The sequence below is a fragment of the Stutzerimonas sp. KH-1 genome (genome assembly GCF_054483855.1).
Map to the genome: position 1 here is coordinate 2,159,796 of NZ_CM137011.1, position 55,674 is coordinate 2,215,469.

Here is a 55,674-nt window from a genome sequence, read left to right on the forward strand (position 1 = left end):
GCGTCTGCTGCCCGGTCTCGAACTGCACCAGGAGGCCGCCAACGGCAAGCTGGTGGTGGTGCTCGAGGCAGAGCATGAGTCACGCATCCTCGCCACGATCGACCATATCCAGCAGCTGCCCGGCGTGCTCAACGCCGCATTGATCTATCACGAAGAACTCCTTGAAGGAGACGCCTGATGAGCCTGACTCGACGTCAATTCGCCAAAGCCAACGCTGCGGCCATCGCCGCGACGGTCGCCGGCATGCCGATCGCTTCGACCGCGAGCAACCTGGTCACCGAAGCGGACGCGACCAACCTCAAGTGGGACAAGGCCCCCTGTCGCTTCTGCGGCACCGGCTGCGGCGTCATGGTGGCTACCCGAGAGGGCCGCGTCGTCGCGACCCACGGTGACGTCAAGGCGGACGTCAACCGCGGCATCAACTGCGTCAAGGGTTACTTCCTGTCGAAGATCATGTACGGCTCGGATCGCCTGACCCAGCCGCTGCTGCGCATGACTGACGGCAAGTTCGACAAGCAGGGCGAGTTCCAGCCCGTCAGCTGGGAACAGGCTTTCGACATCATGGAAGAGAAGTACAAGGCGGCGCTCAAGCAGGGTGGCCCTGAAGCGATCGGCATGTTCGGCTCGGGGCAGTGGACGATCTGGGAAGGCTACGCCGCCAACAAGCTGATGAAGGCCGGTTTCCGCTCCAACAACATCGACCCCAACGCCCGTCACTGCATGGCCTCGGCCGCATTCGGCTTCATGCGCACCTTCGGCATGGACGAGCCGATGGGCTGCTACGAGGACATCGAGGCGGCCGACGCCTTCGTGCTCTGGGGCTCGAACATGGCGGAGATGCACCCGGTGCTGTGGACGCGGGTCACCGATCGGCGATTGAGCGCGCCCCATGTGAAGGTCGCGGTGATGTCGACCTTCGAGCATCGCAGCTTCGAGCTGGCCGACATCCCGATGATCTTCAACCCGCAGACCGATCTGGTGATCCTCAATTACATCGCCAACCACATCATCCAGAGCGGTGCGGTGAACAAGGAGTTCGTCAACAAACACACCCGCTTCGCCAAGGGTGCCACGAACATCGGCTACGGCCTGCGTCCGACCGATCCGCTGGAACTCAAGGCCGAGAACGCCGCGGTCGCGAACACCTGGACCGACATCGGTTACGAGGACTACGTCGAGTTCCTCAAACCCTACACCCTGGAACACGCCGCCAAGGAATCGGGGGTACCGGCCGAACGCCTGAAGGCCCTGGCCGAGCTGTACGCCGACCCCAAGGTCAAGGTGATGTCCTTCTGGACCATGGGTTTCAACCAGCACACCCGCGGCGTCTGGGCTAACAACATGATCTACAACATCCATCTGCTCACAGGAAAGATCAGCGAGCCGGGCAATAGCCCCTTCTCGCTCACCGGCCAGCCGTCGGCCTGCGGCACCGCACGCGAGGTTGGCACCTTCTCCCACCGCCTGCCGGCGGACATGGCGGTGACCAATCCCAAACACCGCGCCACAGCCGAAAAGATTTGGAAGCTGCCTCCGGGGACCATTCAGGAGAAACCCGGCTTCCACGCCGTCGACCAGAGCCGCAAGCTCAAGGACGGCGTGCTGAAGGTGTACTGGACACAGGTGACCAACAACATGCAGGCCGGCCCCAATGTGATGCAGGAGATCCTGCCGGGATGGCGCAACCCGGAAACCTTCGTGATCGTTTCGGACGTCTACCCCACCGTCTCTGCCCAGGCCGCCGACCTCATCCTGCCCAGCGCCATGTGGGTGGAAAAGGAAGGCGCCTACGGCAATGCCGAGCGCCGTACGCAGTTCTGGCACCAGCTGGTCAGCGCACCCGGAGAGGCGCGCTCGGACCTCTGGCAGCTGGTGGAGTTTTCCAAGCGCTTCCGCGTCGACGAGGTGTGGCCAGCAGAGCTGGTCGCCAAGGCGCCAGCGCTCAAGGACAAGACGCTGTTCGATGTGCTGTTTCGCAACGGCCAGGTGGACGGCTTCCCAGCCAGCGAGATTGCCGAGGGATACCGGAACCAGGAAGCAGAAGCCTTCGGTTTCTATCTGCAGAAGGGCTTGTTCGAGGAATACGCTGAGTTCGGCCGTGACCATGGGCACGATCTGGCGGCATTCGACGTCTATCACCGCGAACGCGGCCTGCGCTGGCCCGTGGTGGACGGCAAGGAAACCCAATGGCGCTACCGCGAGGGCTATGACCCCTATGTCGAAGCCGGCAGCGGCGTGCAGTTCTACGGCAACGCCGATAAGAAAGCGATCATCTTCGCGCTCCCCTACGAGGTGCCCGCGGAGGTACCGGATGAGGACTATCCGTTCTGGCTCAGCACCGGGCGGGTGCTTGAGCATTGGCACACCGGCAGCATGACGCAGCGGGTCGACGAGCTGCACAAGGCGGTGCCGGACGCGCTCGTCTACATGCACCCCGAGGACGCGCGCAAGCTCAACGTGCGCCGCGGCAGTGTAGTCAGGGTGGTCAGCCGGCGCGGCGAAATGCAGGGCCGGGTCGAGACGCGCGGCCGCAACAAGCCGCCGATGGGGCTGGTATTCGTGCCGTTCTTCGATGCCAACAAGCTGATCAACAAGGTCACGTTGGATGCCACCGACCCCATCTCCAAACAGACCGACTACAAGAAATGCGCCGTGAAGATCGAAGTGGTCAGCATCGCCTGAGGAGAGCCGCCATGAAATTCCGCCTACTGCCGCTGGCTCTGCTCGCGGTGTTCGGCCTTGCCATCGCTGCCGAAACCAACTACCCCCTGGATGCCCCCGCGCCCGATGGCCGCCGCCCGGGTGGCACCATCACTCGGGAGTTCACGCCTCCCCCTCTACATGACGAGGAAAACAAGGACATACGCCGCGAGCGCAACTATCCGGAGCAGCCACCGACCATTCCACACAGCATCCGCGGCTATCACGTGGACAAGAACGCCAACAAATGCCTGACCTGCCACAGCCGAGCGAACAGCGCCCGCGCCCAGGCGCCGATGATCAGCATCACCCACTACACCGACCGCGACCAGCAGACCCTCGCCGCCGTCGCACCACGACGTTACTTCTGCACGCAATGCCACGTGCCGCAGCAGGATGTGAAACCGCTGGTGGAGAACCGCTTCAAGAACATCGACGAGTTGCTCTACCGGGAAACCTCACCATCGACCAACGGAAACTGAGGGGGCCTGGATGAAGTCGATCAAGTCGTTCTTCAAACGCTACTGGGCCGTCCTACGCCGTCCCAGTGTTCACTACAGCCTCGGCGCGCTAACGCTAGGCGGCTTTATCGCCGGGATCATCTTCTGGGGTGGTTTCAATACGGCACTGGAGGCCACCAACACCGAAGCGTTCTGCATCTCCTGTCACGAGATGGAGAGCAACGTCTACGTCGAGATCAAGGACACCATCCACTACAGCAACCGTTCCGGCGTACGCGCCACCTGTCCGGACTGCCACGTACCGCACGAGTGGACCGACAAGATCGCGCGCAAGATGCAGGCGTCCAAGGAGGTCTGGGGCAAGATCTTCGGCACCATCAATACCCGCGAGAAATTCCTCGAAAAGCGTCGCGAGCTGGCCGAGCATGAGTGGGCACGCTTGAAGGCCAATGATTCTCTGGAGTGCCGAAACTGCCACGATTTCGACTTCATGGATTTCACCCGGCAGGGCAAGCGTGCTGCCGAATTCCACTCCACCGCACTGGCCAGTGGTGAAGCGACGTGCATCGATTGCCACAAGGGGATCGCACACAAGTTGCCAGACATGCAGGGCGTACCAGGCTGGTAACCCGAACTCGCGCCATAACGAAAAAGCCCTGAACGGATGTCAGGGCTTTTGTCGATCAGCTATCGCTACGGCGTCATGCCTTGGGTAGCGTCACTCCGCGCTGGCCCTGGTACTTGCCGCCACGGTCCCGATACGAGACTTCACACTCTTCGTCCGATTCGAGGAACAGCATCTGCGCCACGCCTTCATTGGCGTAGATCTTGGCAGGCAGCGTGGTGGTGTTGGAAAACTCCAGGGTCACATGCCCTTCCCACTCCGGCTCGAGCGGCGTGACGTTGACGATGATGCCGCAGCGCGCATAGGTGCTCTTGCCCAAGCAGATGGTCAGCACGTTGCGCGGAATGCGGAAGTACTCGACGGTGCGGGCCAGAGCGAAGGAGTTCGGCGGGATGATGCAGACATCGCTCTTGATGTCGACAAAGCTCTTTTCGTCGAAGTTCTTCGGGTCCACCGTCGCCGAATTGATGTTGGTGAAGACCTTGAATTCGTCGGCGCAGCGCACGTCGTAACCGTAGCTGGAGACGCCGTAGGAAATCAGCCGGTCATTGCCCTCAGTGCGCACCTGGCGCTCGACGTAGGGCTCGATCATGCCGTGCTCCTGGGCCATGCGGCGAATCCACTTGTCCGATTTGATGCTCATGGCTGGCGTCCTGAATAGGTTAATGGGCCTGCGAAGAGGCGCATCTTACCGAGCCTGGCGCGGGTGTTCAAAGCCTGGCTACTGGCGCGCCGCAACGGCTGTCACAGCCAGCAGCAGCCACTCGGCGAAGAAATCCAAAATAAAGCTCGCTTTGCTCCAGAAAAACGGTATTGTTACTGGGCTGCTGCTGCATGTGTCACCGTGAATCGCTACATGTTTAGATTTCGATCCAAATATCGATACGACTCCTATCTCCTTGCACACAGTGATGTTCGGGCCTTTTAGCCCGCACTTTATTCTTCAAAACTTGGTTCAAGGAGACATCAAATGTCCAATCGCCAAACCGGTACCGTTAAGTGGTTCAACGATGAGAAAGGCTTCGGCTTCATCACTCCGCAATCCGGTGACGACCTCTTCGTACACTTCCGTGCCATTCAGGGTGACGGCTTCAAGAGCCTGAAAGAAGGCCAGCAAGTCTCCTTCGTCGCTACCCGCGGCCAGAAAGGCATGCAAGCTGAGGAAGTTCAGGTTATCTAACCTGAGGCTTCTCTGAAAAGCCCCGCTTCGGCGGGGCTTTTTTATGCCTGCGATTTCGCCCAGGCTGCAGGCGGGCGACAGCTGGCGCCGCCTGCAAACTACCGGATCAGTCCTCCGATACCACAATCTTCGGCATCGACTGCGCGATGATCTGGCCACTCTGGGCGATACGGGCACCGACGGTGCGGGCAACCTCCTGATAGATCATCGCGATCTGGCTGTCCGGATCGGCAATCACGGTCGGTTTGCCCGCATCCGCCTGACTGCGGATCGCCATCGACAGCGGCAGCGAGGCCAGCAGATCCACGTTGTACTGCGCGGCCAGCTTCTCGCCGCCACCTTCGCCGAACAGATGCTCGGCATGGCCGCAATTGGAGCAGATGTGAATGGCCATGTTCTCCACCACGCCGAGCACCGGGATATTGACCTTGCGGAACATCTCCACGCCCTTCTTCGCATCCAGCAGCGCCAGATCCTGCGGCGTGGTCACGATCACCGCACCGGTCACCGGGACCTTCTGTGCCAGCGTCAGCTGGATATCGCCGGTGCCTGGTGGCATATCCACCACCAGATAATCGAGGTCGTTCCACTCGGTCTGGGTGATCAGCTGCAGCAGCGCGCCCGAGACCATCGGCCCGCGCCAGACCATCGGCGTCTTGTCGTCGGCGAGGAAAGCCATCGACATGATCTGCACGCCATGGGCCTGCAGCGGAATGAATGCCTTGCCATCGCGTATCTGCGGCCGGCTGCCCTCGGCAATGCCGAACATGATGCCCTGGCTCGGCCCGTAGATATCGGCGTCCAGCACCCCAACCCTCGCACCCTCACGAGCCAGCGCCAGCGCCAGATTGGCCGCCGTGGTGGACTTGCCGACGCCACCCTTGCCGGACGCCACCGCGATGATGTTTTTCACATTGGCCAGTGCCGGCACCTGATCCTGCGCCTTGTGCGCACGGATCACGCAGTCCACCTGCACATCGGCCCGGCTGACGCCGTCCAGCCCTTCGATGGCCATCGCCAGCATCTGCGCCCAGCCGCTGCGAAACAGTCCGGCGGCGTAGCCCAGCTCCAGCTGCACGCTGACCCGGTCGCCCTGGATGTCGATCGAACGCACACAGCCGGCACTCACCGGGTCCTGATTCAGATGGGGGTCGGTGTACTGGCGCAGTACGGTTTCCACAGCTTCGCGGGTGACGGACATGGGTACTCCTGGAAAGACCGAGCAAATCAGACAGGCATCTTACCCTGCCCTGTAGTTCCGAGCCCACCGACGACCGGGACTACGAGCCTACCTTGGCCACGCGGGTGAAAAAACCGTGGCAGAGCTATATAGTTGCAAACTTTCTTTCGTAATTCCGACTGCCGAGTCCCCATGTCCGAAGCCCGCCAGATCCTCGTTACCAGCGCCCTGCCCTACGCCAACGGTTCGATCCACCTCGGCCACATGCTCGAGTACATCCAGACCGACATGTGGGTGCGTTTCCAGAAGCTGCGCGGCAACCAGTGCATCTATGTCTGCGCCGACGACGCTCATGGTTCGGCGATCATGCTACGCGCCGAGAAGGAAGGCATCACCCCCGAACAGCTGATCGCCAACGTGCAGGCCGAACACAGTGGTGACTTTGCCGACTTCCTCGTCGACTTCGACAACTTCTACAGCACCCACTCGGAAGAGAACCGCGAGCTGGCCGAGCTGATCTACACCCGTCTGCGCGACGCCGGGCACATCGCCACCCGCTCCGTGACCCAGTACTTCGATCCCGAGAAGGGCATGTTCCTCGCCGACCGCTTCATCAAGGGCACCTGCCCCAAATGCGGTGCCGAGGACCAGTACGGCGACAACTGCGAGAAATGCGGCGCCACCTACGAGCCCACCGAGCTGAAAGACCCGCGCTCGGCGATCTCCGGCGCCACCCCGGTGCTCAAGGACTCCAAGCACTTCTTCTTCAAGCTGCCCGACTTCGAGGCGATGCTCAAGGAATGGACCCGCGGCGGCGCGCTGCAAGAGTCGGTGGCCAACAAGATCGCCGAGTGGCTCGATGGTGGCCTGCAGGAATGGGACATCTCCCGCGACGCCCCCTATTTCGGCTTCGAGATCCCCGGCGAGCCGGGCAAGTACTTCTATGTCTGGCTGGACGCGCCGATCGGCTACATGGCGAGCTTCCGGAATCTCTGCAAGCGTCGTCCGGAGCTTTCTTTTGACGCCTTCTGGAGCAAGGACTCGAGCGCCGAGCTGTACCACTTCATAGGCAAGGACATCATCAACTTCCACACCCTGTTCTGGCCAGCCATGCTGGACGGCGCGGGCTTCCGCAAGCCGACCGCGGTCAACGTGCACGGCTACCTGACGGTGAACGGGCAGAAGATGTCCAAGTCGCGCGGCACCTTCATCAAGGCGCGCACCTACCTCGATCATCTCAATCCCGAATACCTGCGCTACTACTATGCGTCCAAGCTCGGCCGTGGTGTCGACGACCTCGATCTGAACCTCGACGACTTCGTGCAGAAGGTCAACTCCGACCTGGTCGGCAAGGTGGTCAACATCGCCAGCCGCTGCGCCGGCTTCATCCACAAGGGCAATGGCGGCGTGATGGTCGACGCCAATTCCGAGCCGGAACTCTGGGCAGCCTTCCAGGCCGCCGCGCCGGGCATCGCTGAGGCCTACGAAGCGCGCGACTTCGCCCGAGCCATGCGCGAGATCATGCATCTGGCCGACCGCGCCAATGCCTGGATCGCCGACAAGGCGCCCTGGGCACTGAACAAGGTCGAGGGCAAGCAGGCCGAGGTACAGGAAATCTGCGCATTGGGCGTCAACCTGTTCCGCCAGCTAGTGATCTTCCTCAAGCCGGTGCTGCCGAACCTGGCCGCCGCTGCCGAGCAGTTCCTCAACGTAGTGCCGCTGAGCTGGGACGACCACACCACACTGCTAACCAACCACCAGCTCAACACCTTCACCCCGCTGATGACCCGCATCGAGCCGGCGAAGATCGAAGCGATGATCGAAGCCTCCAAGGAGGACCTGGCCGCCAGCGAAACTGCTGCACCCGCGGGCAATGGTGAGCTGGTCAAGGCGCCGCTGGCCGCCGAGATCAACTTCGACGCCTTCGCTGCGGTAGACCTGCGCATCGCCCTGATCGAAAAGTGCGAGTTCGTCGAAGGTGCCGACAAGCTGCTGCGCCTGACCCTGGACATCGGCGATGCCAAGCGCAACGTGTTCTCCGGCATCAAGAGCGCATACCCCGACCCGAGCAAGCTGGAAGGCCGGCTGACCCTGTACGTCGCCAACCTGGCGCCGCGCAAGATGAAGTTCGGCATGTCAGAGGGTATGGTGCTGGCGGCAGGCCCTGGCGGCAGCGAGATTTACCTGCTCAGCCCGGACAGCGGCGCCAAGCCCGGCCAGCGCGTCATGTGATCCGCGCTTCGCGTGCCGCCCTTGACCGGCACGCGAAGCTCGTCGTTTAAACGGAAACGCCATGAGCGAGCCTGTAGATCCTTCCCGCTGCCCGCTCTGCGGCCAGCCCAACCAGTGCGCCGAGTGCGACACTGGCGCGGACCATCCATGCTGGTGCATGACCGCCACCATTCCCCAGGACACGCTCGACGGCATTCCCGCCGCCGTCAGAAACCAGGCCTGCATCTGTCCCCGCTGCGCCCGCAGTGAATCCGCAGAAAGACCCTGATGCGCCTCGATCGTTACCTCGGCAGCCGCGCGCAGCTCAGCCGACAGGACGTCCGCCGTCTGGTGAGCGACGGCCTCGCACGGATAAACGGCGAGATCACCCGGGCGATGGACCGGGAGGTGCGCATATTCGACTGCGTGGAGCTTGATGGGCAGGTCCTGCAGCCAGGCAAGGCCGCCCGCTACCTAATGCTGCACAAACCGGCCGGCTGCGTCAGCGCCACTCGTGATGCCGCGCACCGTACCGTGCTCGACCTGATCGATGAGCCAAACAAGGATGACCTGCACATCGCAGGCCGACTCGACTTCAACACCACCGGCCTGATGCTGCTGACCAACGACGGGCAATGGTCACGCCGCCTGACCCAGCCGACTAGCCTGCAGGGCAAGGTCTACTTGGTCGAAACCGAAGACGAGATCGATCCTGGCTGCATCGAGGCCTTCGCCCAGGGTCTGTACTTTCGTTTTGAAGATCTCACCACCCTACCGGCCGAACTGGTGCTGCTCGGCCCACGCCGCGCCCGCCTGACCCTGCATGAAGGCCGTTACCATCAGGTCAAGCGAATGTTCGGGCGCTTCAACAACCGGGTCACCGCCCTGCACCGCGAAAGCATGGGTCCGCTGCGGCTGGACGCCAGCCTGACACCCGGCTGCTACCGAGCATTGACGGGCGATGAGATCGCACAAGTCTGACCGCCCATAGCCGCCCACCAGAAAAACCTGCTGCCGCGCTTCATTTCACCCCAGCCTTCTGGTAAAAAGGCACCCCTGAGCGGGCGTCGTATAATGGCATTACCTGAGCTTCCCAAGCTCATGACGAGGGTTCGATTCCCTTCGCCCGCTCCACTGCATCATTCTGCGGACTTCCGCAGAAGTCCAAGAGAGTCTGCAAGTCGTTGCCACACAAGGACTTTTCCTCTCTTTGACGTTCTGCCGCGGTCCACTGCGATCCATCTACAGCCGGGACTTTTAAGTCCACAAACAAGTCCATTTTTGCGGGCGCGGCTGATTCCGGATTGTTGATGGAGGGGCGAGGTCGACGTGACCAGCATCTGGTTCCTGACTCATGTTCAGGAGCAAGAGCATGGCACTCTCAGACCTGGCCGTTCGGCAGGCCAAGGCAACTGGCAAGGCATACACCCTCCCTGACTTGGATGGCCTCTCCCTGGCCGTCACGGCTGCAGGGGGCAGGACTTGGCACTTCCGCTACTACTGGGCGGGCAAGCAGAAGCGGATGTCGCTCGGCACCTACCCGGAGGTGACGCTTCGCGAGGCCCGCAGCCTGCGCGACGAAGCGCGCGCCCTGCTGGCCAAAGGCACCAATCCTCGCGTTCACCGCAAGCAGAAGCGCACCGCTGTCCGGCTCGCCGACGAAAACACCTTCGAGGCGGTGTATCGCAAGTGGCTCAAGCATCGCGGGCTCAGCCTCAAGGAAGGCCGGCAGACGACTCTCTCGATCCTTCCGCGCATCTTCGACAAGGATGTGCTGCCGACCTTGGGCAAGCAGTCGATCTATGAGATCAAGCGGCCCGACCTCCTGGAGGTGATCGCCAGGATCGAGAAGCGCAGGGCGCTCTCCGTCGCCGAGAAAGTCAGGACGTGGTTCAACCAACTGTTCCGCTACGCGCTGGTGATCGTGCCGGGCCTGGAGCAGAACCCCGCCTTCGATCTCGATGTGGTGGCGCTGCCGCTGCCACCCGTCAACCACAACCCGTTCCTGCGCATGGCCGAGCTGCCAAGGCTGTTGCAGCGGCTGCGCAGCTATCGCGGCCGGCGGCAGACCCAGCTCGGGCTGCGGCTATTGCTGCTGACCGGCGTGCGAACCGGAGAGCTGCGGCAGGCGATGCCGGATCAATTCGATCTGGACCGAGGGCTGTGGATCATCCCGCCCGACGTCGTGAAGCAACTCCAGGTGGATATGCGCAAGAAGCGGCAGCAGCCGAAGGACATCCCGCCCTACATCGTGCCGCTGTCGATTCAGGCCATGGAGATCGTCCGGCACCTGCTCGATGAGTTCAAGCCGGCCCAGCGCTACCTGTTCCGGCACGACGGCGACCTGAAGAAGCGCATCAGCGAGAACACGCTCAATGGTGCGCTCAAACGCATGGGCTATCAGGAACGCCTGACCGGACACGGTATCCGCGGCACGATGTCCACTGCGCTCAACGAGATCGGCTACCCGAAGGTCTGGGTGGATGCACAGCTCTCGCATGTCGATCCCAACAAGGTCAGCGCGACCTACAACCATGCCGAGTACGTGGAGCAGCGTCGCCGCATGATGCAGGACTGGGCCGATCGGCTCGACCTCTTCGAGCAGAACCAGGTCGAGGCGGCCAGCATGCCACTCACCGTGCATCTGGAAGGCGTGCCCGCATTCCAGAGTGAGCAAACCGCAAATGCACCCTCCACGCCGGTTAGCGCTTCGCCAATCCTGCTGGTGACGAAGCCGGGTGACGCCATGCCGTTGGTTTCTGCCGCCGCACATCGGCTGCCGGCGGTTGCGCCCCCTCGATCAGCCGCGCCGCTGGTGCCTTCGGACATTCAGCGCGAGAGGATGGAACTGTTCGATGTCTTCGAAGCGCCGCACAACCTTCCCGTCGCGGCGTTTGCCAAGATGGCGGGCAAGTCCCGCAGGTGGATCAGCTACGAGATCAAGGCGGGCAACTTGCTGGCGTTGAACGTAGGCAACCGCGGCCAGCGCGTGCCGGACTGGCACCTCGACCCACTCAAGCACGAGCTGATCCAGTCCGTCCTGAAGCTGACCAGGGGTGCGGACCCTTGGCAGATCTACCATGCACTGCTGCAGCCGCGCTCGATGCTGCGGGGGCGCTCGGCACTGGAGGGCGTGACTGCCAGCAATCTCGACAAGCTCGTCATGGCCGTGAGCACAGCGGTGAAGGAAAGCGAATGGACCCCGCTGCGGGTCGGGGTCGTGTAGTCAAACAACGGGCCGGTAAGGGATGGCCTGGACATTATTCATATTAGTGATACTAATATTCATTTATGGTTTATTGACTATTAGAATACAGTCAATGACCATGGAACCATAAAACATATAAATAAAGAAGCTAGATCTATGGAACTTCTCGTACTACCGAACAATCGCCGCTTGCCTTTTGATTCCGGTGCCAACCTTTTGGAAGTGCTCCGTGAGCACCGTGTGGGTATTTCCTACAGCTGTATGTCTGGACGATGCGGTACTTGCCGCTGCCGAGTTATAGATGGCAGCGTCATTAGTTCGGCGGCGAAAAGCGGTGACTCAAATCGCATCGAAGAGCATTATGTACTCGCCTGTCAGTCAGTGCTCACCAGCAATTGCGCAATTGAGATCATAGACTCAGACGACATAGTCACTCACCCGGCGCGAATCATCAAAGGCATGGTTGTCGCCGTCGAGTCGCCCACTCACGATATTCGCCGCATCCGCATTCGCCTCGCCAAGCCCTTCGAGTTCTCACCCGGACAGTACGCGATGCTACAGTTCAGTCCCGAACATGTGCGTCCATATTCAATGGCTGGTCTGCCAGATGACCAAGAAATGGAGTTCCATATCCGCAAAGTGCCGGGCGGGCGTGTCACGGAGTATATTTTCGAGCACGTCCGCGAAGGTACAAGCATTAAGTTGAGTGGGCCTCTTGGTACGGCCTATCTGCGTCAGGCTCACACCGGGCCGATGCTGTGTGTGGGCGGCGGGACCGGACTCGCACCGGTGCTGTCGATTGTTCGCGGCGCGCTGAAGTCGGGAATGACGAACCCCATCCACCTTTATTTCGGGGTGCGCAGTCAGCAAGACCTTTACGACGCAGACCGATTGAACCAACTCGCGGCTATCCACCCTCAACTGACTGTCCATACAGTGATCGCGACGGGCCCGATTAATGAGGGCCAGCGGGCCGGCCTAATTACCGATTTGATTGAAAAAGACATTCCCTCGCTGGCTGGGTGGAGAGCCTACCTGTGCGGCGCACCAGCGATGGTTGACGCTCTATGCACCGTCGCCAAAGATCTTGGAATATCGCCCGAGCATATTTATGCCGACGCCTTCTATCCCAGCGGGGTCTGAATTGCCCCGACCCTGCACCTCTGTACATCGAGAATTCATCAGGAAGACACTTAAATGAGCATCACTAACAACAGCCGCGTCTGAATATTTAGGACAGCTGGATGATCTCTAACTCCATCATTACCCCATTTGAAGATAGCTTTATGACAGAAAAATGGATTGACGCAGTCGCTCTTTATGAAATCCCTGAAGGTGACGTCCTCGGCGTGACAGTCGAAGGCAAGGAACTAGCGCTGTATGAAGTGGAAGGCGAAATCTACGCTACCGACAACCTGTGCACACATGGTGCTGCCCGCATGAGTGATGGCTTTCTAGAAGGCAGAGAAATTGAATGTCCTTTGCATCAAGGTAGATTTGATGTTTGCACAGGCAGGGCCTTGTGCGCCCCTGTGACACAGAACATCAAAACATACCCGGTGAAGATTGAGGGCCAGCGTGTGATGATTGATTTGAGCTGAGAATTTTAATAGGAGGCACCCCGGACCCTAGAGCGTAATCCCCCCCATTCGATCTCTTGAGGTGAAAATATGAATTACAAAAATAAAAACTTGGTGAGTGAATCTGGGCTGACCCAAAAACACCTGATTCATGGCGACGAAGAACTTTTCCAGCGCGAACTGGAAACCATTTTTGCTCGGAACTGGCTTTTCCTGACTCATGACAGCCTGATTCCGTCCCCTGGCGACTATGTTACGGCAAAAATGGGGGTTGATGAGGTTATCGTCTCCAGGCAGAACGACGGTTCGATTCGTGCTTTCCTGAACGTTTGTCGTCACCGTGGCAAGACGCTGGTACACGCAGAAGCAGGTAATGCTAAAGGTTTCGTTTGCAGCTATCACGGCTGGGGCTTCGGCGCTAACGGTGAACTGCAGAGCGTCCCGTTTGAAAAAGAACTGTATGGCGAGGCGCTCGACAAGAAATGTATGGGATTGAAAGAAGTCGCTCGTGTAGAGAGCTTCCATGGCTTCATCTATGGTTGCTTCGATGAGGAAGCCCCTTCTCTCAAAGACTACATGGGGGACGCTGGCTGGTACTGGGAGCCTATGTTTAAGCATTCCGGAGGGCTAGAACTGATCGGTCCTCCAGGAAAGGTCATAATCAAGGCTAACTGGAAAGCGCCCGCGGAAAACTTTGTGGGGGATGCGTACCACGTGGGTTGGACGCATGCGTCTTCGCTTCGCACAGGGCAGTCGGTCTTCTCGTCGTTAGCTGGCAACGCAGCTTTGCCCCCAGAAGGTGCAGGTCTGCAAATGACCTCCAAATACGGCAGCGGCATGGGTGTGTTGTGGGACGGATATTCAGGCGTGCACAGCGCAGACCTGGTTCCGGAATTGATGGCCTTCGGCGGTGCTAAGCAGGAACGGCTGAACAAAGAAATTGGCGAGGTTCGCGCACGAATCTATCGTAGCCACCTCAACGGCACCGTTTTCCCGAACAACAGTTTTCTGACCTGCTCGGGTGTCTTCAAGGTATGGCACCCGATCGACGCAAATACCACTGAGGTATGGACCTACGCCATGGTCGAAAAAGACATGCCCGAGGATCTCAAGCGCCGCTTGGTCGACGCGGTTCAGAGAACGTTTGGGCCTGCTGGCTTCTGGGAAAGCGATGACAATGACAATATGGAAACGGAATCGCAAAACGCCAAGAAATATCAGTCCAGGGATGGCGATCTGATTTCCAACCTGGGTTTCGGCGGGGACGTATACGGCGACGAGGTTTATCCTGGCGTCGTCGGCAAATCGGCGATTGGCGAGACCAGTTATCGTGGCTTCTATCGGGCTTACGGCGCGCACATCAGCAGCTCTAGCTGGGCTGAATTCGAGGATGCCTCTAAAAATTGGCATACCGAACTGACAAAGACTACTGATCGCTAACAGACGAGAGGGACCATGATGATTAATATTCAAGAAGACAAGCTTGTCTCCGCCCACGATGCCGAAGAGTTTCTTCGTTTCTTAAATTCCGGCGACGAGGCTTTGCAACAAGAAGCTACCACGTTGCTAACCCGGGAAGCGCATCTTTTAGACATTCAGGCTTACCGCGCCTGGTTAGAGCACTGCGTGGACTCAGAGGTGAAATATCAGATTATCTCACGCGAACTGCGCTCAGCTTCCGAGCGCCGTTACCAGCTCAATGAAACCATGAACATTTTCAACGAGAATTATGAACAACTGGAAGTTCGCGTAGCGCATCAACTGGATCCGCAAAACTGGGGCAATAGTCCAAAGGTGCGCTTTACTCGTTTCATCACAAATATCCAGGCTGCAATGGACGAAAATGAAGATTTGCTTCACATTCGCTCCAACCTAATTGTTCACCGAGCACGACGCGGCAATCAAGTCGATGTCTTCTATGCCACTCGGGAGGATAAATGGAAGCGCGGCGAAGATGGAGCGCGTAAGTTGGTCCAACGATTGATTGATTATCCAGAGCGCACATTCCAGACGCACAATGTGATGGTCTTTATGTGACCCAATAATCGCCTTTACAAATGGTGACTGCTACAAGCGGTCCCATTGTTAAAAAGGAAATTTGTGTGTATGAGCAATCAACAAGTCGTTTCGATAACCGGTGCTGGCTCAGGAATTGGTCTCGAACTGGTTCGATCCTTTAAGTCCGCCGGTTATTGCGTATCCGCTCTCGTACAAAACGAGGAGCAAAAGGCGAGCCTTTGCAATGAGTTCAAGGACGCACTCGAGATCGTCGTGGGCGATGTCCGGGACCACGCAACAAATGAGAAGCTGATAAAGCAAACAACCGATAGATTCGGCCATCTCGATTGTTTCATTGCAAATGCCGGTATTTGGGATTACATGCTTGGCATCGAAGAGCCTTGGGAGAAAATATCGAGCAGTTTTGATGAGATATTCAACATCAATGTCAAGAGCTATTTCAGCGGTATCAGGGCCGCCCTGCAGGAACTGAAAAAGACTAGCGGATCAGTGGTGATGACCGCTTCAGTGTCGTCCCATACGGTCGGTGCTGGTGGTTCATGCTACATCGCCAGCAAGCATGCGGTCCTGGGCATGATGAAAGCTTTGGCTTACGAATTGGCTCCCCACATTCGCGTCAACGCCGTAGCACCGGGCGGCACTGTGACGCCTCTGAGCGGTCCCGCAAGCGCCGGCTTCGACAAAACTCACATGGAAAACATGCCCGGTATCGAGGACATGATCAAGGGTCTAACGCCTCTTGGAATTTCAGCCAAGGCCGAAGACGTAGTGGCACCCTATTTGTTGTTGGCGTCGCGAGATCAAGGGAAATTCATTACCGGGACTGTCATTAATATAGATGGAGGGATGGCGCTCGGTCGCAAGTAGGTTTGTCGCCTATCTTGAAATAATAACTAAATTTCTGGTAAAACCGCATGAATACAAAATTGTTTATCAACAATGTCTGGGTCAATTCCAGTGACCAACAGACCTTCGAGCGAAAGCACCCCGTCAGTGGTGAGGTGATGACGGAGTGTGCAAACTCCACGGTGAGGGATGCGTTAAAGGCCGCGCAAGCTGCCCAAGAGGCTTTCCAGACCTGGAAGACTGTTGGCCCTTCGGAGCGTCGCCGCCTTCTGCTGAGGGTTGCTGAGGTTATGGAAAGTAAAACACCCGAGTTTATCGAAGTGATGGCCAAGGAGGTGGGAGCCTCCGCTCTTTGGGCCGGCTTCAATGTCCAGATGTCAGCCAATGTGTTCCGTGAAGCGGCATCGCTGGCTACACAAATTCAGGGGGAAACTATTCCGACAGACAAGTCTGACACGCTCTCAATGACGCTACGTCAGCCGGTCGGTCCGATCCTGAGCATCGTGCCGTGGAACGGCACCGCAGTGCTGGCGGCACGAGCCATCGCTTATCCGCTGGTCTGCGGCAACGCGGTGGTATTCAAAGGTTCTGAGTTTAGTCCCGCGACGCATGCCCTGATCACCCAGTGCGTGCAGGAAGCCGGGCTGCCTGCTGGCGTGCTCAACTATCTCAACTCTTCGCCTGACCGTTCGCCCGAGATCGCCGACGCACTGATCTCAGCCAAGGAGATCCGACGCATCAACTTCACGGGCTCCACCCGCGTGGGCAGTATTATCGCGCAGAAGGCCGCGCAACACCTCAAGCGCTGCCTGCTGGAGCTCGGTGGCAAGTCCCCACTTATTGTTCTGGATGACGCGGACATCGACGCAGCTGTCAAGGCAGCGGTGTTCGGTAGCTTCCTGTTCCAAGGTCAGATCTGCATGTCCACTGAGCGCTTGGTGGTTGATGAGAAGATCGCCGACGAATTTGTCGCCAAGTTTGCCGAAAAGGCCAAGCGTTTGAGCGCGGGCGACCCATGCGTAACTGGCGACTGCATCATCGGCCCAATGGTCTCGCCAAATTCAGGCGAGCGGATCAATGGTTTGTTCAAGGACGCGATCGACAAAGGAGCCACAGTTGCCTGCGGCGGCATGGCCCAAGGTGCGGTCATGCCGGCCACGATCCTGGATCACGTCAAATCCAACATGCGGATCTACGATGAGGAGACCTTCGGTCCCATCACTGTGGTGATCCGTTGCAACGGCGAAGCAGAGGCCATTCGCATTGCCAACGACAGCGCCTATGGCCTGTCGTCGGGCGTATTTGGCCGCGACATCAACCGTGCTTTGCGCGTGGGCATGTCCATCGAATATGGTTCAGTGCACATTAACGGATCGACTGTCCAAAGCGAGGCGCAGGCTCCATACGGAGGCACTAAGAACACTGGCTACGGGCGCTTCGACGGCCGTGCTGTGATCGATGAGTTCACAGAGCTCAAGTGGCTGACCATCGAGCCTTTCGAGCAGCAGTATCCCTTCTAATAAGCACTAACTCCATGGAATCAAACTATGAGTAAGCAACCTGCAGTTATTGAACTCGGATACATGGGCATCTCGGTCAAGGATCCTGATGCGTGGAAATCATTCGCCACGAATATGCTGGGCCTGCAAGTTCTTGATGAAGGTGAGAAGGACCGTTTCTATCTACGTATGGATTACTGGCATCATCGAATCGTGGTCCATCATAACGGCCAGGACGACCTGGAATACCTGGGCTGGCGTGTGTCCGGAAAACCGGAGTTCGAGGCTCTCGGTCAAAAACTCATTGACGCCGGTTACGATGTTCGCGTCTGCGATAAAGCCGAGGCTCAGGAACGAATGGTGTTGGGCCTGATGAAGACAGTAGATCCAGGCGGCAACCCGACCGAGATATTCTGGGGCCCCCGGATCGACATGAACAACCCGTTCCATCCCGGCCGCCCCCTGCACGGCAAGTTTGTGACTGGTGACCAAGGCCTGGGTCATTGCATCGTTCGCCAGACCGATGTCGAAGCTGCCCACAAGTTCTATAGTCTTCTGGGCTTGCGTGGGGACGTCGAATACCGGATCCCGCTGCCCAACGGCAGGACTGGCGAACTAACGTTCATGCATTGCAATGGTCGGGACCACTCCATTGGGTTTGGTGCCATGCCCGCTGAAAAGAGGCTCAATCATGTGATGCTTGAGTACACCGACATAGAGGATCTGGGATACACCCATCAACAGTTTGTAAAGAACGACATTGACATTGCCTTGCAACTTGGCATTCATGCCAACGACAAGGCATTGACGTTCTATGGTGCAACGCCTTCGGGTTGGCTCATTGAGCCCGGCTGGCGAGGTGCCAAGGCCATAGACGAAGCGGAGTACTACGTTGGAGACATCTTTGGCCATGGTATCGAGACCACTGGCTACGGCTTGGATGTAAAATTGAGTTAAAACTACAACCAAAGTTACAGGCGCAGGCTCTCTTCCAGATATGCGTTGGGGAAAATTACTTATGCTCCTGCAGTATTAATTTTCCCGATTTTGCTCCGGTTCACCCTCACATCGGGGCTGTAATAGATTATGCAAGGATCGTGGCGAATGAGGATGCTAGTCTCAGTCGTTCGATGCAGATCATGCATGGGGCCCAGCACTGCAAGTTCATGTTGACTTAACGAGCGACTGGCTCGTTAGTATTGATATCCGGAAGCTGTTCCTTAAACCGAACGTATAAAGGTGATTGGGCTCCAAGAGGCTACAGCTACGGTAACTCTAGATCCGTAATTTGGAGTCGGTCGCGATTGGACAACGATTCTGACTAACCTAGTTCCAGCTTTTTTACCTAACCAAGAGTGTCTCCATGTCGAATAAAACTATGAAACCAGCGCGTCTTACTGCCGAGGATATCCATGGTGTCTGGGCTATTATGCCAACGCCGGCTACTCCGGATGCTTCTAACTGGCGCAGCACTAACACAGTTGACTTAAACGAGACTGCTCGCATAGTTGAAGAACTGATTGCGGCTGGTGTCAACGGAATTTTAAGTATGGGCACTTTTGGCGAGTGCGCTACGTTGACCTGGGAGGAAAAACGTGACTATGTTTCGACGATTGTCGAAACCATTCGTGGTCGCGTGCCTTATTTCTGCGGCACCACGGCCTTGAATACCCGCGAAGTCATCCGCCAAACTCGTGAGTTTATGGATATGGGCGCCAGCGGTACCATGCTCGGTGTCCCAATGTGGGTGAAGATGGACCTGCCCACAGCGGTCCAGTTCTATCGTGATGTTGCAGAGGCGGTACCGGAGGCTGCCATTGCGATTTACGCTAACCCTGAAGCCTTCAAGTTCGACTTCCCTCGCCCCTTCTGGGCAGAAATGTCCAAAATTCCGCAGGTAGTAACTGCCAAATATCTAGGCATCGGAATGCTTGACTTGGACCTGAAATTGGCACCCAACATCCGCTTCCTTCCACACGAGGATGACTATTACGCGGCCGCACGCATCAATCCTGAGCGCATTACCGCGTTCTGGTCAAGCGGCTCCATGTGCGGCCCGGCTACCGCCATCATGTTGCGTGATGCAGTGGATCAGGCCAAGAGCAGCGGTGACTGGATCAAGGCCAAAGCCATCTCCGATGACATGCGCGCAGCCGATTCGACATTGTTTCCGCGTGGCGACTTTTCGGAGTTCTCGAAATACAACATCGGACTTGAAAAAGCACGCATGGATGCAGCTGGCTGGCTCACAGCTGGACCATGCCGTCCGCCCTATAACATCGTCCCAGAAGACTATATTGCTGGCGCCCTTAAGTCAGGCAAAGCTTGGGCCGCACTGCATGCTAAATACAGCAAGGAATTGAAGTAGTCCAACTCGATTGGTCTGGCGAAATGCTGGAAAAGACGCTGAACGATTTGAAATATATTAGATTAATCATATTTCTTGCGCTACTAGTAGGCGTCGCCAGTTCGGCAAATTTAGCTAAGACTGCTAGTCTCGCAGACTCGGGTGTGAAGTCAGGCTTTAGGAATACCGAATGAAGCCAGCATATCAAGCCGACGATGGGTGCCATCCTTGATGAGGCAACCCACTGTTGGTTGGCTTAGTTTTTTGGAGTGTTTGATTGTGATTGTTGATTTCTATTTCGACTTTTTGAGCCCTTTTTCTTACTTGGCTAACCATCGCTTGTCGAAGCTAGCCCACGATTATAGCTTTTCCATTCGCTATCACTCGATTGATTTGGCGCGAGCCAAAATCGCCATCGGAAACGTAGGCCCCTCCAATCGCGATCTGAAAGTCAAACTTGCCTATTTGATGGTGGATTTAAAACGCTGGGCCGAGCTGTACGGATTACCGTTTTTATTTCCTGCCAATTACAATAGCCAACGGATGAATGCTGGGCTCTATTACTCGGGTGCCGAAACGCAGACTGCTGCTTACGTGAATACAGTATTCAATGCAGTTTGGGGGGAAGGTATAGCTCTGGACTCGGAAAGCCTGCTTGCCCTAGTGTGCGGGACTCTAGGGTGGGATCGCGCTGCTTTCGAGGAGTTTCTCAGCAGCGACGCTGCAACAAATGCGTATGATGAGCATACCCAGGCCGCCATCGAACGTAAAGTATTCGGTGTACCAACGATGTTTTTGGGCGATCAAATGTGGTGGGGCAACGACCGTCTATTTATGCTCGAGAACACACTGAGGTGCGGCTGTAGTGCTGGAATAGCCGCCGCGGGGGAAACCGGAGTAAAACCGGTAACAGAATGAGATGGAAATCAAAGCGGCAATAGTCCGTAAAAAAACGGCCCATTCTTATTCGGGCATGTAGCTCTTAATGAGCTGCAGAAGATCAAGTTCTCGTTATATTGGTTGCGACCGGGTTGTGTCATACGGATCTGATTTGTCGCGATCAGCATTATCCGGTTCCGCTCCCGATGGTTTTAGGGCATGAAGGGCCTGGTGTAGTTCCTGCTATTCAATCGTAAGCTTCGTGGAATCGTCGAAGATCAGTCGATTTCAGATATTTTTATTCCGAGGTTGGTGGAACTTTATCGCCAGGGGAAGTTTCTATTTTACAAGCTAATTAAGTTTTATCCTTTTGAGGAAATCAATCGAGCCGCCGAAGACTCGGAAGAAGGGGTCACGCTCAAGCCGGTGCTCCATATTGGTTGAAACGTGCTGGTAGAATTACGCGGCTCGTGTGGGCTTTTCTAAGGTTGCGGGCAGTTTGCTTTTAGTGATGTTGTATCCCAAAAACAAAATTAATAAACGGTGGAACATATGATTAAAAAAACAAATTTACTCAATAAAACAATTAGTGCTGCGATCTTGGGTATTGCGTCAAGCCATGCGGTAGCGACGGAAGGTGTGTTTTTGGAGGGCTTTGGCGCGGTTTCCAGAAGCATGGGCGGTACGGCTGTTGCTCATTATGTCGGGCCCGCGTCAATGATGGTCAACCCAGCGACAATGGACTTGTCTGATGCGACAGGTGAAATACTGCTAGGGCTAGATGTGGTTACCACAGATATCAGCGCCACCAATCTTGGTACAGGCGAGAAAGCGTCATCAAGTCGGCATTCTAATAATAGAGGCCCCTATGTTGCCCCTCAGCTTGCTTTTATCCGTAAAGTTTCTAACTGGACCTTTGGCGCGGGCATATTCGCACAAGCGGGGATAGGGGTCGAGTATGGGAAGGACAGTTTTTTGTCCCGCGGCGATATTGGCGGAATGGGCTATGCCGCCGATGCTGATACCGGCCTTGAGAACGCCAGTCGCTTGTTTGTACTTGACATACCTTTTGCCGTGAGTTTTAAGATTAACGATCGTCTTGTTATCGGTGGATCGCTAGATGCAAAATGGAGTGGTTTGAATCTCGATTATTTGCTGGGAACGAGCCAGTTGGGTAGTCTCGCCGGTGATGGGCGTGTGTCCGGTTCGCTGTTGGGCTTGATCGGCACTTTACCCGACCCGCGGGGTGTGCATTTGAGCGTTAGCCAAAACAAGGAACTTGCGAGTGGTGTCGATGGTTGGGGATACTCGGGTAGGTTAGGTTTGCTATATAAGATTACGCCAACGACCAAGTTGGGTATCTCCTACATGCTCAAAAGCCATATGAACGATTTGAAAGGGAAGGGGACTGTTACCGCGGTAGATGGCCTCATCGGTAATGTGCCTATCGAGGGCGAGGTTCGTGTTTTAGACTTTAATACCCCTGCCAAACTTGACGTGGGTCTGAGCCACCAAGTTACGGACAAATTACTCGTTGCTGTTGATGTGTCTCGCGTTTTTTGGAAGGATGCCTGGAAGGATATAAAGGTAGGGTTTTCTAGTGATGTTGGTGATGTCGACTTAAGACTTCCTCAAAATGCCAAGGATTCAACAATAGTGGCGATTGGGGCTTCGTATGCAGCTACCCCGAATTTAACAGTGCGAGCAGGTTACCGTCAGGCGACGCAGCCCTTTAATGATGAGGGATTGTTGGCGCTAGTTCCGGGTATTTTGCGGAAACACGCTTCCTTGGGATTCAGCTACCAAGTATCAAAATCGGGTAGGTTCGATGCTGCGTATTCGCATGCCTTCGAGCAAAGTATGACCAATCGATCGGCTTACAACACCTCGTCGCCCGTGAGATCGTCCATGTCGCAAGATAATTTCGTCTTAGCCTATAATTATTCATTCTGATTAAATCGCTATCGTGAGCATCTGAAGTTCGTACTAATTAATTTTAGCCGCTGTCTTTGTTGGCTCGATCTTCGGGGGCAATAGCGATCTGGTTGACTAGGATGGTCTGAAGTAGTCACGTATTTCTGGCTGACTTCAGCCCTGCCAATTTTAAAAGCGGCGATTCGTCTAAAAAACGATCGAATCATCTATTCTTTCTGGATTTTTAGCCGCCGCGAGCACCTCGCGGCGGCCATTTCCCGCATTACAGGCGCACCTCTCCTGTATTCGCCAGTAAATGTCGGCGCGCCATCCACAGGTTCGACAGGGCGAACAGCGTCACCAACTGCGCCGTGTTCTTCACCAGCCCTCGAAAGCGAACTTTGGTGTAACCAAAGTAAGCGCTCCATAAACCCACCTACCGCTAAGGACGGTCTGAAGTAGTCACGTATTTCTGGCTGACTTCAGCCCTGCCAATTTCAAAAGCGGCGATTCGTCTAAAAAACGATCGAATCATCCATTCTTTCTGGGTTTTTAGCCGCCGCGAGCACCTCGCGGCGGCCATTTCCCGCATTACAGGCGCACCTCTCCTGTATTCGCCAGTAAATGTCGGCGCGCCATCCACAGGTTCGACAGGGCGAACAGCGTCACCAACTGCGCCGTGTTCTTCACCAGCCCTCGAAAGCGAACTTTGGTGTAACCAAACTGGCGCTTGATCACCCGAAACGGGTGCTCGACCTTCGCCCGCACCTGCGCCTTGGCCTTCTCGACCTTGCGCTTGGCTTTGTAGAGCGGGCTGCTCTTGCCAAGCTTCTTGTAAGTGCTGCGGCGTGCCGCGACGTAAGCGCTCCATAAACCCACCTACCGCTAACAAGGTTCGCAAGTCAGGATGCAGTTGCTGGCGAGCAGTTCCATGGCAGCAGTGCTTCGCAGTCGTCTACGCTGCTGGCGGTCGGCAGGCGTTCGAGGATGTGGCGCAGCCAGGCGTAAGGTTCCTGGCCGTTGGCCTTGGCGGTTTCGATCAGGCTGTAGATCTGCGCGCTGGCCCTGGCGCCTTTCGGGGTGTCGCTGAACAGCCAGTTCTTGCGGCCGATGACGAACGGGCGGATGGCGTTCTCGGCGCGGTTGTTGTCGATTGGCAGGTGGCCGCCTTCGAGGTAGCGCACCAAGCGGCTCCAGTTGCTGGCCAGGTAGTTCACCGCCTTGCCCAGGGCGGTCTGTCCGGCGACCTGTGGTTGGGTCTTGTCCAGCCAGGTCTTAAGTTGGTCGATGATCGGTCGGCTGCGCTGCTGGCGGGCGGCGAGGCGCCCGCTGTCGTCGGCTTCTTTCAGCTCACGCTCGATGCCGTAAAGCTTATTGATCAGGTTCAGCACGATGTCGGCGCGCCCGGTCTTGCCCTTGGGCTGCACCTTCTGTGCTTCGACGAACTTGCGTCGCGCATGCGCCCAGCAGGCCAGGCGTTCGATGCCCTCTTGTGCGGCCACGGCGTTGTAGCCGGCATAGTCGTCAGTCATCAGGTAGCCGCGGTAGCCTGCGAGCAGGCGCAGCGGTACTTCCTGCGCACGGCTGGATGAGTAGTCGAACAGGATCACCGGTTTGTCGGGTGGCCCACCGCTTTGCACCCACATCCAGGATTGCGTGGTGGGGTCACGACCCGGCTCATGCAGTACCTGCAGCCGGGTTTCGTCGCAGTGCAGCACCGGGTAGTCGAGCAGCCGGTCGCGCATCAGGTTGATCACGGGTTGCAGCTGTTCGCCGCACTGGATTACCCAGCGCGCCAGGGTCTGGCGAGAGATGTCGATGCCGTGCCGGCTGAGCATCCTCTCGAAGCGGTACAGCGGGATGCCGTCGGCGTACTTGGTGGCCAGCAGCATCGCCAGCACGCTGGGGCTGGCCAGGCTTTTCTCGATCAGCTGGGCTGGCTTGTCGGCGGTGACCGGTGCCGCTTCGCAGGCCTTGCAGGCATAGGTCTTGCGGATATGGCGGATCACCCGCACCTGCATCGGGATGATCTCCAGCTGCTCGCTGGTTTCTTCGCCGATGGCCTGCTTGCGGCAGCCGCACTCGCAGGTCAGCGCGTGCTCGGGCAGTTCGTGAATGACGTCAATACGCGGTAGCTTGGCCGGCAGCGGCTTGCGCTTGCCACGGCGCTTGAGCGGCACCATAACCTCTTCTGCCTCAGCTCCATCACCGCCTGGCTCGTCAGTGCAAGCACCCTCTTCGACCAGCTCTTCGGCCTCGTTGAACATGGCCAACTGCGGCGAGTCGCGCATCCTCGGGGCTGCGCTCTGACTTCGGCGAGAACAGTTTGTGGCGCAGCAGAGCGACCTGTTCCTGAAGTTGACTGATTTTGTTCAGATCAGATTGACGTGCCAGCAACACTTGCGACAGCAACTGCTTGAGCGCGTCGGGATCGTCAGGAAGGGTATCGGGCACGGCAATCATGGCCGTGGATTATACCGGCTCAGGCCACGTAACGCGGCGTCAGGACTTGATGAGGGCGGTTTCGCCAGAGGTCGATGCCGTCGAGCAGCCAGTTCAATTCGTCGACCGTCAGCTCGATGGGCTCATCGCCGGCATCGGGCTTGGTCTTGAAGCGCTCGGCCTCTAGGCGTTTGAGCCACAGGCAGAAACCATTACGCTCCCAATAGAGGATCTTCACCTGGTTGCGGCTGCGATTGAGGAACACGAACAGTACCGGGTTGAACACTTCCACCTTTATATCCAACTCGACGAGTGCCGCCAGGCCGTTGATGGATTTACGAAAGTCGACAGGCTTGGGATAGAGATAGACCTTCTGCACCTTGGCGTCGGGACGCATCATGGCAGCTGCTCCTGAAAAGAAATCAGGAGCGCAGCATCGTCTGGCTATCGGTTCGTTTGAAGATGGGGTTTATGGAGCGCTTACTAACCAAACTGGCGCTTGATCACCCGAAACGGGTGCTCGACCTTGGCCCGCACCTGCGCCTTGGCCTTCTCGACCTTGCGCTTGGCTTTGTAGAGCGGGCTGCTCTTGCCAAGCTTTTTGTAAGTATTGCGGCGTGCCGCGACCTGCCAGATCACCCATAGGGCGCCGTCGAGAGCACATTGACACTGCCGCGCTTCGCGCCATGAAGCTTGCCGCGACGATTGCGCTCCATGATCTTGGCGCGCTCGTATTCAGCGATCATGCCCTGCATCTGCAGCAACAGCGCCTCTTCCGGGGTCGCGCCGATGGCGTGATTGAGGAATCACGACCTCGACGCCGAACGCCGACAGTTCCTCGATGAGAAGAACCTGGTGCGCGTACTTTCGCGATAGGCGGTCCGGTGACAGCACGTAGAGACGCTCGATCAAGCCGAGTGCCGCAATCGATACGACCGGCAGTGATCTTGCGCAGCCCGCTTGCACATTGGTTGGCAACGGGGGAAGCTCATTAAGGAAACTCTGAAGAAGACTTCCTGATTTGGCAAAATGCCCAGACTCTCCACCCGCCCGAGTTTCCGATGAAACAGATCACTTTCGCCGACGCCGAGTACGCCGGTAAGCGCAAGCAGACCCGCAAGGAATTGTTCCTGATCGAGATGGATCGGGTTGTGCCATGGAAGGGTTTGATTGCCTTGATCGAGCCGCATTACCCCAAGGGCGAAGGCGGCCGACCCGCCTATCCGCTGATGGCGATGCTGCGCGTACATCTGATGCAAAACTGGTTCGGCTACAGCGATCCGGCGATGGAAGAAGCGCTGTACGAGACCACCATCCTGCGTCAGTTCGCCGGGTTGAGCTTGGAGCGCATTCCTGACGAGACCACCATCCTCAATTTCCGCCGGCTGCTGGAGAAGCATGAGTTGGCGGCCGGTATCCTTGGCATGATCAATGGCTACCTGGGAGATCGCGGCCTGTCGCTGCGCCAAGGCACCATCGTCGATGCCACGCTGATCAATGTGCCGAGTTCGACCAAGAACAAGGACGGCAAACGCGACCCGGAGATGCACCAGACCAAGAAGGGTAACCAATATTACTTCGGCAGTGCGACCCGAAAGTCGCATGGGTTTCTGTTCCGCAGGTTAACGCCCGACGGAACCGACTGTTCCACCACTCGTTCCCTACCCAGACAGGCGTGGCCGGTAACAGCCGGGTCTGAAGCTCTGGGACAATGTTACCGCCGATATTTCGGTAGGTCGAACCGCGAGGCCAGACTGAATCTGCCAGCATCAAGGCGGAGATTAGCTAGGGATGAGCGGGTACGGCTAACACAAGTGAACCTCATATAAACGTCGTCATAGTGTCGAGCCTGCTGGAAATGACCTGAACCGGGCACCGGTTGCGTGATGCAACCGGCCATTCACGATGCTCTGCGAGCGCCCAAGTCGGCGTTCGGATGCCAAGGAGCTGCACTTTCGAATCCTGGCTCAGTCCGGATGAGTGTTTTTAGAGGTGCCCCAAGAGGCTTAGGCCATCAAGACCCAGGATGGTAAAGATTTCCACAACTCGCTTCCCGGTTAATCGCAATGCTGCTCCGCTTAGGTGAGTAGCATTGCACCACAGGTCTTCTACGGTAAATTACATTCCGAGGTGACGTAGAAAGCCCGCATCACAACCAGGTGCCGCCCTGGCGTTCATCCGGCTCGTTGAGATCGCTAGCATCGAAGCCGTGGATCCAATCGAGGTGATGCACCATGGCATCATGAGATGCAAGACGTGCATCGCGCCGATCCCTCTCTTCACCCGGTGGCAAGTGCAACATATCGCCAGTGGTCACGGACGCATACACAACTTTGCGCGCCCGGCCACGACGCAGTCGCTCGTAACGTTCAAAGGTTTCTGCAATCGACGCGGAACCCGCAGCGGCAATGCAGTCAGCAAGGACCACGGCATCCTCGATCGACTGGTTGGCACCCTGTCCATGGTGCGGTACTAGGGAATGTGCAGCATCACCGAGCAGCGTTACCCGACCTTTGCTCCAGCGGCCAAGGGTCATACGATAAACCATTCCCCATCGCTGATTTACTGTCTTCAAGGTGTTCGAAGCGATCATCTCGACGAGAGCAGGATGCCAGTCCTTGAAGAGGCGTAGCTGTTCACCGTCGTCTGTAGGCGCAGTCGACTGTTTTAGTGGCCAAGTCGTCGGAGTGCGCTCTACGAGAAAGAAATTGATGTCTCCTTTTCTGTCTCCGCCGATCGGGTAGTGAAGACAGTGGCCGGACTCACCCATCCAGAATTGAATAGCGGTCGGATCAGGCATGCTCGGTATTTTATCGATTGGAACAATCCCACGAAATGCTGTGTACCCCGCGTATATGTAATCTTCATAGCCGAGCATCAAATTCCGTACGGTGGAACGCATCCCGTCAGCACCGATGACTATATCGGCTTCCGCTTTGCTGCCATCCTTAAAATGTAACACTACCTGTTCGCCAGTGTCATCGATATTTACTAGGCGTTTATTCAGGTGGATGCGTTCCATACCCACCTTGGTGGAGAGGATTCGTTGCAACTCGGCCCGGTGGATGCCGAGATATGGGCCGCCGAAAAGGTCTCGATACGCCAGCCCGCCGGCGTGCCTGCCGATTTCACGGCCAGTCTTTCCGTCCCGGTAGATCAAAGCAGAGATTTCAAACGCAGCCTCGTCAAACTCCTCGCCCAAACCCCAGTGGTTATAATAAAAACGCGTGGCATTGGCGGATAATGCGACCGCGGCACCCACCTCACGCAACTCCTCCGCTTGCTCGTATATATCAACGTCGATACCGTGGTGGCGCATCGCAATCGCAAAGGTCAAGCCACCGATGCCGCCACCGACCACAGCAATGCGGCGTATTTTATTGGTTTCTTTTTCATTCATAATTATTATCTCTTTCTTATAAGGATGGTCTGAAGTAGTCACGTATTTCTGGCTGACTTCAGCCCTGCCAATTTTAAAAGCGGCGATTCGTCTAAAAAACGATCGAATCATCCATTTTTTCTGGATTTTTAGCCGCCGCGAGCACCTCGCGCCGGCCATTTCCCACATTACAGGCGCACCTCTCCTGTATTCGCCAGTAAATGTCGGCGCGCCATCCACAGGTTCGACAGGGCGAACAGCGTCACTAACTGCGCCGTGTTCTTCACCAGCCCTCGAAAGCGAACTTTGGTGTAACCAAACTGGCGCTTGATCACCCGAAACGGGTGCTCGACCTTCGCCCGCACCTGCGCCTTGGCCTTCTCGACCTTGCGCTTGGCTTTGTAGAGCGGGCTGCTCTTGCCAAGCTTCTTGTAAGTGCTGCGGCGTGCCGCGACCTGCCAGATCACCGCCCGGCCTTCATGTTCGGAGCGCTTTTCGACGCCCGTGTAGCCGGCATCGGCGCAAACGACGTTTTCGTCGCCGTGCAGTAACTTGTCGACCTGAGTGACATCCGCCACGTTGGCTGGCGTACCGACTACGCTGTGTACCAGACCCGACTCATCATCCACTCCGATGTGGGCCTTCATGCCGAAGTAATATTGGTTACCCTTCTTGGTCTGGTGCATCTCCGGGTCGCGTTTGCCGTCCTTGTTCTTGGTCGAACTCGGCGCATTGATCAGCGTGGCATCGACGATGGTGCCTTGGCGCAGCGACAGGCCGCGATCTCCCAGGTAGCCATTGATCACGCCAAGGATACCGGCCGCCAACTCACGCTTCTCCAGCAGCCGGCGGAAATTGAGGATGGTGGTCTCGTCCGGAATGCGCTCCAGTCTCAACCCGGCGAACTGACGCAGGATGGTGGTCTCGTACAGCGCTTCCTCCATCGCCGGATCGCTGTAGCCGAACCAGTTTTGCATCAGATGTACGCGCAGCATCGCCATCAGCGGATAGGCGGGTCGGCCGCCTTCGCCCTTGGGGTAATACGGCTCGATCAAGGCAATCAAACCCTTCCATGGCACAACCCGATCCATCTCGATCAGGAACAATTCCTTGCGGGTCTGCTTGCGCTTACCGGCGTACTCGGCGTCGGCGAAGGTCATCTGCTTCATCGGAAACTCGGGCGGGTGGAGAGTCTGGGCATTTTGCCAAATCAGGAAGTCTTCTTCAGAGTTTCCTTAACAGGGGCGGTGAGTTGCAGCGTCTCATGCCGTGGCGTGAGAGCCCGCTCTGACCACGCTCCCATTAATGATGCCGTTGGGTGAAAAATAGAGAAGGCTGTTATATAAGTAAATAAGCGAATTTGTATAGATATCATCGCCGGCATGAATATTGAGGGGAAAGTATGCAGCTGCATGTGTCAAGGCCGATGTAAAACTGACCCACCTGGGCTAACGTCGCGGCCTTGTCGAGGCTGCTTATGTTGATTAGAACGAGCAGCATCCGCACAGCGCTTTGAAATATCGCTCGCCGAGGGAATTCAGGCGCTTGGCAGTAGCATCAACGGGGAGTTGGTGTCCGGTTTGGTAGGGGCAAGTCCATCGAACTGGTTGTTTGCCGGGTCGCTACGCAGCGGCAAACGAGCGGCGGCGATCATGAGCCTGATCCAGTCGGCCCGCATGAACGGACATGATCCGTATGCCTATCTCAAGGACGTGCTGACACGACTGCCTACGCAGCGGGCCAGTAAGATCGGCCAACTGCTGCCGCATCAGTGGGTACCTGCCTGAATCACGCAAGGTGAGTTCGGCGTACGCTTACGTATCGATCACCCCGGATTGTCACTCAATCCGAAAACAGCTCGAACATCAGTTGTCGCAACCAGATGTTGGCTAGGTCCTTGTGATATTTTGCGTGCCAGAACATGTTAATGGGGATTTCTGGTAGGTCGATGGGGATTGGCAGCACGCTCAAACCGAAGGGCTCTACACAGCAGTCAGCGAAGCGCTCAGGTACGGTGGCGAGTAGCTCCGTATGCTGGAGGATATGGCCGACGGCGACGAAGTGCGGAACCTCTAGGCGAATGTCCCGCCGGATGCCAGCTCGCGCCATATGGGAATCTACTTCGCCGTGGCCAGTGCTGGCGGCGATGACACGTATATGGCTGTAGGCACAGAAGCGCTCCAAGGTCAGTGGCTCTCTGGTGGCCGGGTGGTTCTTACGGCACAAGCACACGTAGCGGTTATGGAGAAGCCGACGCTGTAAGAAGCCGGCCTGTAGGTTGGGTAGCAGGCCTACGGCCAAATCTACTGTACCGTCTAGTAACGACTGTCCCAAACTCACCGAGCTGCCGCGTACCGTGCTGATTGTGCAATGGGGGGCCTTACGAGTGAGCGCATCTATTAACCGCGGCATGAAATATATCTCACCAATGTCGGTCATGGCCAAGGTGAAGGTACGCTCGCTGGTTAAAGGATCGAAACGCTCTTCGTGATGTAGCGCTTCGCGCAGACTGTGCATGGCATGGGCGATAGGCTCAGCTAAATGTGCAGCATAGGGCGTAGGCTCCATGCCTTGGTGGGTACGCACGAATAGTTCGTCCTGCAGTGCGGTGCGCAGGCGCTTCAGGGCGTTGCTTACGGCAGGTTGGGTTAGGCCTAGGCTTTGCGCGACGATAGAGACACGCTTGTCGACCATCAACTGGTTGAATACTACCAGCAGGTTTAAATCCAGGTCATGCAGTTCCATGGAGCCTCGCTATGCTGTTGACGTGGTCCTGCCAGAGCGGCAGCATCGGACATTCTCACTATGAATATATAATATAGGGATTAGTGTATTTATCAATAGTTATGGCTTCGCTACTGTTGGAGATATCCCAATAATAAAGTCATGACAGGTATTGCATGAACGACATGAACGGTAAGAAACCAGCCTTGCGCGTCGCTATAGTCGGCGGCGGAATTTCAGGCCTTGCCTTGGCATTGAGCTTGTGCAAACACTCCCATCTTAATGTGCAGCTATTCGAGGCTGCCCCGGCGTTCGGTGAAGTCGGTGCTGGTGTGTCCTTCGGGCCTAACGCAGTGCGCGCCATTGTCGGTTTGGGTTTGGGTCAATCCTACTTTCAGGTTGCTGATCGGACTCCGCAGCCTTGGGAGGATATTTGGTTTGAATGGCGGCGCGGTAGCGATGCTAGCTATCTAGGCGCCACCATTGGGCCGGGCGTAGGTCAGTCCTCTGTACACCGGGCTGATTTCCTTGACGCCCTAGTAAGACACCTTCCAGAAGGTATCGCCCAATTTAGGAAGCGTGCCACCCAAATCGAGCAGCAGGGTGATGAACTGCAAGTGCTATTCGCCGACGGCACAGAGTACCGCTGCGATCTTCTAATCGGCGCCGACGGCATTAAGTCAGCGCTTCGTAGCTATGTGCTGGAAGGTCAGGGGCTGGATCATCTAGAACCACGTTTTAGCGGTACCTGTGCATACCGGGGCATGGTAGATAGCCTGCAACTGCGCGAAGCCTTTAGAATAAAGGGCATTGACGAGCACTTGGTGGATGTCCCGCAGATGTACTTAGGGCTCGATGGCCATATTCTTACCTTCCCGGTGAGAAAAGGCCGCATTGTCAACGTGGTAGCGTTCACCTCCGACCGTAGCCAGCCGGAACCGACTTGGCCCGCGGACGCTCCCTGGGTACGGGAAGCGAGCCAGCGCGAGATGCTCGATGCGTTCGCGGGCTGGGGCGATGCCCCGCGCGCCTTACTGGAGTGCATCCCGGCGCCAACTCTCTGGGCACTGCATGACCTGCCGGAACTGCCAGGCTACGTACACGGTCGGGTTGCCCTGATCGGCGACGCAGCGCACGCCATGCTGCCGCACCAAGGGGCCGGTGCAGGGCAAGGGCTTGAGGACGCCTATTTCCTCGCCCGGCTGTTGGGCGATAGTCGGACCGAAACAGGCAACCTCCCCGAGCTGCTTGGAGCTTACGACGACCTGCGCCGCCCTCATGCCTGTCGTGTGCAACGAACCACTGTGGAAACCGGCGAGTTATACGAGTTGCGCGACCCCATTGTAGGTGCGGACGAACAGCTGGTGGGGGAAATACTGGCGACTCGTTTCGACTGGCTATGGAACCATGATCTCGATGCCGATGTGGCTGAGGCCCGACTGCGCATGGGCTGGGAGGCGCATGAGCAAATTGCGCTGCGTCAAGGGTAAGAGGCCGTGTCGATAGTGGCTAAGGTTTCGAAGGCGAGTAATTGAAGTGTTTTCTGCGAACGGGTTACGTGATGCACATAGGCTTGCGTTTAGTGCTAGGTGCAAAATATCACTTTGTTTCAGCCGCTAGGCCGACGCCCATGGGAGCCGTTGGATCTGTAAATATAGTTAGATTCTGATCTAAGCACAGGCAGCCACCGCATTGGTGCCAGTGGACCGCAGATACCACGGTAACCCATTAGGATTTCATACATGCTGCGCCAAAGAGCATCGCTAGAGAGAACAATGCAAACCAATAACAAGAGTTCGTTCCGTTACACCTTAATAATCAGCGCTCCCGCGATGACAATCAATACTTCCCTAGCGATCGCCAAACTGGTCAGGACTTGTATTTGGAGGTCCTGCAGCGGTGCCCACTGACGCACATGTCGACGGAGGCGGGATGCCAACGGTCTTTGAAATCACTGTACGGCCTGATGGGGAGAGCTTCGTCTGCCAGCCGCAGCAGTCAGTGCTTCGTGCTATGGAGGCCCAGAACAAGCACTGCCTACCAGTTGGCTGTCGCGGCGGCGGGTGCGGCCTGTGTAAGGTGCGGGTGCTGACCGGTGATTACGAATGCGGGCGTATGAGCTGCAAGCACGTACCGGTAGAGGCCCGCGAACAAGGCTACGCCCTGGCCTGCCGACTGTTTGCCCGTAGCGATCTATGTATCGAGCGTTATTCAAAGCCGTGCTATGAAAATACGGTCGACCCACAACAAAGAGAAAAGGTGACGTCATGAACAAAGGTATAATGCGCCCCGGCCATGTGCAGCTGCGTGTACTGGACATGAGCAAGGCCCTGGAACACTACGTCGAGTTGCTGGGCCTGATCGAGATGGACCGTGACGATCAGGGCCGTGTCTATCTCAAGGCTTGGACCGAAGTTGACAAATTCTCCGTGGTGCTACGCGAAGCCGACGAACCTGGTATGGATTTTATGGGTTTCAAGGTTGTGGATGAGGATGCTCTCCGGCAACTGGAGCGGGATCTGACGGCATATGGCTGTGCCGTTGAGCAGCTACCCGCAGGTGAGCTGAACAGTTGTGGCCGGCGCGTGCGCTTCCAGGCACCCTCCGGGCATCACTTCGAGTTGTATGCAGACAAGGAATATACTGGAAAGTGGGGTGTGAATGAGGTCAATCCCGAGGCATGGCCGCGCGATCTGAAAGGCATGGCGGCTGTGCGTTTCGATCATTGCCTACTGTATGGCGACGAATTGCCGGCGACCTATGACCTGTTCACCAAGGTGCTCGGCTTCTATCTGGCCGAACAGGTGCTGGACGAAAATGGCACGCGCGTCGCCCAGTTCCTCAGCCTGTCGACCAAGGCGCACGACGTGGCCTTCATCCATTGCCCGGAGAAGGGCAAGTTCCACCATGTGTCGTTCTTCCTGGAAACCTGGGAGGACGTGCTGCGCGCAGCCGACCTGATCTCCATGACCGATACCTCTATCGACATAGGCCCGACCCGACACGGCCTGACTCACGGCAAGACCATCTACTTCTTCGACCCTTCGGGCAACCGCAACGAGGTGTTCTGTGGCGGCGATTACAACTACCAGGACCACAAACCCGTGACCTGGCTGGCCAAGGATCTGGGCAAGGCGATCTTCTACCACGACCGTGTGCTCAACGAACGCTTCCTGACCGTGCTGACCTGAAACCAGCCTGTCTGGCCTTTTGCAGAGATTGCATAGATGAAAGAGATCAAGCACTTCATTAACGGCGCCTTCGTCGGCTCGGCCAGCGGCCGCACCTTCGAGGACGTCAACCCCGCTAATGGCCAGGTGATTGCCCGTGTTCACGAAGCTGGTCGCGCCGAAGTCGACGCAGCGGTGCAGGCCGCACGCGCCGCGCTGAAAGGCCCCTGGGGCAAGATGAGCGTGAGCGAGCGGGCGGAGATCCTGCACCGCGTGGCCGACGGCATCACCGCACGTTTCGACGAGTTCCTCGAAGCGGAATGCCTGGATACCGGCAAGCCCAAGTCGCTCGCCAGCCATATCGACATCCCGCGCGGTGCGGCCAACTTCAAGGTCTTCGCCGACCTACTGAAGAACGTCGCCACCGAAGCCTTCGAGATGGCCACGCCGGATGGTAGTGGCGCGATCAACTACGCGGTGCGCCGCCCCAAGGGGGTGATCGGGGTGATCAGCCCGTGGAACCTGCCGCTACTGCTGATGACCTGGAAGGTCGGCCCGGCCCTGGCCTGCGGCAACACGGTGGTGGTCAAGCCCTCGGAGGAAACCCCACTGACTACCGCGCTGCTCGGCGAGGTGATGCAGGCGGCCGGCGTGCCGGCTGGGGTGTACAACGTGGTGCATGGCTTCGGCCCGGATTCGGCCGGCGCCTTCCTCACCGAGCACCCGGACGTCAACGCCATCACCTTCACCGGCGAAACCCGCACCGGCGAGGCGATCATGCGCGCGGCGGCCAAGGGTGTGCGGCCGGTGTCCTTCGAACTGGGCGGCAAGAACGCCGGCATCGTCTTCGCCGACTGCGACCTGGACAAGGCCATCGAAGGCAGCATGCGGTCGGTGTTCGCCAACGGCGGCCAGGTCTGCCTGGGCACCGAGCGCCTGTATGTCGAGCGGCCGATCTTCGATGAGTTTGTCGCCCGCCTCAAGGCCGGCGCCGAGAGCCTGGTGATAGGTACGCCGGATGACCCGCAGGCCAACTTCGGCCCGTTGATCAGCCTGCAGCACCGCGAGAAGGTCCTCTCCTATTACCAGAAGGCGGTTGATGAGGGCGCCACAGTGGTCACCGGCGGCGGCGTGCCCGAGATGCCGGCCGAACTGGCTGGCGGCGCCTGGGTGCAACCGACCATCTGGACCGGCTTGGCCGACGGTGCCGCGGTGGTCACCGAGGAAATCTTCGGGCCCTGCTGCCATATCCGCCCGTTCGACCGCGAGGAAGAAGCCGTCGAGTTGGCCAATAGCCTACCCTATGGCCTGGCGGCGACCATCTGGACCGAGAACACCTCGCGCGCGCACCGCGTCGCCGGGCAACTGGAGGCCGGCATCGTCTGGGTTAACAGCTGGTTCCTGCGCGATCTGCGTACCGCCTTCGGCGGCAGCAAGCAGTCGGGTATAGGCCGGGAAGGGGGTGTGCACTCGCTGGAATTCTACACCGAGCTGAAAAACATCTGTGTGAAACTCTGAGGAGCTGGCCATGAACGCACCGCAGCAAAGCCCTGAAATCGGTCGCGAAATCCTCGCCGCTGGCTACCGCACCAACCTGCATGATCAGGGCGAAGGCTTCCCGGTTCTGCTGATCCACGGCTCCGGGCCGGGCGTCACCGCCTGGGCCAACTGGCGCGGGATCATTCCGCAGCTGGCGCAGACGCGCCGGGTGGTCGCTCCGGACATGCTCGGCTTCGGCTACAGCGAACGTCCGGCCGATGGACAATACAGCCAGGCGCGCTGGGTCGAGCATGCCATCGGCGTGCTCGACGCCCTCGGCATCCAGCAGGGCGACATCGTCGGCAACTCGTTCGGCGGCGGGCTGGCGCTGGCACTGGCCATCCGTCACCCCGAGCGCGTGCGCCGGCTGGTGCTGATGGGCAGCGTCGGCGTGGCCTTTCCGATCACCGAGGGGCTGGAAATGGCGTGGGGCTACACGCCGTCGCTGGCCAACATGCGCAGGCTGCTCGATCTGTTCGCCCACGACCGCACCCTGGTCAACGACGAGCTGGCCGAGCTGCGCTACCAAGCCAGCATCCGCCCGGGCTTCCAGGAGTCGTTCGCCGCGATGTTCCCGCCGCCACGGCAGAACGGAGTCGACGATCTGGCCAGCAACGAGGCCGATATCCGCGCCCTGCCCCACGAAACCCTGGTCATCCATGGCCGCGAGGATCGGATCATCCCGCTGCAGGCTTCGCTGACCCTCGCGCAGTGGATTCCCAACGCCCAACTCCACGTCTTTGGCCATTGCGGCCACTGGACCCAGATCGAACACGCCGAGCGTTTCGCCCGCCTGGTCGAGAATTTCCTCGCCGAGGCCGACGCCCTCCATTCCTGAGAGAGACCGATATGGACAAGACATTGATCAACGAACTCGGCGACGAGCTCTACCAGGCGATGGTCCAGCGCGAGACCGTGTCGCCGCTGACCAGCCGCGGCTTCGACATCACGGTCGAGGACGCCTACCACATCTCCCTGCGCATGCTCGAACGCCGCCTGGCGGCCGGCGAGCGGGTGATCGGCAAGAAGATCGGCGTCACCAGCAAGGCCGTGCAGAACATGCTCAGCGTGCACCAGCCGGACTTCGGCTACCTCACCGATGCCATGGTCTACAACAGCGGCGAGGCAATGCCGATCAGCGAGCGGCTGATCCAGCCACGCGCCGAGGGCGAGATCGCCTTCATCCTCAAGAAGGATTTGATGGGGCCGGGCGTGACCAACGCCGACGTGCTGGCTGCCACCGAATGCGTGATCCCCTGCTTCGAAGTGGTCGATTCGCGCATCCAGGACTGGAAGATCAAGATCCAGGACACCGTCGCGGACAACGCCTCCTGCGGGCTGTTCGTGCTGGGGGACCAGGCCGTCTCACCGCGCCAGGTCGATCTGGTCACCTGCGGCATGCTGGTTGAGAAGAACGGCCAGCTGCTCTCCACCGGCGCTGGAGCGGCTGCGCTCGGCTCGCCGGTCAACTGCGTGGCCTGGCTGGCCAACACCCTCGGCCACTTCGGCATTGGCCTCAAGGCCGGCGAAGTGATCCTGTCCGGCTCGCTGGTTCCGCTGGAACCGGTCAAGGCCGGTGATTTCATGCGCGTCGAGATCGGCGGCATCGGCAGCGCCTCCGTGCGCTTCATCTGATCGAGGACAGCCTGATGAGCAAGAAACTGAAAGCCGCCATTATCGGCCCGGGCAACATCGGCACAGATCTGGTGATGAAGATGCTGCGTTCCGAGTGGATCGAGCCGGTCTGGATGGTCGGCATCGACCCCGAGTCCGATGGCCTCAAGCGCGCCCGCGAGTTCGGCCTGAAGACCACCGCCGAGGGCGTCGACGGCCTGCTGCCGCACGTGCTCGAGGACGATATCCGCATCGCCTTCGATGCCACCTCCGCCTATGTACACGCCGAGAACAGCCGCAAGCTCAACGAGCTGGGCGTGCTGATGGTCGACCTGACCCCGGCCGCCATCGGCCCGTACTGCGTGCCGCCGGTGAACCTCAAGCAGCATGTCGGCACGCTGGAAATGAACGTCAACATGGTCACCTGTGGTGGCCAGGCCACCATCCCGATGGTCGCCGCGGTATCGCGCGTGCAGCCGGTGGCCTACGGCGAGATCGTCGCCACCGTGTCCTCGCGCTCCATCGGCCCGGGCACCCGCAAGAACATCGACGAGTTCACCCGCACCACCGCCGGCGCCATCGAGCAGGTCGGCGGGGCCAAGGAAGGCAAGGCGATCATCGTCGTCAACCCGGCCGAGCCGCCGCTGATGATGCGCGACACCATCCACTGCCTGACCGAAACCGAACCGGACCAGGATGCGATCACCGCATCGGTCCACGCGATGATCGCCGAGGTGCAGAAGTACGTGCCCGGCTACCGGCTGAAGAATGGCCCGGTATTCGACGGCAACCGCGTCTCGATCTTCATGGAAGTCGAGGGCCTGGGCGACTACCTGCCCAAGTACGCCGGCAACCTCGACATCATGACCGCCGCAGCGCTGCGTACTGGCGAGATGTTCGCCGAGGAAATCGCCAGCGGCACCATTCAACTGCCACGTCGTGAAGCGGCACTGGCCTGAGGAGTAGCACCATGAATCTGCAAGGCAAGAACGTCACCCTGCACGACATGAGCCTGCGCGACGGCATGCACGCCAAGCGCCACCAGATCAGCCTCGAGCAGATGATCGCGGTCGCCACCGGCCTCGACGCCGCCGGCATGCCGCTGATCGAGATCACCCACGGCGACGGCCTCGGCGGTCGCTCGATCAACTACGGCTTCCCCGCGCACAGCGACGAGGAATACCTGCGTGCGGTAATCCCGCGCCTCAAGCAGGCCAAGGTATCCGCCCTGCTGCTGCCGGGCATCGGCACGGTCGACCACCTGAAGATGGCGCTCGACTGTGGCGTCTCCACCATTCGTGTGGCCACGCATTGCACCGAGGCCGACGTCTCCGAGCAGCACATCGGCATGTCGCGCAAGCTGGGCGCCGATACCGTCGGCTTTCTGATGATGGCGCACATGATCAGCGCGGAAAAAGTGCTCGAGCAGGCCAGGCTGATGGAAAGCTACGGCGCTAACTGCATCTACTGCACCGACTCGGCCGGCTACATGCTGCCCGATGAGGTCAGCGAGAAGATCGGCCTGCTGCGCGCCGAGCTGAACCCCGCCACCGAGATCGGCTTCCACGGCCACCACAACATGGGCATGGCCATCGCCAACTCGCTGGCCGCCATCGAAGCTGGCGCCTCGCGTATCGACGGCTCGGTCGCCGGCCTCGGCGCCGGTGCCGGCAACACCCCGCTGGAAGTCTTCGTCGCGGTGTGCAAGCGCATGGGCGTGGAAACCGGCATCGACCTCTACAAGATCATGGATGTGGCCGAAGACATCGTCGTGCCAATGATGGACCAGCCGATCCGCGTCGACCGCGATGCGCTGACCCTGGGCTATGCCGGCGTATACAGCTCGTTCCTGTTGTTTGCCCAGCGCGCCGAGAAGAAATACGGCGTACCGGCCCGCGACATTCTGGTCGAGCTGGGGCGCCGCGGCACCGTCGGCGGCCAGGAAGACATGATCGAAGACCTCGCCCTGGATATGTCCCGGGCCCGCCAGAACCAGAAGGTGAGCGCATGAACCGTACCCTCAACCGCGAGCAGGTGCTGGCCCTGGCCGAGCACATCGAGAACGCCGAATTGCAGGCGCACGATATTCACAAGGTCACCAACGACTATCCCGAGATGACCTTCGCCGATGCCTACGACATCCAGTGGGAAATCCGCCGGCGCAAGGAGGAGCGCGGCAACAAGATCGTCGGCCTGAAGATGGGCCTGACCTCATGGGCGAAGATGGCACAGATGGGCGTGGAGACGCCGATCTACGGCTTTCTCGCCGACTACTTCAGCGTGCCCGACGGCGGCACGGTGGACTGTTCCAAGCTGATCCACCCCAAGATCGAGGCGGAAATCGCGGTGGTCACCAAGGCACCGCTGGTCGGGCCTGGTTGCCATATCGGCGACGTGATCGCCGCGGTCGACTACGTGATCCCCACCGTCGAGGTAATCGACTCGCGCTATGAGAATTTCAAGTTCGACCTGATCAGCGTGGTGGCCGACAACGCCTCGTCGACCCGCTACATCACCGGAGGCCGCATGGCCAACCTCGAGGAGGTCGACCTGCGCACTCTCGGCGTGGTGATGGAGAAGAACGGCGAGGTGGTGGAACTTGGTGCCGGCGCCGCAGTGCTCGGCCATCCGCTGTCCAGCGTGGCCATGCTGGCCAACCTGCTGGCAGAGCGCGACGAACACATACCGGCCGGCACCTTCATCATGACTGGCGGCATCACCGCCGCCGTCGCAGTAGCGCCGGGCGACAACATCACCGTGCGCTACCAGGGGCTTGGCAGCGTCTCCGCGCGCTTCGTCTGAGCCATCCGGCCGCCCTGCCCGGGCGGCCTCTTCTTCAGGAGGCACACCATGCCTATTGCCCAGATCCACATCCTTGAAGGCCGCAGCGACGAGCAGAAGGAAACCCTCATTCGCGAAGTCAGCGAGGCCATCTCGCGCTCCCTGGATGCGCCGCTGACCAGCGTGCGAGTGATTATAACCGAGATGCCCAAAGGCCACTTCGGCATCGGCGGCGAAAGCGCCAAGGCCATTGGTCGATGAACCTGCCTCCTCCTGCACAGAGAGTCCGACACATGAGAACAACGAATCAACGCTCGCTGCACTGGGAAGCCGCCTATGCCGCCACCCGTGCGGCCGTGGCACATGCAGAGAAGCTAGGCGTGCGCATTAACGTCTGCGTGGTTGACCACTCCGGCCTGCCGTTGGCCTATCTCCGCATGAACGGCGCCTTTCTACATTCACGGGAAATTGCCGAAGACAAGGCATACACCGCCGTGAGCTTCGGCTTCTCCACCCGCGACTGGCTCGACGTGCTGGGTGACAACCCGCGCCTGCGCATCGGCCTGCCAAGACGCGAGCGGCTGGTGGTGTTCGGCGGGGGCCTGCCGATCCTGCTCGATGGTGAATGCATCGGCGGCATCGGCGTCTCTGGGGCCGACGAGGGGCAGGACGAAGCCTGCGCGGCAGCGGGCTTGGCGGCCATAGGGCATCATGAGGCATCCAGTTTGGGGTAGAGGCAGATTTTGACTTTCGCGCCCGAACGCATCATGCGGCTGGCTTCCAGAAGGGAAATCAGCAGCATTGATTGGCCTTCTGATCTCTTTAGGCGGTTTCGGTAATAAGCGGAGCGAGAAACAGATCAGCCGATGGATGCTAGGTCGGCAAGCCCGTTCAGTTTGGCGGTGGCAGATAGACCGTGGGCCAATGGCTGGTTGGCGGCGAGCAATTCCTGCAACTGCACGGCTTGGCCGCCCTTGAGGTGCTCAGCGTTGCGCAGCAGCAGCCAGCGGCTGCGCTTGACCACCTTGCGCGCTGGTTTGTTATCGCGCAAGGTGGTTGGCCTGGTCGACGCGGATACGGTCGATCACCTCACGACCGTAGCGCGCCACCCCATGGAACAGGTCGTACACCACTTCGGCTTGAGGGCAGTGCCGCTTCACTTCCAGGTCGAAAGCGGTGTTCATGTCCATGGCGACCGCCTCGATATGCCGGCAGTGCTCACCGAGCCACTCGAAGAATGGGCGAATCGCCTGGCGGCTGCATAGCGACAGCAGGGTGTGGGGGTTGGGATGTTTAGCGACTGCCAATCTACCCACTTCCTCGCCTGTTACTAATGAGGAACAAAGTATCCGAACATCGCAATAATATTCGCGGTATTGTCTGACATCATAAAAACACAAAAGCATCAGCGTGTTATGGGTTTCACGGATACTTATCGGAAAACTTTTTGACTGTCCGGATACAAAATTTCGGGTTAGTAACTCGCTCTTTCCCCAGAATCCGCGGCCGCCCATTATAAAGGCTGGACACGCTGGCCGTTCCATAAACTGGAAGAGGAGTCTCTTCATGAACATCACTGCATCGGAACCGGCGTCCGGGCCCTGGAACCCTAAACGAATTCTGGCCGCGCTGCGCGCCGACGCCAGCATCGGCGAAGTGCTGGCGGGCGCCGACATCGAGGCCCGGTACCTGAACGACTGGAGCGGCGAGGAAGGCGGCAGGCCGCTGGCCTTGGTGCGCCCGCACGACACCGCCGAAATTGCGCGCGTGATGGCATTATGCCATGCAGGACGCTGCCCGGTGGTGCCGCAGGGCGGGCTGACCGGCCTGGCCGGCGGTGCCACGCCGATAGAAGGCTGCGTGCTCGTTTCACTGGAGCGCATGTCCGGCGTGGTCGAACTGGACCCTGCCTCAGCCACCATGACCGTGCTGGCCGGCACGCCGCTGCAGGTCGTTCAGGAAGCCGCGCAGGCGGCGGGCTTTCTGTTCGCGCTGGACCTGGGCGCGCGCGGCTCATGCCAGATCGGCGGCAACATCGCCACCAATGCGGGCGGCAACCGCGTGATCCGCTACGGCATGGCGCGCGACCTGGTGCTGGGACTGGAAGCCGTGCTGCCCGACGGAACCGTGCTGTCCATGATGAACAAGATGGTCAAGAACAATGCCGGCCCCGATCTGAAGCATCTGTTCATCGGCACCGAGGGCACGCTGGGCATCATCACGCAGGCCGTGCTCCGCCTGCATCCGGGCGTCTCGGGCGCCAATACCGCGTTGGTAGCCGCGCCCGATTTCGGCTCGGCCATCAAGCTGCTGCGCCATGCGCAGCACCTCCTGGGCGGCCGGGTCAGCGCATTCGAGATGATGTGGCAGGACTACTATGCCGCGGCCACAACCGCCGGCGGCATCGCCGCGCCGCTGCCGGCCACGTATCCACTATACGTGCTGCTGGACCTGCAGGCGGCCGCACCCGAAGAGGATGCGGCGCGCTTCGAGGCGATGTTGGAACACGCGCTGGCCGAAGGCTGGATCGCCGACGCCGCCGTGGCCCAATCTCACACGCAGACCCAAGCCTTCTGGGAACTGCGCGATGCCATCTCCGAGATGCTGCGCACCTTCGCGCCCACCATCAACTTCGACGTGTCCGCGCCCATCTCGGGCATCGAGGAATGCGTGGCCCGGATGCGCGAGGCGCTGGCGCGCGATTTCCCCGGCGTTCGGGCGATCTACTTCGGCCACGTCGGCGACGGCAACGTGCATATCGTGGTGGGTTCGCTGCCGACTGACGACCGCAAGACCGAACAGCGCATCGAGGCCGCATTCTACGCTATCGTGCGCAGCCTGTCGGGATCGGTCTCGGCCGAGCACGGCATTGGGCTGCACAAGCGGCCGTGGTTGCACTACAGCCGCAATCCGGCGGAGCTGTCCTTGATCGCGACGGTGAAGCGCGCGCTCGATCCGCACGGGATCATGAATCCGGGGAAGATTCTGGCGTCTTGAGTGGGGGTGGTGGCGGCGGTCGCCGCCTGATGGGTGCTGCAAGAGATTTTTTTGAAGAAAAAATTTACGGTCACCCCGTTTCTGCAATACTGACCAGCGATGATTCTATGGCTTGCGTAAATCTATCCGGCGTCTCGTTTGGGCTGCCTCGCGCCACGATGAGAGTCGCGCCTGGTGATCCTGACAAGCCGGCGGCTTCGAAAGCCGTTTTTTATGTCAGGTTCTTCACCAAGCCGGTGGCCGTTCACGTCATCGGTTGTTCAGCATCGCAAAACCTGGAAGGGTGTTCCGTGGTACAGCTGTAATGGCCGGATCAGGCGGCGTAGACGACTGGCCCTGCTTCGAATTCCGAGTGGTTGGCGGCGAACGCCCAGGCGACTCGGGAGAACTTGTTGGCCAGGGCGCGCACCACCATGTTCGCATGGCGTCGCTGCCGTAGCGAGCGGACCCAGTGGGCCAAGGCACCCTGCTGATGCTCCAGGCGCTGCAGGTAGACCCGGGCGCACTGCACTAAAAGCCGCCGCAGATACTTGTCTCCCTCGTTTGCTGATACCCAGCAAATTGGCTCGACCGCCGGTGCTGTGCTGGCGGGGTACCAGCCCCACCGATGCCGCGAAATCACGGCTGCCGCCATACTGCTTGCCATCGCCCATTTCGGCCGATAACAGGCTGGCTGTGATCGGGCCGACACAGGGAATCGTCAGCAAGCGGCTCCCCAGGTCATCTTCCTCAAGCTGGGTGGTCATTTCCTTGTCCGGTGCCTTGATCTGTCCGTCCAGACAGCGTGAATGCTGATGCAGGCGCGTTAGGAGTACGACCAGCCGAGGCGGCAGCTCATGCTCATCCAACGTGCTCGGCAGTCGTCTGACCAGCGATAGTCCCTTGGGCAGGCTGATGCCGAACTCCAGCAGGAAACCGTGGGCCTGGTTGGCCGTCTTGGTACGATCACGCACCAGCGAATCACGCATCCGGTGCAATACCGAGAGCGTTTGCCGGGCCTCGATCTTGGGCGAGACGAAGCGCATGCTGGGCCGCGATGCGGCTTCGCAGATCGCTTCGGCATCAATGAAGTCGTTCTTGTTGCCCTTGACGAAAGGACGCACGAACTGCGGCGAGATCAATTTCACTTGATGCCCGAGCGCCGTCAGTTGGCGCGCCATAAAGTGCGCTCCGGCGCAGGCTTCCATCACCACCGTGCAAGCCGGCAGGATGCCAAGCAATCGCATCATTTGCTGGCGTGTCGCTTTCGTGCGAAAGATCTTCCGGCCAGAACCGTCTTTTCCGTATAGATGAAAGCTTTGCTTGCCCGGATCAATCCCTACCAGTGCAACTGCGCTCGTGATGATGGCCTCCGAAATAAAACACCCTGCGAAAGTGTGCCCTCGGAGGGTGGGGATGACCATCTCATTAACCCGAATCTCGAACGCGCGGAACCCACCAGGCAGCAAAAGCCACCGATCTTCTCGGCATGCAGCCAACTACCCTGGCTGCTGCCCAGCTCCACGCTGATCCTCCGCGCCGTTTCGCAAACTACCGGTATCAGCCTGCATGCGCTTTTCATCCATGTATTCGAGCGTGCTGGACAGGCTGCTCGCGGCGACGGTCTTGCGGCTGCCGCCGCGTATCGACAGTAAGCGCCCCCCCCCTTTTGCTCGAACACCCCGCCCTGCATCCTGTGCTTTTCCAGTAGGGGATTTATATGGAAACGATGCACGCGCGCCGCGAGTCCTGGGCTCGGCATGTTCAGGCCTGGCAGGACAGCGGGCTGACGCAGTTGCTTATTGCCAGTAGCATGCGCTCAAACCCGAGGCACTGGCCTACTGGATCAGACGCAGCAAGCGGGCGGCCACGCCGCTTACCCTGGTGCCCGTGGCAGCGGCAGGGGTGTGGCTGCTGCAGGCATGCCAGTGGCTGGCGGTTGGCGTTGCCGGCGGACGTCGATGCAAGCTGGTTGGCCGGATTGCTGCGGGGGATGGTCTGACGCGAATGCCGGCCCAGGTTTGGCTGGTGGCCGACCGATCAACATGCGCTTGGGGATCGACGGGCTTTGGTGCACCTTCAGCAGGCCCTCGGGCGACCACCCTGCGATGGCACGACCTATGCCTTTCGCAATCGGCACGGCTCGCGGCTCAAGCTGTTGCAGTAGGACGGCACCGGTGTGTGGTTGGGTCAGCGCCGTCTGCATCAAGGCCGTTTTCGCTAGTTCCATGCCGCCGAATGCAGCGCCGCGCTGGTCAAGATCGGCGAAGACATCAGCGAGCAGCTCGACCTGATCCTGGCCAGGCCCTTCGTCCACCGGCACAGTCGCCCGCAATAAGCCTGCCGCCCGTGCGAAAGCATCAGCGCCGCGCCGGTTCCGCCAGCAGTGATCGAAGGCGGCATGGCCGCCCCTGACCTGACCGCCTGCCGCTCTACCGCCTCGAACAGATCGCTGCCCGTGACGGCGTCACCCTGCCCGTTCGGCCCTCGCCGAGTGAGTCGGGCGCTACGGCGTGGCCTTGAGCCCCTGGTGGATCGGCTGCGCGCCTTATTGCTCCAACGCCAGGTGCTGCATGCCGATGAAACTCCCTCTGCAGCAACTCAATCCCGGCGAGGGGAAAACCAAACGCCCCTATCTCTGGGCCTACTCTGGGCCTACCGCAGCAACGACCTGGAGCCCAGTGACAGCCGAGGCCTTGCGGCGCATCGCCGATCTCTATGCCCTCGATTGGCGCGCCCCCGCACTCGACGCGGCCGTCCGGCAGCTGCTGCGTGAACAGAAAGCCCTGCCCAAACTGCAGGCCCTACACGACCGGCTGCAGCTACCGCGCCGCCGCCATCCAGAGCGTGCTGGCCACCACCAGACTGAACGGTCTCGAGCCCGGCGCCTGGCTCAAGGACACCCCGGGAAAAACTGCCCATCTGGCCCAACAGCCAGATCGAGGAGCTGTTGCCCCTCGGCGTCTCAACCTGAGTAACGATGGGACGGCTGGACGCTCACCTTTTTTCATAAGACGAGCCGAAAACGGGCACCTACCCACAGCATGGGTTCGCGGAGGCGGGCTTAACCGTGATCGGTTGCTAAATGGGGGGCGATGCCGCTCAGCATGCGCTTAATGCAGCTCACGACCTGCTCAACCTAGATTGCTAATTCCCGGCTTGGATAGGGGGCAGGTTTTACAGAGGGTTCGCGCTTGGTAAGAAGTCCTCATGCAGGAGCCGCAGGTATGGGTTGTCTGGCGGCGTCTCCTGGAACAGCGCATCCGGGCTGGCGAGCAGGTAGCCGTGCAGCCGGCGCGACTTGCGCGGCCCCGTGACTTCGCAGGTCCAGATGTTCAGCCCGCTCGGCTGCTTGCGGTGCTGTCCCAGCTTCTCGAAGCGCTTCTGTACCCACTGCCACCCCTCCAGCTTCTCCTGCTTGGCCAGCGCGACGACTTGAAGGTACTCCTGCGCGTAGCGCTGGAACACGCCGGGGCTGACGAGGTAGGTCGTACCGGCGACGGTATGCACCAGGGCCTTGGCGTCGTTGATGATGAGCTTGCGCGTCTGGATGCTCTGACGCAGCCAGGCCATGAAGTGCGCCCCGGAGGGCTCCGCGCGATCCTGGGAAGGCGCGAGGCCCATCTGCGGCGGGGGCACGGTCGAAGGGGCCGGCTCGGGCTCGGCAACAGGGGAACTCGGGATCTCCGGTGCCGTGGGTGGAGCGGTGTCGCCCAGCAGGTCGAGCAGCGCGGCCACGCCGGTGTCCATGGCTGCGGATGCGACCGGCGCCGTGCTCGCGGATGCAGCTTCGATGCCTTCCGCGCGCGGCCCATCGGCCACCGCCGGCGCCTGCGGCGTCGGCTCCGCTTGTTCCTCTTCGACCTGCACACGGCCTGCGAACGGCGCCGGCCGGTCGGCGGCATCCCAGATCATCGCCGGCGAGAGTTTCAGGAAGGTGAAGGCGTGCGACCAGCCGGCCTCGCTGGTGACCGCAGCCTTCCAGATCGCCTTGCCATCCGGCGTCGGTTGCACGATGCCGTGATCCTGCAGCACGTTGAACACCGCCGTATTGCTCGCCGGGATGCCGTCGATGCCCTGCGACAGCAGATGTGCGCGTAGCTTGTCGGAGACGGTCTTGCTCACCAGCCACAGGGCGTCTTGGGTCAGCCAGCCGTCCGCCGGGCCGGCCTGGTTCAACTTGAATTCCTCCTTGAGCAGGTAGCGCAAGCCGTCGAGCAATTTGCGTTGCAGCGCATGCTTGGGTGCCGCCAGCGCCTTACTGGGATCGCCGCCGAGTTCCTGGGCGACCGATGCCTGGTCGGCCTGCACGACCAGTTCGCCGAGCGTGCCGGCGTGCTCGTACTGGCCGGCCAGCACGTACAGCAGCGCGGCCCAGAGGTCGGGATAGCCGCTGAGCCAGTCGAAGATGTCCCGATCGAGAAGGCGCGCGTAGAGCAGCCCGGTGGCGGCGCTGTGCAGGCGGTACTCGCGCTCCTTTCGGTAACGGAAGCGGTAGGGCTTTCGCAGCGGGCCGTGCCAGGGATGCCAGACGCTGCCGTCGGCATGTTCGACGTGCAGATCGACCGCAATCTTGCCGATGTCGTGCAGCAGGGCCGCGTAGGCCGTGCCTGCGGTCCAGGCTTCGGCCTGGGCCGCCTGTGCCTCCGGCGTGACGCCCGCAGGCAGCAGGTATGACTGCCGCAGCTTCAGCGCATAGGCGACGATCTCCAGACCGTGGTCCAGCATGCCGCCCGGATAGGCGTGGTGGTGGTTCTCGGAGGCCGGGAACTGCTGGACCAGCTCGGCGTAGCGCTCCAGTGGGGCGAGGTAGAGCGCGGCGAACTGTCGGCGTGAGAGCGATGTGCGCTGCCAGATGTGTTCCAGCAGTTTCTGCCGGCGCGGCGTGGCCAGCAGCGATGCGGCCGACTCCGGCCGCATCGACCCTTTTGGAGTTTCGATGCCGGAGGTGGGCGGTGTGCCGGCGGTGGGTGGCACCCGTTTGCGCTGGAACAGCGAGAGCATGGCGAACCCCGGATGACGGGCTGCTCAGGGGCGCCTTTTGGCCTTTTCAGGATAGGGCCTTTCCCCTTGGCGCCCTTCCTTTGCCCCTTCTCAGCCCTTTGGCCTTTGTCGGAAGCCTTTGGGTATAGGGCCGCTGCTGCGCGGGTGCCACGATGAATGCGGCATGGGGCAATCCCGGCAAGTGGGGCGCTGCGGGATGTTCGTCAGCTCTGGCCCAAGCCGGTGTCGAGGGCGGCGGATTGCGCTGCGAAGTCGTCGGGACGGCGCTTGCGGAAGGTTTCGAGATTGGCGAGCTTCCAGCGCAGTGCCGGCAGTTGCGCGGCGTGCTGGCACTGCACCAGCGACCAGTCCGGTTCTGCGCGCGCCAGCCCGCTCAGAAACTGCTTGTGCGCGGTGCTCAGTCGCTGTGGCAGCTCGCGCCGCATCCTGGCGCGAGCGTCGAGCAGTGTCTCCAGGGAGCAGTCCACTTCGGTCATGCCGACAAAGGCCCGCTCGTACTCGCCGGCGATGTCCTTGTCGTTGCCGAACAGCACTTCGTGGGGCGGCCGGTTGTGGCCCGCCAGATAGATCACGAAGCACTCGACCATGCCGTCGCTGATGCCGCCCGACTCAAAGAGCTGCCACACGTCGAACAGGTCGCGGGGGTGCTGCCGATCCAGCGCGGCCACCAGCTTGCTGGCGTACAGCTCGTCCGGTGCCAGAACCGGCAGCTCGAACTCGACGCCGAACAGATCGCTGGTCCTGGCGCTCAGCGGCCGCCGCTCGACGGGCAGCACACTGCCTCGGAACACGACGTTGACCTCGATCTTCACCTGGTGGGCGTCGTTCTCGACGATCAGCTTGGTGTCCCCCAGGTCCTTGGCGCGAACCAGGCGTGTCTGCACGCCCAGCGGTACAACACGCGTGGCGATGGCGGCCAGCTCCTGGTTGATGGCTTGCAGCGCTTCGTCGCGCGGCGTCTGCCACGGGAGGTACACCACGTCGATGTCCACCGACAGGCGCGGCATGTCCCGCACGAAGAGGTTGATGGCCGTGCCGCCCTTCATGGCGAAGATGTGGTTGGCGAACACGTCGGGCGCGACGGCCAGCAGCAGGCGAACGGTGTCCGCGTAGGTCTTATCCATGAGGTCTCAGGCTTAGCAAGGTGCCGTCATCGAGCCGGCTCATCCAGCGCGTGTTGCTGCCGGTGCGAACCGGGTACTGCTCCAGCAGGGCATCGACATCCACGAGGCTGGTCTCGCGCGCCCAGGTGAGGAACAGGCGCACGGCCTTCACGCTGGCGCAGCAGGACAGCAGTTGTCCGAGCAAGTCCTTGCGGGGGGAACGCAGTCCATCGAAGAGGTTGCGGGCCTCTTCGAGGCTCTGCTTGACGCCGGCTTCGTACAGCAGCTCCAGAACGGCACGCTCGGAGGCAGCCACCCGCAGATCCTCGGGCAGGCCAGGCGGCGTGGTCAGGGTCTTGCTGGCCAGCGTCGTGTCCGGCCAGTCGAACAGGCGGGCGTGGACGTAGCGGGCCGGAAAGCGCGAGGTGAACCAGGCCGGCAACGCGAAACGACCGTCGCCCCACAGCACCAGCGTCTCCCGGCTGCCCAGGTTGTGCCGCACACCCTGCAGGGCCAGGGCGCTCTTGCCGCCGACGTGCAGGCCGGGCACACGCTGTTGCAGGAACTTCAGCGCACCGTAGACCCCGAACTCATCGTTCGGGAAGGCATAGACGCCATGGGCCAGGCGCACGAGCCACCCGCCGTCGGCATAGTGGGCGGCGAGCTGGGGCGACACCCCGAACTGGCTCAGGGTGGCAAGGTCGAACGGCGCCCCACGGGAGAGTCCCGCCTGCAGTCGCTTGATTACCTGGTGCCGAGAATTTCGATCCATGTTATAAAAATAACACAGAATCCAATCGACCCCTAGAGCCATTGCAAGAACGTGCATGGAAAGTAGCATAAGGTTTGATTTGTTGTGCATAATCTAATCGACCTACGACCCGAGCCAACCCGGCTCTGCCGGGCGCAACCCGCCCTCCTGATCGCGGTCTATGCTGGAGGGCAGGCCACGACCGGCCGCTCCGCGAGGTGAGGCACCACTGAAGCCGAGGCATATGAGCATGACCGCCAACACGCACAACGGGCGCTGGAGCCACCGGCTGGGCCGGGGGGCTGGCCGTGCCTGGCGTGGATACCTGCGCCGCGAGCAGCGTGTCGCCGGCTGGCTGGTGACGCGCGGGGTGCCTGCGGGCGCGGCGACGGCGGTGCTCTGGATCGTCAAGCTCGCCGTGCTCGGTGCGCTGCTCTACTCCGCGTTCTGGCTGGCCCTGCTGCTCGCCTTTGCGGTGACTGCTGCATGGCTCGTGCAGCACGACGACCCTGATCAAGAGGAACCGCAACCCGAGTGGAGGGAAGGCCCCAACGGCTTCGGGCTTTATGACAAGAGCGACTGGCGCATCGACCCGCATGTGACCGACGACGACTGAACGGCGGTCACTTCTTCGATACGGCGCTCATTGCCATACCAGCGCCACGCCCCCCAGCGCCCTTGGCGTCCGAGGTGGCGGTGGACAACCCCTGCACGATATTTCCCGTGCGAACGCCTGCCCAAGCCAATGCCATGACCCAAAACGTCGGCAGCACGATGAACATCATCGCCATGACGAAGTTCAGCAACATGTCGCCAAAGGCGTTGTTCAAACCGATCAACGGATCGAAGTTCGTGTGAGGCCTGTCCGCGCCAAACCCCCAGCCGTAGAGCGCATCCAGGATCGTGCTGTCGATCCAGCGCGCGAGCTGGAACCAGAAGTCCACGAAGAACAGCGCGAACTGGACGCAGCTCACCGTCACCACCGTCTTCAGGTCGTAGGTGCCGATCAGCAGCACCAGCGGGATGCAGATGACGAGCGCCATCTTGAGCATGGTCAGCACCATCGGCAGCGCCTGGCGCACCACGTCCATCGCAGGAAAGAAGCCCAGCGAACCGACGGTCAGACCCAGGTCGCTCGCGCCGCGCGTGACGATGTTCGGCAGCGTCTTGTCGATCTGGCCGCCGTAGTCGGTGTAGACGGCGCCCTGGTTCATCTTCTGCTGCCGCGGTGAGACCACGGCGCGAATCACCGAGTCATTGACCTCGCTCTGCGACAGGAAGCCTGCCCAGCGCCCGATGCGGGTCAGCAGGTCCGGGTCGACCTGTGCCAACAGTCGGCTGCGCAGCCCCTGGCCGCCATCGGTCCACCACTGTCGGCAGGACGGATAGCCGCCGCCGCTGTCCACCTGTGCCAGCCCCGCATCGCGGGTCGCGTCGTAGGGCCAGGCCGTGCGCGGCGTGCGGGAGTGGTAGGTGTCATAGAAGCCGGGCGTGTCGAGGAGGTAACTCGACCCGATCCAGGTGACGTCGTTCATCTGCTCGTCGGAGAGCGTCGGCCGGTTCATGAACAGCTTGGCTCGCGACGGCCCGTAGCAGTCGTGCGTGAAGTCGGCGACCTCCTGAGCCAGCACCGGATCATCGATGCGCGTGGCATCCACATCCATGCGAACCTGACGCAGATCCGTGCCGCAGGGAATCGCCGCCACTGCGGCGCTGGTGACCGCCTTCGAGATGGCGTGCATGAAGAACCACCACACCGGCACCAGCGCGCTCTGGTCGTTGAGCGCGGTGTAGACGTTGGACCAGCCCGTCTCGTTGGGCAGCGGGACGTTGACCTGGCATTGCGCGGAGCGGGTCGTGTCGAACTTGATCGTGGCGAGATCCACCGGGATGAACGGGATGCCGGCGAACAGGACGACCACGATCGCCACCCACACCCGGTTCTCGATGCGCATCGACGACAGCACGCCCTTGTTGCCCTCGTCCGCACCTTCGCTGCGGGCCTTGAGCCATTCCTGGATCACGATGGCCACGAACGGCAGCGCGAACACGCCGCTGGCCACGAGGATGCTCCAGATGCCGTTGTTGACCACCCAGGCCACCAGGGTCAGGTAATACTCCAGGTAGTCCGTGGTGTAGAGCGTCATCCCTGCCTCCCGGTCTCAGCCGTGCCGCAACAGTTGGCTGGCTTCCAGCGCGACCACGGCGATCACGGCCGCGATCTCCGTGCGCAGCAGGCGCTGATGCGTCTCGCGGGACGGCTCCCGCCGCAGCAGGCGCCGACGCATCCACCACCAGCCGTAAGCCGTCGCTCCGTAGACGCACAGCCGCCACACGAAGAAGTGGCCGGCGTGCGCCTGCAGCCAGTGCTGCCAGCCCTCGACGCCGCCGACCACGTGGATGCCGGCGATGTTCACCACCACCGCGGCGGCCACCACCAGCAAGGTCCACAGCAGCGCCACGCCGACGCGGCGGTTGAACAGCCACGGCAGCCGCAACCAGGCCGGCCGGCTCATGGCGTGCCGCTCCGCGGTTTCTGGACTTCCCGGAGACGGTCGCGCGTGGTGTCGCCCTCGAAGATGCCGCGCGAGCCGGCGGCGCGGGTGCTGTGGCGCTGGATGATCGCCATCGCCGAGTTGCCGGCCAGCGTGCGGCGCAGCTCCAGCTCAGTCTTGAGGTTGTCGATCTCCTGCTCCAGCGCGCTGTTCTCCTGGTCGACCGCCCGCACGGCCAGCTCGTTGGCGGCGACGTTCGGCTCCTTCTTGCCGGTCAGCAACGTGCGTTGCAGCAGCAGGGCCTTCTCCAGCACGCTGGACAGCGCAGCCTCCGACGCCAGGCGCTTGCCCAGCAGGTCCTGGTCGGGCTCGTCGCGTAGCGCTTCAATCACGCCGCGGGTGATCGGCAGCGAGCTGCTGCCGGCTGCGTCGAGATTGGCCAGCGTCGTCGGCCGGGCGCCCGTCACCAGCTCCTGCAGCACTTGCAGCTTGGTCTCGTACTCTTCCTGGATCATTGGCGTCAGCCCGACGCCAGGCGTGGTCTGGGTCTTCGTGCAGCTCTCGCAGGTACGTTGCTCGCGTTCGCCCAGCACGCGGTTCGCAAAGGCCGCGGCCGCGCCAGGCGACGACCAAGTCTGGCAGGTCAGGCGGTTGCCGCAAGCGCTGCGCGCGATCGACGAGGTATCGGTGGCGCTGCGCCCGTTGAGCAGGTTGTAGCCCGCGCGCGTCACATCGCCGACCACCTTGATCGAACTCTGGCCGGAGCCGCCCGCGTTACCGCCGCCGACCCAGGGCACGCCGTTGTTCCCTTTGTTGGACTCGGCCTGCTCGACGGCGGAGACGGCGTCGGTGCTGCTGACCGCATCCCGCAGCGCCATCCCCTCGGCGAGCTGGTCCCAGCCGGCCTGGCCGCCAGCCATGTCCGCCATCCGATTGGCGATGGCCCGGCAGGTCATCTTCGAGCGGTCGAAGTCCAGGCGCGCCTGGAGGATGCCGTTGGTCAGCAGGTTGTAGAGCCCCGGGTCGGCGCGCTGGATGATCAGCGCCGGCAGCGAGGCCACGGCGCTGGTGGCGTTCTGGATCACGTTGCTCATGATCGTCTGGAAGCCGTTGCTGATGCCGTTGAGCTGGTTCTGCAGCGTCGTGGTGATGCTCATGTCGCCGCAGATCAGGTTGCTGTTCCAGCCGACTCCCACGCCGATGCTCTGCATGTTGCCGGCACCACCCATCGACACGGCCCGGCCGCCGCCGATGCTGTAGAGCACGTCGTCGCCGATCACGCTGCCGCTGGCGTTCACGCCATTGGGGTCGATGCGCGTCTGCGCCCAGGCGGCGCCGACGACCAGCGTGATGGCCGCCACGAGCAGCGTGGCCCGCGGGCGCGGCTTCGCGCGGCGCAGGAGGTCGGGGAGGGAAGCGTCCATCGTGGGTTCCTCACATGAAATCGACGCTGCCGAGGAAGACTTGGCCACGGCGCCGGCAGCAGGAGTACGGCCGCCACAAGGCCCAGGCGTAGTCGCCTTGCTGGGCCTGCACGCGAGTGCGGCTGTGCGGGAAGACCACGCAACTGTTCGAGAGCGTGGGCGTCAGCTCCTGCCACTTGCCGGTCGAGGCGTCGGTCTCCATCAGCGCGCCGGCCGGCCAGTAGCCGTCGCGGGCGTTGGCCAGCAGAGGCTGATACACGTGAATCTGGTTGCGGCGCGTCACGATGTCGCCCGCGCGCTGCGCGACCACGGCGCCGCTCTTGTGGTCGTCGGTCTGGTGCAGGAAGCCACCGCGGGGATACACGTTGCCCCAGAGGTCCAGGCCGGTGCGCGTACCGATTTCGCGCCGGCCGGGGATGAGCGCTTCGGGGTAGAACGCTTCCGGGATGTTGTAGCGCCAGGCGATCGTGTCGAGCGTGCTCAGCAGATACGGCATGAAGGCCGTGCCAGCGCCCTCGCAGGTGTAGCCGGAGGCGCTGGCGAACTGGCTGAACACCACCCCGGCCGGATGGCCGATGACATCGGCGTTCTTGAACTTGGCGAGGTTGTTCTCGTTGTCGTGATTGGTCGTGCCGTCACCGCCAGCCTTGGCGGTCGGGTTGGGCATGCTCATCGCCCTGACTTCCAGCCATGGGTTTTCTCCAGTGTTCGAGTAGCTCGATACCACCGCATCGGGGACGTAGTGGCGCACCTTGACAGAGGTGCGAACCGAGCAGCCGAAGGGCGTGCAGTACAGCCAGTAGCAGATTCCGACCACGCGGTATTCGAGGCAGTCGGGGGACAACGCCGACGAGACGATGGTGGCCGTGTCCAGGGCGAACGTCGACGTGGCCGTGCCCAGCAGCAGCGAGGCGACGGTGGCGCGCAGACGCCGGGATGCCAGCAGGAGGCTCATGGCTGCGTGCTCCGGTAGGCGTCGATGCGCGCGACGGCGCGGGGCACGTCGGGGTTGCCGTAGACGACGTAGCGCCGATCGACCACCACGGCGGGGATCTTCACGATGCCCAGCCCCCAGGCATCCGCGACGCCTTGGTAGGCGTGGCCGATGCGGCGCTGCAGGGCCTCGCCGCCGTCATGCAGCCGCTGCCGCACCAGGGCTGCAGCCTGTTGCGGGTCGGCCGGTAGGTGCGCGGCGAGTTCGACCTCGATGCGCGTGGCCTGGTCCAGCTCGATGATCCGCACGCCGGCTGGAGCCTGCACCGGATGACGGCTGTCGGTGACGACGAGCACGTCGGCTGCTGCAGTCTGGGTAAACATGAACAGCACTGCCCACAGTCCGGGCGCAATGCTGATGGTCGGCAGCCGGGGCGAAGCCTTGAAGACGGGGGCCGGCATATCGGGCGTCCTTGGAGTCGATCAAAGTCACAGTCGACTTCAAGTGCCGATCTAGCGCGACAAAGAAACCGCATCCGGCCCCTGCCGGTTTCATACCCTATGCCGTTGTGAGCGTTGTGATTGCCTCCTGTCGGAGGCGGAGATCAGGTGCGGGACGCTGAGGTGCCCGCGAACCCAAGAAACGCATGCTGTAAGCGAATCGGCATCGACGGCTTGGAGCGTGCGTGT

At 60.2% G+C, this 55,674-nt stretch carries 51 protein-coding genes, 1 tRNA gene and 8 pseudogenes (2 of these 60 running past the window's edge); 38 read left to right on the forward strand and 22 right to left on the reverse strand.

The features are described 5' to 3' along the window. The 4 genes in view from ACX1DW_RS10355 to ACX1DW_RS10370 are tightly spaced (at most 11 nt apart) and all read left to right on the forward strand, a layout consistent with a single transcriptional unit that may run on beyond the window. Nucleotides 1-178, forward strand: the 3' portion of a protein-coding gene (locus tag ACX1DW_RS10355) for a chaperone NapD (RefSeq protein ID WP_063541191.1). The gene continues 77 nt to the left of window position 1, outside the view; only the last 178 of its 255 coding nucleotides appear in the window; its start codon lies off the left edge, out of view; the stop codon is at nt 176-178. Beyond that, nucleotides 178-2,682 carry a nitrate reductase catalytic subunit NapA gene (gene napA / locus ACX1DW_RS10360; protein WP_458993333.1) on the forward strand — a complete coding sequence of 835 codons (2,505 nt, stop codon included), beginning with the start codon at nt 178-180 and terminating at the stop codon, nt 2,680-2,682. Before ACX1DW_RS10355 ends, napA begins: the two co-directional genes overlap by 1 nt. Before the next feature lie 11 nt (nt 2,683-2,693). Then, the gene (locus tag ACX1DW_RS10365; protein WP_133456031.1) at nt 2,694-3,182 is read left to right on the forward strand and encodes a nitrate reductase cytochrome c-type subunit; all 489 of its coding nucleotides are present in this window, start codon (nt 2,694-2,696) and stop codon (nt 3,180-3,182) included. 10 nt (nt 3,183-3,192) lie between these two features. Beyond that, complete coding sequence (locus tag ACX1DW_RS10370; RefSeq protein ID WP_063541188.1) at nt 3,193-3,789, forward strand: cytochrome c3 family protein; 597 nt, start codon at nt 3,193-3,195, stop codon at nt 3,787-3,789. A 73-nt stretch (nt 3,790-3,862) separates the two neighbouring features. On the opposite strand, the gene dcd is transcribed toward ACX1DW_RS10370, so the two are convergent. Then, nucleotides 3,863-4,429, reverse strand: a complete 567-nt coding sequence (dcd, locus tag ACX1DW_RS10375) for a dCTP deaminase (RefSeq protein ID WP_063541187.1) — start codon at nt 4,427-4,429, stop codon at nt 3,863-3,865. A 327-nt stretch (nt 4,430-4,756) separates the two neighbouring features. On the opposite strand from dcd, the gene ACX1DW_RS10380 reads away from it, so the two are divergent. Continuing rightward, complete coding sequence (locus tag ACX1DW_RS10380) at nt 4,757-4,966, forward strand: cold-shock protein (protein ID WP_003282211.1); 210 nt, start codon at nt 4,757-4,759, stop codon at nt 4,964-4,966. Nucleotides 4,967-5,072: 106 nt separating this feature from the next. Here ACX1DW_RS10380 and apbC read toward each other — a convergent pair whose 3' ends face one another. Beyond that, entirely contained in the window at nt 5,073-6,167 is a 1,095-nt protein-coding gene (gene apbC / locus ACX1DW_RS10385; RefSeq protein WP_200599980.1) for an iron-sulfur cluster carrier protein ApbC, read from the reverse strand. Between the two features lie 171 nt (nt 6,168-6,338). On the opposite strand from apbC, the gene metG reads away from it, so the two are divergent. The 16 genes from metG (at nt 6,339) to ACX1DW_RS10465 (ending at nt 22,688) form a co-directional block, all read left to right on the forward strand. Beyond that, a complete protein-coding gene (gene metG / locus ACX1DW_RS10390; RefSeq protein ID WP_458993334.1) occupies nt 6,339-8,378 on the forward strand; it encodes a methionine--tRNA ligase in 2,040 nt (679 codons plus the stop codon). Nucleotides 8,379-8,439: 61 nt separating this feature from the next. Next, entirely contained in the window at nt 8,440-8,646 is a 207-nt protein-coding gene (locus ACX1DW_RS10395) for a cysteine-rich CWC family protein (RefSeq protein WP_200599989.1), read from the forward strand. Then, nucleotides 8,646-9,338, forward strand: coding sequence for a pseudouridine synthase (locus ACX1DW_RS10400; protein ID WP_200599991.1), 693 nt, complete (start codon nt 8,646-8,648; stop codon nt 9,336-9,338). Before ACX1DW_RS10395 ends, ACX1DW_RS10400 begins: the two co-directional genes overlap by 1 nt. A 79-nt stretch (nt 9,339-9,417) precedes the next feature. Next, nucleotides 9,418-9,491: transfer RNA gene (locus ACX1DW_RS10405), tRNA-Gly, on the forward strand. A gap of 238 nt (nt 9,492-9,729) precedes the next feature. Then, on the forward strand, nt 9,730-11,583 hold the full coding sequence (locus ACX1DW_RS10410; RefSeq protein WP_458993403.1) for a tyrosine-type recombinase/integrase: 1,854 nt from the start codon (nt 9,730-9,732) through the stop codon (nt 11,581-11,583). 138 nt (nt 11,584-11,721) lie between these two features. After that, nucleotides 11,722-12,708, forward strand: a complete 987-nt coding sequence (locus ACX1DW_RS10415; RefSeq protein WP_009399900.1) for a 2Fe-2S iron-sulfur cluster-binding protein — start codon at nt 11,722-11,724, stop codon at nt 12,706-12,708. A 143-nt stretch (nt 12,709-12,851) separates the two neighbouring features. After that, nucleotides 12,852-13,166 (forward strand): naphthalene 1,2-dioxygenase system ferredoxin NdoA, encoded by a 315-nt coding sequence (gene ndoA / locus ACX1DW_RS10420; RefSeq protein WP_009399901.1) that lies wholly within the window; start codon nt 12,852-12,854, stop codon nt 13,164-13,166. Between the two features lie 69 nt (nt 13,167-13,235). Beyond that, entirely contained in the window at nt 13,236-14,585 is a 1,350-nt protein-coding gene (gene ndoB / locus ACX1DW_RS10425) for a naphthalene 1,2-dioxygenase system large oxygenase NdoB (protein ID WP_312538089.1), read from the forward strand. Nucleotides 14,586-14,600: 15 nt separating this feature from the next. Continuing rightward, nucleotides 14,601-15,182 (forward strand): aromatic-ring-hydroxylating dioxygenase subunit beta, encoded by a 582-nt coding sequence (locus tag ACX1DW_RS10430; RefSeq protein ID WP_267937300.1) that lies wholly within the window; start codon nt 14,601-14,603, stop codon nt 15,180-15,182. A 69-nt stretch (nt 15,183-15,251) separates the two neighbouring features. After that, nucleotides 15,252-16,031 (forward strand): 3-(cis-5,6-dihydroxycyclohexa-1,3-dien-1-yl)propanoate dehydrogenase, encoded by a 780-nt coding sequence (gene hcaB, locus ACX1DW_RS10435; protein WP_458993335.1) that lies wholly within the window; start codon nt 15,252-15,254, stop codon nt 16,029-16,031. Nucleotides 16,032-16,078: 47 nt separating this feature from the next. Continuing rightward, entirely contained in the window at nt 16,079-17,530 is a 1,452-nt protein-coding gene (locus tag ACX1DW_RS10440; RefSeq protein WP_458993336.1) for an aldehyde dehydrogenase, read from the forward strand. Between the two features lie 27 nt (nt 17,531-17,557). Continuing rightward, complete coding sequence (gene nahC, locus ACX1DW_RS10445) at nt 17,558-18,466, forward strand: 1,2-dihydroxynaphthalene dioxygenase (RefSeq protein ID WP_458993337.1); 909 nt, start codon at nt 17,558-17,560, stop codon at nt 18,464-18,466. 406 nt (nt 18,467-18,872) lie between these two features. Then, nucleotides 18,873-19,877 carry a dihydrodipicolinate synthase family protein gene (locus tag ACX1DW_RS10450; protein ID WP_014819633.1) on the forward strand — a complete coding sequence of 335 codons (1,005 nt, stop codon included), beginning with the start codon at nt 18,873-18,875 and terminating at the stop codon, nt 19,875-19,877. A 258-nt stretch (nt 19,878-20,135) separates the two neighbouring features. Further along, nucleotides 20,136-20,774, forward strand: a complete 639-nt coding sequence (locus ACX1DW_RS10455; RefSeq protein WP_009399909.1) for a 2-hydroxychromene-2-carboxylate isomerase — start codon at nt 20,136-20,138, stop codon at nt 20,772-20,774. Nucleotides 20,775-20,887: 113 nt separating this feature from the next. Next, nucleotides 20,888-20,992: an alcohol dehydrogenase catalytic domain-containing protein gene (locus ACX1DW_RS10460; RefSeq protein WP_180983588.1), complete on the forward strand. Its 105-nt coding sequence runs from the start codon at nt 20,888-20,890 to the stop codon at nt 20,990-20,992. A 295-nt stretch (nt 20,993-21,287) separates the two neighbouring features. After that, nucleotides 21,288-22,688, forward strand: coding sequence for an OmpP1/FadL family transporter (locus ACX1DW_RS10465; protein ID WP_312538087.1), 1,401 nt, complete (start codon nt 21,288-21,290; stop codon nt 22,686-22,688). A gap of 244 nt (nt 22,689-22,932) precedes the next feature. Here the strand turns inward: ACX1DW_RS10465 and ACX1DW_RS10470 are convergent. The 6 genes and pseudogenes from ACX1DW_RS10470 to ACX1DW_RS10495 form a co-directional block, all read right to left on the reverse strand. Next, nucleotides 22,933-23,064, reverse strand: a pseudogene (locus ACX1DW_RS10470) (IS5/IS1182 family transposase); the annotation flags it as partial. Nucleotides 23,065-23,240: 176 nt separating this feature from the next. Continuing rightward, nucleotides 23,241-23,507: pseudogene (locus tag ACX1DW_RS10475) on the reverse strand (transposase); the annotation flags it as partial. Between the two features lie 44 nt (nt 23,508-23,551). Further along, nucleotides 23,552-25,112: pseudogene (gene tnpC / locus ACX1DW_RS10480) on the reverse strand (IS66 family transposase). Nucleotides 25,113-25,131: 19 nt separating this feature from the next. Then, nucleotides 25,132-25,491 (reverse strand): IS66 family insertion sequence element accessory protein TnpB, encoded by a 360-nt coding sequence (tnpB, locus tag ACX1DW_RS10485; RefSeq protein ID WP_003292067.1) that lies wholly within the window; start codon nt 25,489-25,491, stop codon nt 25,132-25,134. Between the two features lie 86 nt (nt 25,492-25,577). After that, a pseudogene (locus tag ACX1DW_RS10490) lies at nt 25,578-25,730 on the reverse strand (transposase); the annotation flags it as partial. After that, complete coding sequence (locus ACX1DW_RS10495; RefSeq protein ID WP_313666383.1) at nt 25,727-25,846, reverse strand: hypothetical protein; 120 nt, start codon at nt 25,844-25,846, stop codon at nt 25,727-25,729. The gene ACX1DW_RS10495 and the pseudogene ACX1DW_RS10490, both read right to left, overlap by 4 nt. A 306-nt stretch (nt 25,847-26,152) precedes the next feature. Between ACX1DW_RS10495 and ACX1DW_RS10500 the strand changes: the two are divergent. Further along, nucleotides 26,153-26,674: pseudogene (locus ACX1DW_RS10500) on the forward strand (IS5 family transposase); the annotation flags it as partial. 566 nt (nt 26,675-27,240) lie between these two features. Here ACX1DW_RS10500 and ACX1DW_RS10505 read toward each other — a convergent pair. Then, nucleotides 27,241-28,659 (reverse strand): FAD-dependent monooxygenase, encoded by a 1,419-nt coding sequence (locus tag ACX1DW_RS10505; RefSeq protein WP_003292084.1) that lies wholly within the window; start codon nt 28,657-28,659, stop codon nt 27,241-27,243. Then, on the reverse strand, nt 28,659-29,639 hold the full coding sequence (locus ACX1DW_RS10510; protein WP_014819624.1) for an IS5-like element ISAch1 family transposase: 981 nt from the start codon (nt 29,637-29,639) through the stop codon (nt 28,659-28,661). The genes ACX1DW_RS10505 and ACX1DW_RS10510 overlap by 1 nt, the downstream gene beginning before the upstream one ends. 429 nt (nt 29,640-30,068) lie before the next feature. On the opposite strand from ACX1DW_RS10510, the pseudogene ACX1DW_RS10515 reads away from it, so the two are divergent. Then, nucleotides 30,069-30,257, forward strand: a pseudogene (locus tag ACX1DW_RS10515) (transposase domain-containing protein); the annotation flags it as partial. Nucleotides 30,258-30,312: 55 nt separating this feature from the next. Here ACX1DW_RS10515 and nahR read toward each other — a convergent pair. Next, nucleotides 30,313-31,215 carry an HTH-type transcriptional activator NahR gene (nahR, locus tag ACX1DW_RS10520; protein ID WP_003292087.1) on the reverse strand — a complete coding sequence of 301 codons (903 nt, stop codon included), beginning with the start codon at nt 31,213-31,215 and terminating at the stop codon, nt 30,313-30,315. Between the two features lie 155 nt (nt 31,216-31,370). Between nahR and salA the strand changes: the two genes are divergently transcribed. The 11 genes from salA (at nt 31,371) to ACX1DW_RS10575 (ending at nt 41,032) form a co-directional block, all read left to right on the forward strand. After that, a complete protein-coding gene (gene salA / locus ACX1DW_RS10525; protein ID WP_458993338.1) occupies nt 31,371-32,684 on the forward strand; it encodes a salicylate 1-monooxygenase in 1,314 nt (437 codons plus the stop codon). 442 nt (nt 32,685-33,126) lie between these two features. Then, nucleotides 33,127-33,465 (forward strand): 2Fe-2S iron-sulfur cluster binding domain-containing protein, encoded by a 339-nt coding sequence (locus tag ACX1DW_RS10530; RefSeq protein WP_003292091.1) that lies wholly within the window; start codon nt 33,127-33,129, stop codon nt 33,463-33,465. Next, the gene (locus ACX1DW_RS10535; RefSeq protein WP_458993339.1) at nt 33,462-34,385 is read left to right on the forward strand and encodes a catechol 2,3-dioxygenase; all 924 of its coding nucleotides are present in this window, start codon (nt 33,462-33,464) and stop codon (nt 34,383-34,385) included. The genes ACX1DW_RS10530 and ACX1DW_RS10535 overlap by 4 nt, the downstream gene beginning before the upstream one ends. Before the next feature lie 36 nt (nt 34,386-34,421). Then, nucleotides 34,422-35,882 (forward strand): 2-hydroxymuconic semialdehyde dehydrogenase, encoded by a 1,461-nt coding sequence (locus ACX1DW_RS10540; RefSeq protein WP_033045116.1) that lies wholly within the window; start codon nt 34,422-34,424, stop codon nt 35,880-35,882. 10 nt (nt 35,883-35,892) lie between these two features. Continuing rightward, entirely contained in the window at nt 35,893-36,741 is an 849-nt protein-coding gene (locus ACX1DW_RS10545; RefSeq protein ID WP_003292095.1) for an alpha/beta fold hydrolase, read from the forward strand. Between the two features lie 11 nt (nt 36,742-36,752). Further along, nucleotides 36,753-37,538, forward strand: a complete 786-nt coding sequence (gene dmpE, locus ACX1DW_RS10550) for a 2-oxopent-4-enoate hydratase (RefSeq protein ID WP_003292096.1) — start codon at nt 36,753-36,755, stop codon at nt 37,536-37,538. 14 nt (nt 37,539-37,552) lie between these two features. After that, nucleotides 37,553-38,476, forward strand: a complete 924-nt coding sequence (locus tag ACX1DW_RS10555; RefSeq protein WP_003292099.1) for an acetaldehyde dehydrogenase (acetylating) — start codon at nt 37,553-37,555, stop codon at nt 38,474-38,476. Between the two features lie 11 nt (nt 38,477-38,487). After that, complete coding sequence (gene dmpG, locus ACX1DW_RS10560) at nt 38,488-39,528, forward strand: 4-hydroxy-2-oxovalerate aldolase (RefSeq protein WP_009397183.1); 1,041 nt, start codon at nt 38,488-38,490, stop codon at nt 39,526-39,528. Then, nucleotides 39,525-40,319, forward strand: coding sequence for a 2-oxo-3-hexenedioate decarboxylase (gene dmpH, locus ACX1DW_RS10565; RefSeq protein WP_017849598.1), 795 nt, complete (start codon nt 39,525-39,527; stop codon nt 40,317-40,319). The genes dmpG and dmpH overlap by 4 nt, the downstream gene beginning before the upstream one ends. 48 nt (nt 40,320-40,367) lie before the next feature. Then, complete coding sequence (locus tag ACX1DW_RS10570; RefSeq protein ID WP_003292102.1) at nt 40,368-40,559, forward strand: 2-hydroxymuconate tautomerase; 192 nt, start codon at nt 40,368-40,370, stop codon at nt 40,557-40,559. 32 nt (nt 40,560-40,591) lie between these two features. Next, the gene (locus ACX1DW_RS10575) at nt 40,592-41,032 is read left to right on the forward strand and encodes a GlcG/HbpS family heme-binding protein (protein WP_017849597.1); all 441 of its coding nucleotides are present in this window, start codon (nt 40,592-40,594) and stop codon (nt 41,030-41,032) included. 188 nt (nt 41,033-41,220) lie between these two features. On the opposite strand, the pseudogene ACX1DW_RS10580 reads toward ACX1DW_RS10575, so the two are convergent. Beyond that, a pseudogene (locus tag ACX1DW_RS10580) lies at nt 41,221-41,557 on the reverse strand (ISL3 family transposase); the annotation flags it as partial. Between the two features lie 307 nt (nt 41,558-41,864). On the opposite strand from ACX1DW_RS10580, the gene ACX1DW_RS10585 reads away from it, so the two are divergent. Beyond that, a complete protein-coding gene (locus tag ACX1DW_RS10585) occupies nt 41,865-43,295 on the forward strand; it encodes an FAD-binding oxidoreductase (protein ID WP_003451223.1) in 1,431 nt (476 codons plus the stop codon). A 313-nt stretch (nt 43,296-43,608) separates the two neighbouring features. Here the strand turns inward: ACX1DW_RS10585 and ACX1DW_RS10590 are convergent. Beyond that, nucleotides 43,609-44,638: pseudogene (locus ACX1DW_RS10590) on the reverse strand (IS110 family RNA-guided transposase). Nucleotides 44,639-45,546: 908 nt separating this feature from the next. Here ACX1DW_RS10590 and ACX1DW_RS10595 point away from each other — a divergent pair. After that, complete coding sequence (locus tag ACX1DW_RS10595) at nt 45,547-45,612, forward strand: hypothetical protein (RefSeq protein ID WP_376780438.1); 66 nt, start codon at nt 45,547-45,549, stop codon at nt 45,610-45,612. Between the two features lie 63 nt (nt 45,613-45,675). Continuing rightward, nucleotides 45,676-46,050: an IS66 family transposase gene (locus ACX1DW_RS10600; RefSeq protein WP_074519822.1), complete on the forward strand. Its 375-nt coding sequence runs from the start codon at nt 45,676-45,678 to the stop codon at nt 46,048-46,050. 401 nt (nt 46,051-46,451) lie between these two features. Here the strand turns inward: ACX1DW_RS10600 and mobH are convergent, their stop codons facing one another. The 3 genes from mobH to ACX1DW_RS10615 all read right to left on the reverse strand — a co-directional run bounded on the left by mobH (nt 46,452) and on the right by ACX1DW_RS10615 (nt 50,153). Further along, nucleotides 46,452-48,278 carry a MobH family relaxase gene (gene mobH / locus ACX1DW_RS10605; RefSeq protein ID WP_003292110.1) on the reverse strand — a complete coding sequence of 609 codons (1,827 nt, stop codon included), beginning with the start codon at nt 48,276-48,278 and terminating at the stop codon, nt 46,452-46,454. Between the two features lie 203 nt (nt 48,279-48,481). Beyond that, nucleotides 48,482-49,402, reverse strand: coding sequence for a nucleotidyl transferase AbiEii/AbiGii toxin family protein (locus tag ACX1DW_RS10610; protein ID WP_003292111.1), 921 nt, complete (start codon nt 49,400-49,402; stop codon nt 48,482-48,484). Continuing rightward, nucleotides 49,395-50,153 (reverse strand): type IV toxin-antitoxin system AbiEi family antitoxin domain-containing protein, encoded by a 759-nt coding sequence (locus ACX1DW_RS10615; RefSeq protein ID WP_017244844.1) that lies wholly within the window; start codon nt 50,151-50,153, stop codon nt 49,395-49,397. Before ACX1DW_RS10615 ends, ACX1DW_RS10610 begins: the two co-directional genes overlap by 8 nt. A gap of 223 nt (nt 50,154-50,376) precedes the next feature. Between ACX1DW_RS10615 and ACX1DW_RS10620 the strand changes: the two genes are divergently transcribed. Then, nucleotides 50,377-50,748, forward strand: a complete 372-nt coding sequence (locus ACX1DW_RS10620; protein ID WP_003292113.1) for a DUF3742 family protein — start codon at nt 50,377-50,379, stop codon at nt 50,746-50,748. A 7-nt stretch (nt 50,749-50,755) separates the two neighbouring features. On the opposite strand, the gene ACX1DW_RS10625 is transcribed toward ACX1DW_RS10620, so the two are convergent. The 6 genes from ACX1DW_RS10625 to ACX1DW_RS10650 form a co-directional block, all read right to left on the reverse strand. Then, a complete protein-coding gene (locus ACX1DW_RS10625) occupies nt 50,756-52,279 on the reverse strand; it encodes a conjugal transfer protein TraG N-terminal domain-containing protein (RefSeq protein ID WP_458993340.1) in 1,524 nt (507 codons plus the stop codon). Nucleotides 52,280-52,294: 15 nt separating this feature from the next. Further along, nucleotides 52,295-52,648, reverse strand: coding sequence for a hypothetical protein (locus ACX1DW_RS10630; RefSeq protein ID WP_458993341.1), 354 nt, complete (start codon nt 52,646-52,648; stop codon nt 52,295-52,297). Next, nucleotides 52,645-54,051, reverse strand: coding sequence for an integrating conjugative element protein (locus ACX1DW_RS10635; protein WP_014819611.1), 1,407 nt, complete (start codon nt 54,049-54,051; stop codon nt 52,645-52,647). Before ACX1DW_RS10635 ends, ACX1DW_RS10630 begins: the two co-directional genes overlap by 4 nt. Before the next feature lie 10 nt (nt 54,052-54,061). Then, on the reverse strand, nt 54,062-55,006 hold the full coding sequence (locus ACX1DW_RS10640; RefSeq protein ID WP_014819610.1) for a TIGR03756 family integrating conjugative element protein: 945 nt from the start codon (nt 55,004-55,006) through the stop codon (nt 54,062-54,064). Beyond that, on the reverse strand, nt 55,003-55,446 hold the full coding sequence (locus ACX1DW_RS10645; protein ID WP_458993342.1) for a TIGR03757 family integrating conjugative element protein: 444 nt from the start codon (nt 55,444-55,446) through the stop codon (nt 55,003-55,005). Before ACX1DW_RS10645 ends, ACX1DW_RS10640 begins: the two co-directional genes overlap by 4 nt. Before the next feature lie 143 nt (nt 55,447-55,589). Further along, nucleotides 55,590-55,674 carry the 3' portion of a hypothetical protein gene (locus tag ACX1DW_RS10650; protein ID WP_013721898.1) on the reverse strand. Its footprint extends 434 nt past the window's final position, so only the last 85 of its 519 coding nucleotides appear in the window; the start codon falls outside the window, past its right edge — the gene reads right to left on this strand; the stop codon is at nt 55,590-55,592.

What these genes read in the sequence shown, in the direction of transcription:
- ACX1DW_RS10495 (WP_313666383.1), bottom strand. Translation starts at nt 25,846, where the DNA reads ATGCAGGGCATGATCGCTGAATACGAGCGCGCCAAGATCATGGAGCGC.
- dmpG (WP_009397183.1), top strand. Translation starts at nt 38,488, where the DNA reads ATGAATCTGCAAGGCAAGAACGTCACCCTGCACGACATGAGCCTGCGC.
- ACX1DW_RS10555 (WP_003292099.1), top strand. Translation starts at nt 37,553, where the DNA reads ATGAGCAAGAAACTGAAAGCCGCCATTATCGGCCCGGGCAACATCGGC.
- ndoA (WP_009399901.1), top strand. Translation starts at nt 12,852, where the DNA reads ATGACAGAAAAATGGATTGACGCAGTCGCTCTTTATGAAATCCCTGAA.
- mobH (WP_003292110.1), bottom strand. Translation starts at nt 48,278, where the DNA reads ATGCTCTCGCTGTTCCAGCGCAAACGGGTGCCACCCACCGCCGGCACA.
- ACX1DW_RS10465 (WP_312538087.1), top strand. Translation starts at nt 21,288, where the DNA reads ATGATTAAAAAAACAAATTTACTCAATAAAACAATTAGTGCTGCGATC.
- ACX1DW_RS10530 (WP_003292091.1), top strand. Translation starts at nt 33,127, where the DNA reads ATGCCAACGGTCTTTGAAATCACTGTACGGCCTGATGGGGAGAGCTTC.
- ACX1DW_RS10600 (WP_074519822.1), top strand. Translation starts at nt 45,676, where the DNA reads ATGGCCGCCCCTGACCTGACCGCCTGCCGCTCTACCGCCTCGAACAGA.
- ACX1DW_RS10585 (WP_003451223.1), top strand. Translation starts at nt 41,865, where the DNA reads ATGAACATCACTGCATCGGAACCGGCGTCCGGGCCCTGGAACCCTAAA.
- ACX1DW_RS10620 (WP_003292113.1), top strand. Translation starts at nt 50,377, where the DNA reads ATGAGCATGACCGCCAACACGCACAACGGGCGCTGGAGCCACCGGCTG.
- napA (WP_458993333.1), top strand. Translation starts at nt 178, where the DNA reads ATGAGCCTGACTCGACGTCAATTCGCCAAAGCCAACGCTGCGGCCATC.
- dcd (WP_063541187.1), bottom strand. Translation starts at nt 4,429, where the DNA reads ATGAGCATCAAATCGGACAAGTGGATTCGCCGCATGGCCCAGGAGCAC.
- ACX1DW_RS10630 (WP_458993341.1), bottom strand. Translation starts at nt 52,648, where the DNA reads ATGAGCCGGCCGGCCTGGTTGCGGCTGCCGTGGCTGTTCAACCGCCGC.
- dmpH (WP_017849598.1), top strand. Translation starts at nt 39,525, where the DNA reads ATGAACCGTACCCTCAACCGCGAGCAGGTGCTGGCCCTGGCCGAGCAC.
- ACX1DW_RS10575 (WP_017849597.1), top strand. Translation starts at nt 40,592, where the DNA reads ATGAGAACAACGAATCAACGCTCGCTGCACTGGGAAGCCGCCTATGCC.
- apbC (WP_200599980.1), bottom strand. Translation starts at nt 6,167, where the DNA reads ATGTCCGTCACCCGCGAAGCTGTGGAAACCGTACTGCGCCAGTACACC.
- ACX1DW_RS10635 (WP_014819611.1), bottom strand. Translation starts at nt 54,051, where the DNA reads ATGGACGCTTCCCTCCCCGACCTCCTGCGCCGCGCGAAGCCGCGCCCG.
- ACX1DW_RS10400 (WP_200599991.1), top strand. Translation starts at nt 8,646, where the DNA reads ATGCGCCTCGATCGTTACCTCGGCAGCCGCGCGCAGCTCAGCCGACAG.
- tnpB (WP_003292067.1), bottom strand. Translation starts at nt 25,491, where the DNA reads ATGATGCGTCCCGACGCCAAGGTGCAGAAGGTCTATCTCTATCCCAAG.
- metG (WP_458993334.1), top strand. Translation starts at nt 6,339, where the DNA reads ATGTCCGAAGCCCGCCAGATCCTCGTTACCAGCGCCCTGCCCTACGCC.
- ACX1DW_RS10540 (WP_033045116.1), top strand. Translation starts at nt 34,422, where the DNA reads ATGAAAGAGATCAAGCACTTCATTAACGGCGCCTTCGTCGGCTCGGCC.
- ACX1DW_RS10640 (WP_014819610.1), bottom strand. Translation starts at nt 55,006, where the DNA reads ATGAGCCTCCTGCTGGCATCCCGGCGTCTGCGCGCCACCGTCGCCTCG.
- hcaB (WP_458993335.1), top strand. Translation starts at nt 15,252, where the DNA reads ATGAGCAATCAACAAGTCGTTTCGATAACCGGTGCTGGCTCAGGAATT.
- ACX1DW_RS10505 (WP_003292084.1), bottom strand. Translation starts at nt 28,659, where the DNA reads ATGTGGGAAATGGCCGGCGCGAGGTGCTCGCGGCGGCTAAAAATCCAG.
- ACX1DW_RS10570 (WP_003292102.1), top strand. Translation starts at nt 40,368, where the DNA reads ATGCCTATTGCCCAGATCCACATCCTTGAAGGCCGCAGCGACGAGCAG.
- ACX1DW_RS10545 (WP_003292095.1), top strand. Translation starts at nt 35,893, where the DNA reads ATGAACGCACCGCAGCAAAGCCCTGAAATCGGTCGCGAAATCCTCGCC.
- ACX1DW_RS10415 (WP_009399900.1), top strand. Translation starts at nt 11,722, where the DNA reads ATGGAACTTCTCGTACTACCGAACAATCGCCGCTTGCCTTTTGATTCC.
- ACX1DW_RS10535 (WP_458993339.1), top strand. Translation starts at nt 33,462, where the DNA reads ATGAACAAAGGTATAATGCGCCCCGGCCATGTGCAGCTGCGTGTACTG.
- ACX1DW_RS10645 (WP_458993342.1), bottom strand. Translation starts at nt 55,446, where the DNA reads ATGCCGGCCCCCGTCTTCAAGGCTTCGCCCCGGCTGCCGACCATCAGC.
- salA (WP_458993338.1), top strand. Translation starts at nt 31,371, where the DNA reads ATGAACGACATGAACGGTAAGAAACCAGCCTTGCGCGTCGCTATAGTC.
- ACX1DW_RS10365 (WP_133456031.1), top strand. Translation starts at nt 2,694, where the DNA reads ATGAAATTCCGCCTACTGCCGCTGGCTCTGCTCGCGGTGTTCGGCCTT.
- ACX1DW_RS10510 (WP_014819624.1), bottom strand. Translation starts at nt 29,639, where the DNA reads ATGAAGCAGATGACCTTCGCCGACGCCGAGTACGCCGGTAAGCGCAAG.
- ACX1DW_RS10395 (WP_200599989.1), top strand. Translation starts at nt 8,440, where the DNA reads ATGAGCGAGCCTGTAGATCCTTCCCGCTGCCCGCTCTGCGGCCAGCCC.
- dmpE (WP_003292096.1), top strand. Translation starts at nt 36,753, where the DNA reads ATGGACAAGACATTGATCAACGAACTCGGCGACGAGCTCTACCAGGCG.
- ACX1DW_RS10380 (WP_003282211.1), top strand. Translation starts at nt 4,757, where the DNA reads ATGTCCAATCGCCAAACCGGTACCGTTAAGTGGTTCAACGATGAGAAA.
- ACX1DW_RS10430 (WP_267937300.1), top strand. Translation starts at nt 14,601, where the DNA reads ATGATGATTAATATTCAAGAAGACAAGCTTGTCTCCGCCCACGATGCC.
- nahC (WP_458993337.1), top strand. Translation starts at nt 17,558, where the DNA reads ATGAGTAAGCAACCTGCAGTTATTGAACTCGGATACATGGGCATCTCG.
- ACX1DW_RS10410 (WP_458993403.1), top strand. Translation starts at nt 9,730, where the DNA reads ATGGCACTCTCAGACCTGGCCGTTCGGCAGGCCAAGGCAACTGGCAAG.
- ACX1DW_RS10370 (WP_063541188.1), top strand. Translation starts at nt 3,193, where the DNA reads ATGAAGTCGATCAAGTCGTTCTTCAAACGCTACTGGGCCGTCCTACGC.
- ACX1DW_RS10625 (WP_458993340.1), bottom strand. Translation starts at nt 52,279, where the DNA reads ATGACGCTCTACACCACGGACTACCTGGAGTATTACCTGACCCTGGTG.
- ndoB (WP_312538089.1), top strand. Translation starts at nt 13,236, where the DNA reads ATGAATTACAAAAATAAAAACTTGGTGAGTGAATCTGGGCTGACCCAA.
- ACX1DW_RS10440 (WP_458993336.1), top strand. Translation starts at nt 16,079, where the DNA reads ATGAATACAAAATTGTTTATCAACAATGTCTGGGTCAATTCCAGTGAC.
- ACX1DW_RS10450 (WP_014819633.1), top strand. Translation starts at nt 18,873, where the DNA reads ATGTCGAATAAAACTATGAAACCAGCGCGTCTTACTGCCGAGGATATC.
- nahR (WP_003292087.1), bottom strand. Translation starts at nt 31,215, where the DNA reads ATGGAACTGCATGACCTGGATTTAAACCTGCTGGTAGTATTCAACCAG.
- ACX1DW_RS10610 (WP_003292111.1), bottom strand. Translation starts at nt 49,402, where the DNA reads ATGGATAAGACCTACGCGGACACCGTTCGCCTGCTGCTGGCCGTCGCG.
- ACX1DW_RS10615 (WP_017244844.1), bottom strand. Translation starts at nt 50,153, where the DNA reads ATGGATCGAAATTCTCGGCACCAGGTAATCAAGCGACTGCAGGCGGGA.